A 57,671-nucleotide genomic window follows, 5' to 3' on the forward strand; every position below is an offset into this window, starting at 1 on the left:
GCCCGGACCGGCTGGTGCCCCTCCCAGCCGCCGCGTACCACCAGTGCTCTGCGCTGCGTCACGCTCGCTCCCTCCACGGTCGACCGCCGGTCGGCCGGCGACGTGCCGCCGGCGGGCGTGCCGGCCGGGCACCGGAAACCGTACCCGGATCCGCCGACACGGTCGGCCCCGCGCGGATCACGGCACCGCCGACGGACCGGCCCCGGTGGGTGGGGCGCGGCTCAGGGCCGGGGCGTCCACGGGCGCAGGGCGACCTCGGTGGCCTGCTGGAGGGACGCGCGGATCGCGGCCGGGTCGGCGCGGCGGCGCGGGTCCTCCAGGAGCGTGGTCAGGGCGGCGGTGGCCGCGCCGACGAACGCGCCGACCAGGGCGGCGGCGCTGACCTCGTCGAGGCGGTCGGGATAGGCGGCGGCGAGGTGCCGGGCGATCTCGCGTTGACTCTCCCACTGCAGTTGCAGGGACCGACCCCGGACGGCGGGCACCTCCATGGTCAGCCGGATCCGCAGCGCGGCGAGGGGACCGGTCATGTCCCCGCTCTCGTCGTTCGCCTGCCGCAGCGCGCGCAACAGCACCTCGGCCGGTTCCTCGCCCGGCGACCGGCCGGCGATGGCGTCGACCGCGACGCGCACCCGACGGTCGGCCTCCGGGAAGAGCAGATCCTCCTTGCTCGGGAAGTAACTGAAGAAGGTGCGGGTGCCGATGTCGGCGGCGGCGGCGATCTCGGCGATGGTGGTCGCCTCGTAGCCCTGGCGTCCGAACAGGTCGACGGCGGCGTCGACAAGCGCCTGCCGGGTGCGGGCCCGCTTGCGGTCGCGGAGGGACATCGGCACACCTTAGCGCACCGAACGCAAATCCGCACTCATTGCATTTCTGCACTGAGTGCGGAAAAGTTCGGGTCATGCGTACCGTACTCATCTCCGGGGCCGGCGTGGCCGGCCCGACCCTCGCCTACTGGCTGGCCCGCGCGGGGTGGCGGCCCACGGTGGTCGAGCGCGCCGCCGGGCAGCGCTCCAGCGGCAACCCGGTCGACGTCCGCGGACCGGCCCTGCCGGTGGTCGAACAGATGGGCGTGGTGGATGCCCTGCGGGCGGCGGCCACGCACGCCACCGGGCTGCGGATCGTCGACCCGGCGGGCCGGCCCGGTCGCCGCATCGCGATGCCCGCCACCCGCAGCCCGGCCGGCACGGCGGAGATCGAGGTGCCCCGCGCCGACCTCGCCCGCATCCTGCACGACGCGGCCCGCGACGACGCCGAGTTCCGGTACGACGACACGGTCACCCGACTCGACCAGGACCCCGACGGGGTGGACGTCACCTTCGCCACCGGCCCGCCCCGCCGGTTCGACCTGGTCGTCGGCGCGGACGGACTGCACTCGACGGTCCGCCGGCTCGCCTTCGGGCCGGAGCGCGACGTCGTCCGCCACCTCGGCCTCTACGTGGCCACCACACTGCTCGGCGAGGCACCGCAGCACCCCCACGACGTCCTGCTGCACAACACACCGGGCCGGCTCGTCGCGATCCACCCGGTCCGGGGCGAGGCGGGGGTCGCCTTCATCTTCCGGCACCCCGCCGTCGTCGACTTCGACCACACCGACGCGGCCCGGCACCGGCAGATCCTCACCGACGCGTACGCCCGGGAAGGTGGCTGGCGGATCCCCGAGTTGCTGGCCCGGGCCCGACAGGCAGACGACCTCTACTTCGACGCGGTCACCCGGGTGGTGCTGCCGTGCTGGTCCAGCGGGCGGGTGACGCTGCTCGGCGACGCGGCGGCCTCGGTGTCGTTGTTCGGCGACGGGTCGAGCCTGGCCATCGCCGGGGCCCGTACCCTGGCCGCCGCCCTCGCCGGGAACGAACCCGCCGCCGCCCTGCGCCGCTACGAGGCCGAGCACCGACGCCGCACCGACCGTCGCGGGCGGACCACCGGCCTCGTGGCGTCGGTGCTGGTCCCGAGGAGTCGCCCGGGTGTCGCCGTCCGCAACGCGCTCGCCCGGTTGCTGCCGGCCGGCTGACCCCGGGAGGGCACCCCGACGACGCTGCCCACCCGCGCCGCCGGGGCACCGGACAGATGCCCGCCGCCCGTACGATTTCCCCGTGCGCGAGCTGCTGCGATCCTGGTGGCGTGAGCCCCGCCCGGCACGCCCTGCGCCGCACGGGTGGCGCGACGGGGCGCTGGTCGCCCTGCTCGCGGCGGCGGCGCTGGTGGAGGGGCTCGCCCGGTGGGGCACCCTGCCGCAGCCGGCGGCCGTGCCGGTCCTGATCGGTGTCGGTCTCGCCCCGGTCCTGCTGTGGCGGCGGAGCCGGCCGCTGCTCGTGACGCTCGTCGCCTTCCCGGTCTGCGCCGTGGGCGAGGTCGTCGTCGGTGGCGACCTCGGCCTGCACACGCTTGCCTACCTGCTGCTGGCGGTGTTCGCGCTGACCCGCTGGGGGTCGGGGCGGGAGGCGGGGTTCGGCGCGACCCTCGTCGCCGCGAAGCTCACCTGGTCGACTGTGGTCGGCCACCTCGGCCCGGACGACGCCCTGGGCGGGGCCGGGGTGGTCGCGGCGGCGCTCGCGGTCGGGGCCGCGCTGCGCTGGCGGGACCGGGCCCGACGGCGGGAGGTCGAGCAGGTGACGCTGCGCGAGCGGGAACGGCTGGCCCGCGACCTGCACGACACCGTCGCCCACCACGTGTCCGCGATAGCCGTCCGGGCCCAGGCCGGACTCGCCCTGCTGGAGACCCGACCCTCGGCCGCCGCCGACGCGCTACGGCTGATCGAGACGGAGGCGAGCCAGGCCCTGACCGAGATGCGCACCCTGGTCCGGGCCCTGCGCCGCGACGAGCCGGCCGACCGGGAGCCGAGCCTCCGCATCGCCGACCTGCGGCAGCTGGCGGACCGGACCGGGGACGGTCCGGCCGTCGAGGTGGACCTGGTCGGCGACCTGGACGGACTGCCGGCCCCGGTGGCGGCCACGATCTGCCGGCTGGCCCGGGAGTCGGTCACCAACGCCCGCCGGCACGCCCGGGACGCGACCCGGATCACCGTCCAGGTGGTGGCCGACGAGGACACGGTGCGGCTGCGGGTCTACGACGACGGTGTCGGCCCGCCGGCACCCGGACGCGACGGCTACGGGCTGGTCGGGATGCGGGAACGGGCCCACCTGCTCGGCGGCTCCCTCGACGCCGGCCCCGACCGGGACCACGGGTGGACGGTCACCGCCGCGCTGCCCCGGGCCGTGGCATGAGCGGCAGGACCCGGGTACGGGTGCTCGTGGCCGACGACCAGGAGATCGTGCGGACCGGCCTGGCGATGATCCTCGCCGCGCAGCCCGACGTCGAGGTCGTCGGCGAGGCGGCCACCGGGCAGCGGGCGGTCGAGCTGGCCCGGCGGCTGCGCCCCGACGTGTGCCTGTTCGACATCCGGATGCCCGGCGTGGACGGGATCGAGGCGACCCGGCTGCTGGCCGGTCCGGGGGTCGCGGACCCGATGGCGGTGGTGGTCATCACGACGTTCGACCTCGACGAGTACGTCTACGCCGCGCTGCGCGCCGGGGCCCGGGGCTTCCTGCTCAAGGACTGCGGCCCGGCCCTGCTCACCCAGGCCGTCCACGCGGCGGCCGCCGGGGACGCGCTGATCGCGCCGCAGGTCACCACCCGGCTGCTGCGGGCGTTCGCCGACGCCGGCCCGGCCACCCCGCCCCGCCAGCCGGTCGACCGGCTCACCGACCGGGAGGAGCAGGTGCTGGGCGCGGTGGCCCGGGGACGCACCAACACCGAGATCTCCGCCGAGCTGCACATCACGCTGAGCACGGTCAAGACGCACGTCGCCAGCCTGATGGCGAAGCTGGGGGCCCGTAACCGGGTCGAGGTCGCGATGTGGGCGTACGAGACCGACCGGCTGCGCGGCGGCTGAGCCGATCTCCAACGGCGGCGTGGCCCCGGCGGGACGGTCGAGGGTGGACGCCGCCGAAAGTACGGCCGACGACCCCGACCATCGGCCGGTCCGACGGCGGCCCGTGGACCGATGAGCCGGCCGGCCCCGGTCGCCATGCTCGGGTCATGACGACGCGACGACGGGACTGGCCCCTCCTCACCGGGCTCATCGTGCTCAGCGCGGCCCCCACCTTCGGCAGCGCGCTGCGGGTGGCATCCCTGTCCGGTGGGGCCGAGGTGACCCCCGCCAACGAACGCTTCTTCGCCGCGCCGGTCCCGGTGCTGCTGCACATCGTCGCCGCCGTCACGTTCAGCCTGCTGGGGGCGTTCCAGTTCGCACCGGGGTTCCGGGACCGCCACCGGGCGTGGCACCGCCGGGCGGGCCGGGCGCTGGTCGGCTGTGGACTGGTGGTGGCCGCGTCCGGATGGTGGATGAACGCCACCTATCCGCTGCCGCCGGGCGACGGCCCGCTGCTCATGGTGCTGCGGTACCTGTTCGCCGCCGGCATGTTCGTCGCCGTCGCCGCCGGTTTCGTGGCCGTCCGACGGCGACGGCTGTCCCAGCACCGGGCCTGGATGATGCGGGGTTACGCGATCGCGCAGGGCGCGGGGACCCAGGCGGTGCTGCTGTCAACCTGGGCGCTGGCGGTGGGGCCGACCACCGAGCTGTCCCGGGCGCTGCTCATGGGGGCGGCCTGGACGCTCAACCTGCTCGTCGCCGAGTGGCTGATCCGGCGGCGGCGGCCCGGTCCGGTCGCGGCGGCCCGCCCGGCGACGCTCGCCGCCACCGGTTGAGCGCAGGCGGGACGGACCGTCCCCCTCCCCCCGGGGGGTGGACCGGTCGGCGTCAGGCGAACCGGTCGGCGAGCGCGGTCAGCTTGGCGACGTACGCCGGCCACTCCTGGTCGTCGATGACCTGCGGGTTCTCCCGTCGCCAGCCGACCGTCGCGTCGTGCTGCTCGCGCAGGATGTCGGCGTGGCCGGCGTGCCGGGCGAGATCGCAGGTCACGTGGATGATGATCTGGTGCAGGGTCACCTCCTGGTGCCCCGGCCGCCACCACGGCACCCGCCCCGGCGCGTCGAGCGGCAACTCGGCGATCGTCAGGTCGGCGAACTCGGCCACCCGGCGGTACAGGTCGAGCAGTCCGTCCTTCGTCTCGTCCGCCCGCGCGTACCAGTCCGCCTGCGGGTCCTCGTCGTACGCCGCCATGGGGACCAGTTCGCCGGGCGACGGAAACTCCCGGCCGAAGGTGGGGCCGAAGTAGCCGGCCTCCACGTTCAGGCAGTGCTTGAGCAGGCCCAGCAGGTTGTTGCCGGTGGAGGTGCGGGGCAGCCGGGCCTCGCGTTCGTCGAGCCCTTCCAGCTTCCACACCAGGTCGTCGCGGGTGGTCTGGAGGTAGTGCCGCAGTGCCGCCTTCGGATCGTCCCGTTCAGCCATGCCCGGCAGTCTCCCCCACCGGTACGACACCCGTGGGGCAGGCCCGTCGCGGCAAACAGCTTCCTGACAGTCGACGGTGATGCTGGGCCCCGGCGAGATCGCCGCAGAGCTGACCGGAGGCGTGACGATGAGGAAGCAACTGATGGCTGCGTTGTGCGGCGCCGTACTGCTGGCCGGCGGGTGCTCGACCGCCGACGAGGACCCGCCCGCCGCCAGCAGCACCGGCGGGGCGGAGGTGGCCACCCTCCAGACCGGCACGCCCACCCCCGCCGCGTCGGCGACGACGCCGCAGGACGAGCGGCCACGGGAACGCCTCGACGACACCCCGGAAGACCAGAAGGAACGCCTCAAACCGTATACGAAGTGCCTGACCGAGCACGGCGTCGACATCACCAAGCGGCGCAGCGACGGCACCGGCGCGGACGGGATCAGCGAGGCGGGAAAGGCGTGTGAGCACCTGATGCCGCTGCCGCCGTGGGAGTTCGACCCGGCCAACCCGGAGGCGAAGGACTTCGCCCGGGACGTGGTGAAGTGCCTCAAGGGCAAGGGCGTCCGGTATGTCGAGGTGGGTGCCGACGGCACGGGCTGGGCCTTCGGCGGCAAGAACAACGACTCCGAGTCGATCTCCAAGGGGTTGAAGTACTCCCCGGCGTGTGAGCGTGAGGTCGCCGCGAAGCGGAAGTAGCCGCCCCGGCCGGCGGTGTCGCCCACCCCCGGGCGACGCCGCCGACGGTCGTCCGCCGGCGATGGTGCCACCGGTTTGTCAGGAACCGGTCAAGGCCGGGCATGACCTTTTTCTCACGAACGTCGGATCTCCCCGTCACCCGCCCGACGAACTGCGCACGGACCGAGAGGTGCCCGGTGTCACCGCCTTCCGCTGGATCCGCGTCGCCCCTGACCTGCTCTATATTCCCCAGCATGTGCGCACACGTGATGCTCGCGGAGGACGATCCGCGGCAGGCCGAGGCGTTGCGCCGCTACCTCACCGCGGCGGGTCACCGGGCGACGGTGGTGGCCGACGGTGAGACGGCGCTGCGTCAGGCCCGGGAGCAGGTGTTCGACCTTCTCCTGCTCGACGTGATGCTGCCGAAACTGGACGGCATGCAGGTCTGCCGGATCCTGCGGCAGGAGTCGGACGTGCCGGTGCTGATGCTGACCGCGCGGTCCGCCGAGGACGACCTGCTGCGCGGGCTGGACCTGGGCGCCGACGACTACATGACCAAGCCGTACAGCCCGCGTGAGCTGGTGGCCCGGGTGCGTACCCTGCTGCGGCGGGTGCGCACGACGCCCCAGGAGTCACCGGTGCACCGGCTCGGGCGGCTCACCGTCGACGAGTCCCGACGCCTGGTCACCGCCGGGGACACCACCGTCGACTGCACCGCCGGTGAGTTCGCCATCCTCGCCGCGATGATCCGGCAGCCCGGCCGGGTGTTCAGCCGGGTGCAACTGCTCGAACACACCCGGGGCGTCGACCGGGAGTCGACCGGACGCACCATCGACGTCCACGTGATGAACCTGCGCCGCAAGATCGAGTCGAATCCGCGCCGGCCGCAGCAGCTGCTGACCGTCTACGGCGTCGGCTACAAGCTCAGCGCCGGCACGTCGTGACCAGGCAGCAGCGGGTCCCCCTGCACCGCAGCCTGGTGGTGCGGCTGCTGGCCACCTCGCTGCTGGTCGCGATCTGCGCGATCCTGGCGACGACCTGGCTGGCCGTGCAGTCGACCACGCGGGCGATCCAACAGGAGCAGGGGCGTTCGCTCGCCGACGACAAGAGCATCTACGACACGCTGCTGGACCACGCGGCGACCCACCGGGACTGGACCGGGGTCGACGCGGTCCTCGCCGAGCGGGCCGACCGGCTCGAACGGCGGATCACCCTGATGACCCCGGACCGGCAGGTGATCGCCGACTCCGCCCCGGACGGCCCGTCGTTGCAGACCGCCCGGCCGTCGGCGACCGTCGACCCGCTGCAGGTCGACCTGGGGCTGACCGGCGGGACCGAACGGGTCGATCCGCGCGCGGTCGGGCCGTACCGGCTGACCAAGCGGGAGAGCAACAACATCCGGGAGCTGGCCGAGCGGCAACTGGGCTGCGTGCGCGCCGAGTCCAGGGCCGACGCGCGGGTCGTGGTGGATCCGGCCGGCCGCGCCTCGGTGCAGGTGAGCGACCCGAAGGACCGGGGCATCGTCGGGTTCTGCCTGCCCGACGAGCTGACCCGCCCGATGCCGAGCGAGGCCGCCGGGATCGCCCAGTTGGAGACCCTGACCAAGACCTGCCTCAGGGAGCTGGGGGCACCGACCCGGGTCGACATCCGCGCCGACCGGACCGCGGCACCGAGCCGCGACACCCGCTTCGACCAGCAGGTCGCCGGCTGCCTGCAGCAGGCCCGGACGGCCCAGCTCCGGGCGTACGTGGCGCCACCGGCGTTGCTGTTCGTCACCGACGAGGCGCAGGGTGGCTCCGAGCCGGTGTTCAACCTGTCCCGGGCCAACGTGGTCCGCATCGCCCAGGTGACCGGGGCGGTGCTGGTGGCCACCGTGCTGATCACCGTGCTGGTCGGGCGGCGACTGGTCCGGCCGTTGCGGGCGCTCACCGACGCGACCCGGCAGCCGATGGACGAACCGGCCCGGGTGCCGGTGACCACCCGCGACGAGATCGGCATGCTGGCCACCGCGCTCAACGATCTCGCCGCCCGGCGCGAGCAGACCGAGGCGTTGCGCCGGAGCATGGTCAGCGACGTGGCGCACGAGTTACGGACGCCGTTGACCAACATGCGCAGCTGGTTGGAGGCCGCGCAGGACGGTCTGGCGCAGCTCGACACCCAGCTGCTCACCCTGCTGCTCGACGAGGCGCTGCTGCTGCAGCACATCATCGACGACCTGCGTGACCTGGCTGCCGCCGACGCCGGTGACCTGCGTATCCACCGCGAGCCGTACTTCGTGGCCGACCTGCTGGAGCAGGTCGTCGAGGCGCACCGGGGCGCGGCCGAGGCGGCCGGGGTCCGGCTGGGCACCTCGGTGGGCGCGGACCTGGAGATGGCCGTCGACGGGGCCCGGCTGCGCCAGATCGTCGGCAACATCGTCGCCAACGCGGTACGGCACACCCCGGCGGGCGGGTCGGTCGTCGTGCGCCTGGAGGTACGCGACGACCAGCTCGCCATCGCCGTGTCCGACACCGGCACCGGCATCGCCCCCGCCGACCAGGCGAAGATCTTCGACCGGTTCTGGCGGGCCGACGACTCCCGCACCCGCAGCACCGGTGGCAGCGGGCTCGGGCTGTCGATCGCCCGCAAGCTCGCCGAGGCGCACGGCGGCACGATCGGCGTCGAGAGCGTCCCGGGTCAGGGCAGCACCTTCACCGTCCGGCTGCCGATCGTCGTTCCGGCGCTGGGCTGAACCCGCCGCCGGTCCGCCCCTTCCGGGTGCTGCCGACTTTTTACATTGCAGTTGCACTGTAACCCGCGTACCTTCTTTGCAATGCAGTCGTATTGCAAACGGGAGGCGCAGGTGTCGGTGATCCCCCTGTCGGAGGCACACGCCGACCTGGTCCCGCTGGTCGGCGGCAAGGCGGCCGGTCTCGGCGAGCTGATCCGCGCTGGCGAGCGGGTACCCGAGGGTTTCTGCGTGACCACCGAGGCGTACCGCGCCGGGGTGGTGCCGCGGGACGAGGTCCGGGCGGCGTACGCGCGGCTGGGCGGCGGGCCGGTGGCGGTGCGGTCGAGCGCGACCGACGAGGACCTGCCGGACGCCAGCTTCGCGGGCCAGCACGACACGGTGCTGGACGTCGAGGGCGAGGCGGACCTGCTGGCGGCGATCGGCACCTGCTGGGAGTCGCTGCACGGCAGCCGGGCGGCGGCCTACCGCCAGGCGCGCGGGACCGACCCCGCCGACGTGCGCATGGCGGTGGTGGTGCAGCGGATGGTCGCCCCGGTCCGGGCCGGCGTGCTCTACACGGCCAACCCGGTCACCGGCAACCGCACCGAGATGCTCGTCGAGGTCGGGCCGGGCACGACGGTCGTCGACGGCCGCACCGACGTGACGCGCGTCGTGCTCGCCGATCCGGCCGGTAGCGACGGGGGACGGCCGGAGCCCGGGTGGCAGGGCGAGCTGTGGGCCGTCGGCCGGCGGGTACAGGCGCACTTCGGCGGGCCACAGGACGTCGAGTGGGCCATCGACCCCGACGGGACCCTGTGGTTGCTCCAGTCGCGGCCGGTCAGCACGCTGTTCCCGGCGCCGCCGCAGACCGACGACCTGCGGGTGTACGTCGAGTTCGGCAACGTGCAGGGGATGCTGCGACCGGTCACCCCGATGGGCATGGCCACGCTCCGCGCGATGATCGCCGCCATGGTCGCCTCCCTCGGGATGCGGGTGGAGATCGTCGACATCGGCGGACGGCTCTACGGCGACCTGACCGACCTGGTCCGCCGGCCGGCCAGCCGCCGACGGCTCGTCCGGCTGATGGCCGTCGACTTCGGGCCGCGCGCCCAGGCGGTGATGGAGCACGTCCTGCGGGACCCCCGGTTCGCGCCGTCCGGTGACGGCTCCCGCCGCCGCCCGGCGGACGCCTCGTTGGGCACGGCGCTGCGGGCCCTGCGGGGCATCCTGCGGGCGCTGACGCGACCGGACGCGGCACGGCGTCGGCTGGTCGCCGCGGTCGACCGGCTGCGGGCCGAGTCGGTGGCACCGGCACACCTGCGGACGGCCCACGAGCGGCTGCGGTTCGTCCGCGACCACGGCGACGGCGACGGCGGTGCCGCCGACGACATCACCTGGCCGATCGTGGCCGGGATGCTCGCCTCGGCCCTGCCCGGCCACCTGCTCAAGGGGGTCGCCACCGAGGACGACGTCCACGCGGTGCTGCGTGGCGTCCCGCACAACGTGACGATCGAGATGGACCTCGCGCTGTGGGCGCTGGCCAGCGCCGCCCGCGAGCACCGCGACCTGCTCCTCGACACGCCACCGGCCGAACTGGCGGCCCGGTACCTGCGGGGCGCGCTCCCCGAGATCGGCCTGTCCGGGTTCCTGTCCCGCTACGGCCACCGGGCGGCGGCCGAAGCCGACGTCGGGGTGCCGCGTTGGGCCGAGGACCCCACCCCGGTCCTTGCGGCCGTCGCCAACTACCTGCGGCTGACCGACCCCGCGCAGGCACCCGACCGCCGGTTCGCCGAGGCCGCCGCAGCAGCCGGGGCCGCGCTCGACGAGTTGGCCGCCCGGGTCCGCCGACGTCGCCCGGTCCGGGGCCGGATCGCGATCTTCCTGCTGCGGCGGGCACGACGGCTGGCGGGACTGCGGGAGGCCGGCAAGTTCGCCGGGCTGTACCGGCTCCGGACCGTACGCGAGCAGTTGCTGCTCATCGGGGCGACGCTGTTCCCGACGGCGGACGACGTCATGTTCCTCACCCTCGACGAGGTCGAGGCGGCCCTGGCCGGTGCCGACCTGACCGGGCTGGTCGCCCGACGCCGGGCGACCCACCGGCGTGAGCTGCGCCGCCGGGTCGTGCCGGTGGCGCTCCTGTCCGACGGGACCGACGTGGAGAGCACCCTGCCGGCCCCCACCGACGGGGCGGGACTGCTGCGGGGCGTGGGGGCGGCGACGGGTAGGGTGACCGGCCCGGCCCGGGTGGTCACCGACCCGGCCACCGCGTACCTCGAACCCGGGGAGATCCTCGTGACCGCCACCACCGACCCGGGCTGGACGCCGCTGTTCCTGACCGCCGGGGCGCTGGTCACCGAGACCGGCGCGATCATGGCGCACGGCCCGACGGTGGCCCGCGAGTACGGCATCCCGGCCGTGATCAGCGTGCCGGGCGCCACCTCGCGGATCGTCACCGGTCAGATGATCACCGTGGACGGCGCGGCCGGCACCGTGACGACGGCGCGGTAGGCCCCGATGCCCAGGAAGGTCGACCCCCGTCAGCGCCGCACGCTGATCGCGGACGCGCTCATGCGGGTCGCCGCCGACCGGGGTCTGGAGGCGGTGAGCCTGCGGCACGTGGCCGCCGAGGCGGGGGTGTCCGCCGGCATGGTGCAGCACTACTTCACCACCAAGGACGAGATGATGGCCTTCGCGCTGTCCGTCGTCCGGGACCGGGGTCGGGCCCGGGTCGAGGCGGCGGTCGCGGCGCTCGGGTCGGACCCGCGGCCCCGGCTGCTGCTGCGCACCCTGCTTGCGGCGCTGCTGCCGTTGGACGAGGCGGCGCGCGAGGACGGACGGGTGGCGTTGGCGTTCCTGTCCTGGACCGCCCTGCACCCGGCGGCGGCCCCCGGTCTGCGGCCGGACACCGCGCAACTGGTGGAGTTCATCGCCGGGCTGCTGCCGCGGTCACCGGCGTCGGACGCCGCGGCGGGGCTGCTGGCGCTGGTGGAGGGGCTGGGGGTGTACCTGCTCGGCGGGCAGTACACCCCGGCGCAGGCGACCGCGGTCCTCGACCACCAGTTGGACCTGCTCTTCGCCTGACCGCAGGCGGCGTCCCACGGGTCGGCGGGACCCCGGCGCGGACCGCTCGCCGTGCGGGCGCGGCCGACCCGTGCAATCCTCTGTGGACAGTGATCGTCACCTATCGACAGGAGACTTCCATGCGATCTCGGCTCCTCTCCATCGCCTCCGCGCTGACCCTCGCCGCGAGCGGCTCGGTGCTGGCCCTGATACCCGCCAGCCCGGCCAGCGCCCACTGCGACGGCCACGGGCAGCACCCGGACCTGTACAGCGGCGGCGGGATCTCCTGGGGCGACGGGACCTTCATCCGCGCCTACCCCCACCAGGACTGCCAGCCCAAGGGCCAGGGGTACCCGAGTCAGAACATCGACGTCCACTGCGCCACGCTGACCGGTGACCTGTGGTTCTTCGTCCGCAACACCTCCACCGGGATCAACGGGTGGGCCCGCCGGGACGCGCTGCGCTTCTCGCAGACCGTCACCATCGACGACTGCGCCAACGGGCTCGCCCCGCACCGCGTGGCCTGACCGGGGCCGCCGGCCCGGCCCGGCACGGCGTACCCCCTCGACATTTCGAGCGGTGTGCAGGTGTGACGGGACCCGGCAGCCCGGGGTGGACGGCAACCGCGTCCACCCCGGGCAGGCCGGCCCCGCAGGTCGACCCGACGGCGTCAGGTCAACAGCGCCGGGCGCAGCTCACCACCCACGTTGATCGTGCCGACGACCCGGTCGCCGGTGAGGTCGAAGACGTCGACCGCCCGGTTGGTGCGCATGAGTTCCCGCACCGACGGCGGCAGCGGCGGGGGTTCCTTCATCGCCGCCCGGACGTCCCGGGTGGTGGAGATCAGCCGGCCGACCAGCGACGCCCCGTCGTGGTCCACCCGGACCCGGCCGTACTCCCAGCCGCAGGTGGTGAGGTCGAGCACCTCGAACAGGCGGGCGAGCAGCGGATGCGGGTCGGTCGCCCGGACGAACTGCGTCGCCCTCGTCCCGACGACCGTGGCGGCGGCGACGACGTGCACGTACGGGTGCAGGCCGCCCGGCAGCGCGAACAGCGGCCAGTGCAGCCGGCCACCGGCCGCCCGCCACAGTGGCCGGTAGTTGCGCCGGTCCACCGGGAACCGGTGACCGGTGCGCCGGTACAGCTCCGCCGTCTGGGCCGACAGGTCCGCGTGGGCCGCGTCGGCGAACTCGCCGACGATCCTGGCCGCCACCGCCAGGCCGTCACCGTCGTCGAGCAGGCCGACGATCCCCGCCACCTGGTCGGCCGGCGCGACGGCCACGTGGGTGCCGTACCGCTGCCGCACCTCGGCCGACAGCGCCGCCTGCCGGACCGGATCCTCCTGGACCTGCCGGCCCCCGCCGCCCAGCACCCGCCCGAGCCATCCCATGTCGCCTCGTCTCCGCCACCGTCACCGACCGCAGCCATGCTAGTGCGACCCTGCGTCAGAGATAGCTCACGCCGGTCAGTTCCTCGGCCGCCGTCCACAGCCGCCGGCCGACAGCGGGATCGGTGGCCTCCGGGCTGGCCCGCACCTCGGTGACCGGACCCCAGGTCTGGAAGAGCCGGGCCGGGCCGAAGAACTGGCCGCCACGGACCGCCGGGTCGGTGGCGGCGCGCAGCTGGGGCAGCGCACCCCGCTCCACCGGCTGGGTGGCCAGCAGGCCCAGCCAGGCGACCACCCGGCCACGCCGGCCACGGTGGGCCATGGCCCGGGGGGTCAGGTTGGTGCGGGTGACACCGGGATGGGCCAGCACGCTGAGCACCGGTGCTCCGGCGGCGCGCAGCCGCCGGTCCAGCTCCACGCCGAAGACGGTGGTGGCGAGCTTGGACCGGCCGTACGCGGCGGCGCCCCGGTAGCCGCGCTCGCCCATCAGGTCGGCGAAGTCCAGGTGTGCGTTGCGGTGGGTGATCGAGCTGAGGTGGACCACCCGGGCCGCCCGCGCGGCGGCCAGGTTGTCCAGCAGCAGACCGGTCAGCGCGAAGTGACCCAGCAGGTTGGTGGCGAGGTGCAGCTCGTGGCCGTCGACACTGGTGCGGCGCGGGCCGAGCAGCACCGCACCGGCGTTGTTGACCAGCAGGTCGAGCCTCGGATGGGCGGCGGCCAGTCCCGCCGCGAACGCCCGGACCGAGGCGAGGGAGGCGAGGTCCAGCTCACGTACCTCGACGTTCCCGCCGATGCGCCGGCCGGCCTGCCGGCCGGCGGCGGTGTCGCGGACGGCGAGCACGACGTGCGCACCACGGTGGGCCAGCGCGGTGGCGGTGACCAGGCCGAGGCCCGAGTTCGCGCCGGTCACCACGGCGGTACGGCCGTGCTGGTCGGGGATGTGGTCGGCGGTCCAGGTCATCTGCTGCTCCTGAGCGGTCGGGGTGGGACGCCGACGTTAGGGGCCGCCCGGCCGGGCTCGGTCGTCCCCGGTCGCCTAGGTCCCGCAGTCCTACCCACCCCGGTCCGGGCCGCGTCACACTGGCCCCATGACCCATCCGTACGCCCGCGAACTCGGTGACTTCCTGCGCGCCCGACGCGGCCGGCTGCACCCCCGCGACGTCGGCCTGGAGCCGGGCGGGCGACGGCGGGTCACCGGGCTGCGCCGCGAGGAGCTGGCGCTGCTGGCCGGGTTGAGCACCGACTACTACCAGCGGATGGAGCAGGGCCGGGAGGTCCGCCCGTCCGACCACGTGCTGGACGCGCTCGCCGCCGCGCTCGCCCTCGACGACGAGGAACGCCGGCACCTGTTCACCCTGGCCCGCGCCGCCCGCCGGCCGGTACCGGCCCGGGTGGACCACGGCCCGGAGCGGGTGCCGGAGAGCACCCGACGGCTGCTGCGGGTGCTGGACACCCCGGCGGTGGTGCTCGGCCGCCACCTGGACCTGCTCGCCTGGAACGCGTGGGCGGTGGCGCTGCTCGGCGATCCGACGGATCTCCCGCCGGGCCGGCTCAACATGCTGCTGCTGATGTTCGACGAGGCGGCGTCCCCGGTGCGGCGCTGCGCGTCCTGGGAGCAGCAGGCGCTGGACTACATCGGCATGATGCGTGCCGCCGTCGCCACCGACCCCACCCATCCCCGGGCCACCGCGATCGTCGGTGAGCTGAGCATCCGCAGCGCCGAGTTCCGGCGGCTGTGGTCGCGGCACGACGTGCGCGGGTCGGTCACCGGAACCAAGACCTTCCAGGTCCCCGGGGTCGGTGACATCGTCCTGGACTGGGACACCTACCCGCTGCCCGGCAACCCCGGCCCGGTCCTGCTGGTCTTCACCGCCGAGCCCGGCAGTGCCGACGCGGACGCCCTGCGGCTGCTGGCGTCACTGCGGGCCACCGACCGGTCGGAGGAGAGTTATCTGACACGCCGACGCGACATCTAGTGTTGCCTCTCCCCCATCCACGCCATATATGGTGTGCCACGCAGCTGGTTCGACCGGGCCCGGTGGTCCGGTCGAGGCAACAGGGAACCCGGTGGAAATCCGGGACTGCCCCGCAGCGGTAAGTGGGAACGACCGCCGTCATCGAGCACTGGACCGCCAGGTCTGGGAAGCGACGGCCAGTAGGCGACCGGCGACCCCGGTCACGCCCGCGAGTCCGAAGACCTGCCAGTGCGCCGTGCGCTGCTGCGCGCGGCGGTCGGAGGTCGCGCGGGACGACCGACGCCAGCACCCGGGCCGGCCGTCGTGCCGTGCCCGTTGGCGTTCTCCCGCGTCCGATGGCCATCGGTGACAGCGAGGAGAGGTCATGACGAACGTAGCGGAACGCCCACCGTCCGAGGTCGACGGCGCGGAGTCACGCCGGCCGGCGATGCGGGTACGCAAGCGCGACGGCGACACCGAGCCGGTCGACGTCAACCGGATCGTCACGGCGGTCGCGCGGTGGGCCACCGACCTGGACGAGGTCGATCCGCTGCGGGTGGCCACCAGGACGATCAGCGGCCTCTACGACGGGGCGACCACCGCCGAGCTGGACAAGCTGTCGATCCAGACGGCGGCGGAGCTGATCGGCACGGAACCGCAGTACTCCCGGCTGGCGGCCCGGCTGCTGGCCGCGTACGTGGACGAGGAGGTCCGCGGGCAGGCGGTGGAGAGCTTCAGCCAGTCCATCCGGTACGCCCACGGCCTCGGCCTGATCGCCGACGACACCGCCGCGTTCGTGGCCCGGCACGCCCGGCAGCTCGACGACGCCGTCGACCCGGCCGGTGACCTGCGGTTCGAGTATTTCGGGCTGCGGACGGTGGCCGACCGCTACCTGCTGCGGCACCCGCAGTCGCGGCTGGTGGTGGAGACCCCGCAGTTCTGGCTGCTGCGGGTGGCCTGCGGGCTGTCCACCACGCCCGACGAGGCGGTCGGGTTCTACCGGCTGATGTCGTCGCTTGCCTACCTGCCGAGTTCCCCGACGTTGTTCAACTCGGGCACCCGGCACACCCAGATGTCGTCGTGTTTCCTGGTCGACTCGCCGCGCGACGAGCTGGACTCGATCTACGAGCGCTACCACCAGGTGGCGAAGCTGTCGAAGTTCTCCGGCGGCATCGGCATCTCCTGGTCGCGGGTGCGGGGCCGGGGCGCGCTGATCCGGGGCACCAACGGCCGGTCCAACGGGATCGTGCCGTTCCTCAAGACCCTCGACGCCGGGGTGGCGGCGGTCAACCAGGGCGGCCGGCGCAAGGGCGCCGCCTGCGTCTACCTGGAACCCTGGCACCCGGACGTCGAGGAGTTCCTGGAGTTGCGGGACAACACCGGTGAGGAGGCCCGGCGTACCCACAACCTCAACCTGGCCAACTGGATCCCCGACGAGTTCATGCGCCGGGTCGAGGCCGACGGCGACTGGTCGCTGATCGACCCGTCGGACGCCCCGGAGCTGCCCGACCTGTACGGCGAGGAGTTCGACGCCGCGTACCGGGTCGCCGAGAAGAAGGCGGTCCGGACGGTGAAGGCCCGGGACCTGTACGGGCGGATGATGCGCACCCTGGCACAGACCGGCAACGGGTGGATGACGTTCAAGGACCCGTCGAACCGGCTGTCCAACCAGACCGGCGTGCCGGGCAACACGATCCACCTGTCCAACCTGTGCACCGAGATCCTGGAGGTCAACAGCGACACCGAGACGGCGGTGTGCAACCTCGGCTCGGTCAACCTCGGCGCGCACCTCACCGGCGACGGCGTCGACTGGGACAAGCTGCGCGCAACGGTCCGGACGGCGGTGGTGTTCCTGGACCGGGTGATCGACATCAACTACTACCCGGCCGAGCAGGCGGCGGCGTCGAACCCGCGCTGGCGGCCCGTCGGGCTGGGGCTGATGGGTTTGCAGGACGCGTTGTTCGCGCTGCGGCTGCCGTTCGACTCGGCCGGGGCCCGGGAGTTGTCCACCCGGGTCCAGGAGGAGATCTTCCTGACCGCCCTGGAGACCTCGGCCGGCCTGGCCGAACGGTTCGGCGCGCACCCGGCGTACCCGCAGACCAGGGCGGCCCGGGGTGACCTGCACCCGGACCTGTGGGGGGTCGAGCCCACCCAGGCCGCGCGGTGGGCGGCGCTGCGCACCCGGATCGCGGCGCACGGCCTGCGCAACTCGCTGCTCGTGGCGATCGCCCCGACCGCCACGATCGCGTCGATCGCCGGCTGTTACGAGTGCATCGAGCCGCAGGTGTCCAACCTGTTCAAGCGGGAGACCATGTCCGGGGAGTTCCTCCAGATCAACACCTATCTGGTACGCGAGCTGAAGGCGCGCGGCCTGTGGACGTCGGAGATCCGCGACCAGATCAAGCGGGCCGAGGGTTCGGTGCAGGGCATCGTCGACCTGCCCGTCGAGGTGCGGGAGTTGTTCCGGACCGCGTGGGAGCTGCCGCAGCGGGCGCTGATCGACCTGGCCGCCGCGCGGGCGCCGTACATCGACCAGTCGCAGTCGCTGAACCTGTTCCTCAGCGCGCCGACCATCGGCAAGTTGTCCTCGATGTACCTGTACGCCTGGAAGTCCGGGCTGAAGACCACCTACTACCTGCGGTCGCGTCCGGCGACCCGGATCCAGCAGGCCACCGTCACCGTCGCCCCGGTCGTGGCGGCCGACGCCGAGGCGCTGGCCTGTTCCCTGGAGAACCCCGAGAGCTGCGAGGCGTGCCAGTGACCACCGTCGACGAACCCCGCACCGCCGGGCGGCAGCTGCTGCTCGACCCCGGCATGGACCTCACCCTGCGGCCGATGCGCTACCCGCACTTCTTCGACCGGTTCAAAGACGCCATCCGTAACACCTGGACGGTGGAGGAGGTCGACCTGCACTCCGACCTGGCCGACCTGGAGCGGCTGTCCCCGGCCGAGCGGCACCTGGTGTCCCGGTTGGTGGCGTTCTTCGCCACCGGTGACACGATCGTCGCCAACAACCTGGTGCTCAACCTCTACCAGCACGTCAACTCTCCCGAAGGCCGGCTCTACCTGTCCCGGCAGCTGTTCGAGGAAGCCGTGCACGTGCAGTTCTACCTGAACCTGCTCGACACATACGTCCCCGACGAGCAGGAGCGGTTCGCCGCGTTCGCCGCGATCGAGAACATCCCGTCGATCCGGCGCAAGGCCGAGTTCTGCTTCCGCTGGATCGACTCGGTCTTCGAGCTGCGGGAGCTGCGTACCCGGGCGGACCGGCGGGCGTTCCTGCTCAACCTGATCTGCTTCGCCGCCTGCATCGAGGGGCTGTTCTTCTACGGCGCGTTCGCCTACGTCTACTTCCTGCGGTCCCGGGGTCTGCTCAACGGGTTGGCGTCGGGCACCAACTGGGTGTTCCGCGACGAGTCGATGCACATGGCGTTCGCCTTCGACGTGGTGGAGACCGCCCGGCGGGAGGAGCCGGACCTGTTCGACGCCGACCTGGAACGGCAGGTCACCGAGATGCTCGCCGAGGCCGTCGAGTGTGAGGTGCAGTTCGCCGAGGACCTGCTCGACCAGGGCGTGTCGGGGCTGTCGCTCGCGGACATGCGGGCCTATCTGGAGCATGTCGCCGACCGGCGGCTCACCCAGCTCGGCATCGCGCCGCGCTACGGCGCGCAGAACCCGTTCGCGTTCATGGACCTGCAGGACGTGCAGGAGCTGTCGAACTTCTTCGAGCGACGGGTGTCGGCGTACCAGGTGGGGGTCAGCGGCAGCGTCACCTTCGACGACGACTTCTGACGCGCCGTACGGTGGCCCGGTCCGGTGGGGTGTCCGACCCCACCGGACCGGGTCGCCGTTCACGGGCCGGCGTTGCCGAACACCTCGATCTCGGCGAGGCCGACGTTGACGGTGCCGCCGCCGACCCCGGTGACGGTGAGCTTGACGCTGGTCACCGTCTTCGCCGCCGGGAGGATGACCTCCGTCGGGCCGCCGCCGTTGTCCAGGGCGCCGACGGCCGTGGAGGTGCCGTCGCTGAACAGCAGGGTGCCGCCGGTGATCTGGTCGTTGGGGTTGGGTCGGTCGTAGAGGACGACCCGGCGGACGGTGCGCGGGCCCGGCCAGCTCAGGGTGAGCTGGGTGCCGACCCCGCCGTAGACGGTCGCCCACTCCCGGGTCTGGTCGTCGGGCCAGCCGGCGATCACCCCGTCGACGGCCTTGGCCGCCGTCTGCCCGCTGCTGGTGTCCTGGCTGGTCGCGGTGACGGTGGCCGTCCGGGCCAGGTTGGGGCCGAGGACCTTGTACTGCCGCTGGAGGAAGGCCGGGTAGTCGTAGCCGGCGCAGGTGGGCAGGCTGGTGCAGGCCCCGTCGTCGTACTGGCCGTAGGCGAAGAAGGCGGCGGACTTGCCGGCGACGTCGGTCGACCCCAGGTTCGCCGGATAGTTCTTGATCTTGTAGTCGTGGTAGCCGGTGAACGTGGGCGAACCGACGTACGCCTGCTCGGCGGCCTGGGCGAAGTAGGCCGCGCCGTGGTGGTCGCTGTGGTCACCGTCGCCGAACCCGCCCGCGTGGTCCTGGGTGTTGACGGCGGTCGGCTGGTAGGCGGTCATCAGCCCGGCCAGGGCGCTGATCAGGCCGGAGCGGGTGTAGCTGGACGCGCCGGCACCCAGCGACGTGATCGTGGAGATGTCGTTGAGCCAGAGCTTCTGCAGGCTCTGCGAGCCGGTGTTCGGATGCCCCGTGCCGCCGGGGTAGCCGTCCGGCAGCCGCAGGAAGGCCAGCGACACGGTGGGCTTGCCGGTGAGCGTGAAGACCGGGATCGGATGCCCGCTGATGCCGGCGTCCGCCTGGGTCCAGGTGTTGGCGACCCCGGTCATCTGGGCGTAGGCCGTCTTGGCCCCGGTCTCCCGGCCGCCCCAGTAGGTGCTGTCCCGGCCGGCGTCGCCCGCCGTGACGAAGACCGTCCGGACACAGCGGTTGGCCTGCACGTCGTGCAGCAGGTCCGGGCTGAGGAAGAGCAGGTCGTCGTCCTGGTGGGCGACCACGTTCATGATCGCTCCCGCCGGACAGCCCGGCCCGGCCTGGGCCGCCGGCGGGCCGGCCAGGGTCGCCGCCACGCAGGCGGCCACCACCGGAACGGCCAACGACCACCGGGCCGGACGACGGCGAACTGTTCGCATGACAAGGTGACGCACGGTTACCTCCCCGTAGCAGTAGCAGTGCGCCCTCTTTTTACCATGGACGAACGTCTATTTTTGCCCTGTCGCGACGGCCCCCCTGCCTCGGGCCTCCGGGCCGGGTCAGCGCGGCGGCCCGGTCTCGGTGAGCCGGCCGTCGGCCAGCCGGAGCCACCGGTCCACGGCGATCCCGGCCAGGAACCGGTCGTCGTGACTGACCACCACGAACGCCCCCCGGTACGCCAGCAGCGCGCTCTCCAACTGCGCCACGCTGACCAGGTCCAGGTTGTTGGTGGGCTCGTCGAGCAGCAGCAGGTGCGGTGCCGGCTCGGCGGACAGCAGGCAGGCCAGGGTGGCGCGGAGCAGCTCACCGCCGGAGAGCACGCCGGCCGGCAGGTGGACACGGGCACCCCGGAACAGGAACCGGGCCAGCAGGTTCATCCGCTCCGCCTCGGTCCTCGACGGCGCGAACCCGGCGAGGTTCTCCGCGACCGTACGGGCCGGGTCGAGCAGGTCGAGGCGCTGCGACAGGTACGCCACCCGCCCCGACGCCCGCGCGACGGTGCCCGCGTCCGGCTCCTGCCGACCACCGACCAGCCGCAGCAGCGTCGACTTGCCCGCACCGTTGGGCCCGGTCAGGGCGATCCGTTCGGGCCCCCGGACAGTCAGGTCGACCCCGTCACCGGCGAAGACCGGCCGACCCGCGTAGCCGACCCGCATCGCGTGGCCGGCGAAGACCGTGCGCCCGGCGGGCACCGTGGTGTCGGGCAGGTCCAGGACGAGCTGGTCGTCGCGGCGGGCCGCCCCGCCCGCCTGGTCCAGCCGGTTCTGGGCGTCGGCGACCCGGGCGGTGTGCACGTCGTCGGCCCGGCCCGCCGACACCTGGGCGTCGCGCTTGAGGTTGCCGGCGACGATCCGGGGCAGCCCCGCGTCGGACAGGTTCCGGGCGGCGGTCGACGCCCGGCGGGCCGCCCGCTCCCGGGCCTGCTGGAGTTCCCGTTTCTGCCGCTTCACGTCCTGCTCGGCCTGGCGCACCTGCCGCTCGGCGACCTCCCGCTCGGCCCGTACCGTCTGCTCGTAGGCGGTGAAACTGCCGCCGTACCAGCGGATGTCGCCGTGGTCGAGGGCGGCGATGCGGTCCATCTCGTCCAGCAGCGCCCGATCGTGGCTGACCACGAGCAGCGCGCCCGGCCAGGACCGCAGCACGGCGAGCAACCGGGCCCGCGCCGGCCGGTCGAGGTTGTTGGTGGGCTCGTCGAGCAGCAGCACGTCGGGGCGTCTGAGCAGCTCGGCGGCGAGGCCGAGGGAGACCACCTGGCCACCGCTGAGGGTGCCGAGCCGGCGGTCCAGCGTCACCCCGGTCAGGCCGAGCCGGTCGAGGGCCACGCGGGTGCGGTCCTCGACGTCCCAGTCGTCGCCGACGGTGGCGAAGTGCTCCTCGGTGGCGTCACCGGCCTCGATGGCGTGCAGCGCGGCGACGACGCGGTCGACCCCGAGCACCTCGGCGACGGTCTGTCGCGTCGCGAAGGGCAGGTGCTGCGGCAGGTGGCCCAGCACCCCCTCGACGGTGACGCTACCCGCGGTGGGACGCAGTTCGCCGGCGATGAGCCGCAGCAGGGTGGACTTGCCTGCGCCGTTCGCCGCGACCAGGCCGGTACGGCCGCCGGGCAGGGAGAACGACAGGTCCTCGACGACCGGGGTGTCGTCCGGCCAGGAGAAGGACAGGTGGGAGCAGACGACGAAACTGTCGGACATGGTGAACCTCGGAGGCAGGTGGTCCGGGCGCGCGGGCGCTGCCCGGGGTGAACAGGGCAGGACGACAGGGGCGACGCGACGGGGCGGTCATCCGCCGTCGGTCACCGCGACCGGGTGTTCACCCGGAGATGTCGTCGTCACCTGCCACGATCTGCTCCCTGTCCTGGTCGACGGGACCAGGATAACCCGGTCGGCCCGGCACCGGTGCACGCCGGACGTGGGTGGCTAGCGCGGCTCGTAGTCGAACCAGTCGAAGGCGACGGTGCCCCGGGCGGCGTACATGCCGATCACCCGCCCGGTGAAGCCGCCGGCGACCTCGGTGGACAGGTACCGGCCGTCGAGTTCGGCCAGCACCTCGAAGGCCCCGTTTGGCTGCTCGACGCCGAGCCGGAGCAGGTCGGGTTCCTTGGCGGGGTGCCAGTCGCCGGGCGACGGGGCGAGCACCTCGATCCGCAGCCGGACCGGGCCGGCCCCGACCGGGCGGGTGGCGAGCGTCGACCGCACCGACCCGATCCGCGCCACGACCCGTACCTCACCGCCGCCCGCCTCGATGTCGTAGTGGTGCCGCTCGTCGAGGCGTACCACCAGACCGCCGTGCCCGTCGGCCGGGTCGAGCAGGGTGCGGACCTGGCACGACGGGTGCTGCTGGCGGCGGCCGACGAACGTGACGTCCGGTGCGTCCGGCGACGCGCCCCGGGCCCGCAGCGTGAGCCAGCCGGGGCGTTCGGTCAACGACCACACGTCGGCCGGCCGGGACCGCACCGAGACCCACCGGGGATGCAGCCGGTCGGCGTCGAAGTCGTCGCGCACCGGTGGCGGCGCGACGGGGTACGCGGCCCACGGCGGCGCGGCCATCTCCGGCGTGACCGCACCGACCACAGGCCAGCCGTCCACCCAGGTCACCGGGGCCAGGAACGTCTCCCGCCCGAGCACGTGCCAGCCGGGGGTGCCGCCGCCGGGGCGGACGCCGAGCAGCACCAGCCACCACGACCCGTCGGGCCCCTCGACCAGGTCGGCGTGGCCGGTGTTCTGGATCGGCCGGTGGGTGCCCCGGTGGGTGAGGATCGGGTTGGCCGGGCCCGGCTCGAACGGGCCGTCGGGCGTGCCCGCGCGGGCGATCGAGACGGCGTGCCCGCGCTCGGTGCCGCCCTCGGCGATCAGCAGGTACCAGTGGTCACCGATCCGGTAGAGATGCGGCGCCTCCGGGGCCTGCGCGCCCGGCGCACCGGACCACAGCCGCCGGGGCGGGCCGACGGTGTGGCCCGTCTCCGGGTCGAGACGCACCTGCGCGATCCCGGCGTAGGTGCACCAGCAGGTGCCGTCGTCGTCCCAGGCCAGGTCGGGGTCGATGCCGTCCACTCCGAGGGCGCGGACCGGGTCCGACCACGGACCGGCCGGGTCGGTGGCGGTGCAGATCAGCGTGCCGCCACCGTCGGCGCAGTTCGTGACGATCAGCCAGAACCGGCCGTCGTGGTGGCGCAGGGTCGGCGCGTACACCCCGGCCGACGACGGCATCGTCACCGGCAGGGTGAGCTGGCCCGGCCGGTCCAGCACGTTGCCGATCTGCTCCCAGTGCACCAGGTCCCGGCTGTGGAACAGCGGCACCCCGGGGAAGTACTCGAAGCTCGAACACGCCAGGTAGTAGTCGTCGCCGACCCGGCAGACGCTCGGATCGGGGTGGAACCCGGCCAGCACCGGATTGGCGAAGGTGCCGCCGGCCCAGCCCACCGTCCCCTCGGGCACCGCGTCGGCCCCGACCGGATTCATCCGCCAACCTCCTGGGATCGTGACCGGGATGGATACCCGGCCCACGATCCCATGTGGGCGGCACCGCCTGCTGCCCCACCGGATTCCGCCCGCCGGGCCGGGCCCCGACACTCCGGCCGCCGCCCCACCGGGCCCCGACGTTCCGGCCCCCGCCCCACCGGGCGGCGGGTCAGCGCCGCCGGGCCGGCACCGGCCGGGAGGGGCCAGGCCCCTCCCGGCCGCGCGGTGGCGGGTCAGCCCACCGGCACGGGCCGCCGGGTCGGACCGAAGTGCCGGGCGTACGCGCCGGTGGTGAAGAACGCCGGCAGGTCCTCGCCGAGAGCGGTGTCCTCGACGATCCGGGCGGCCCGTTCGGCGCGGTCCCGGTTGGCGCCCACCCGCCCGTCGACCAGGGCGGCCAGCTCCGCCGCGAGGATCGACCGGACCAGCTCCTCGGTCACGCAGCCGCCGTCGGCCAGCGGGGTGCCGTGGTGCAGCCACTGCCAGACCTGGCAGCGGGCGATCTCGGCGGTGGCCGCGTCCTCCATCAGGTTGCCCAGTGCCACCGCGCCGGTGCCGCCGAGCCACGCGTCGACGTAACGCACGGCGACGGCGATGTTGGCCCGCACCCCGGCGGTGGTGACCTGGCCCGGGGTCTTGTCGACGGCGAGCAGGTCGGCGGGGGTCACGGCCACGTCGTCGCGCAGCCGGTCGAGCTGGTGCGGGCGGTCACCCAGCACCGCGTCGAACTCCCGACGGCAGGTCTCGACCAGGCCCGGGTGGGCCACCCAGGAGCCGTCGAACCCGTCGCCGGCCTCCCGCCGTTTGTCCGCCCGGACCCGGTCGAGGGCCACCTCGTTGACCTGCGGGTCCCGACTCGGAATGAACGCGGCCATCCCGCCGATCGCGTGCGCCCCGCGCCGGTGGCAGGTCGCCACCAGCAGCTCGGTGTACGCGCGCATGAACGGCACCGTCATGGTGACCTCGGACCGGTCCGGCAGGACGAAGTCCGGCCACTGCCCGAAGTTCTTGATCACGCTGAAGATGTAGTCCCACCGGCCGGCGTTCAACCCCGCCGAGTGTTCCCGCAGCTCGTAGAGGATCTCCTCCATCTCGAAGGCGGCCGTGATCGTCTCGATCAGCGTGGTGGCCCGGATGGTGCCCCGGGGCAGGCCGAGGCGCTGCTGGGCGAAGACGAAGACGTCGTTCCACAGCCGCGCCTCCCGGTGACCCTCCAGCTTCGGCAGGTAGAAGTACGGTCCGGCGCCCGCGTCGAGCTGCCGCTGCGCACAGTGGAACAGGTAGAGCCCGAAGTCGACCAGGCTGGCCGAGATGGGCCGGCCGTCCACCACGATGCCCTTCTCCACCAGGTGCCAGCCGCGCGGCCGCACGACGATGGTGGCCAGGTCAGCGCCGAGGGCGTACCGCTTGCCGCGCGGGTCGGTGAAGTCGATGCGCCGGTCCAGGGCGTCGATCAGGTTGAGCTGGCCGGAGATGACGTTGTGCCAGGTCGGGGCGGTGGCGTCCTCGAAGTCGGCGAGCCACACCCGGGCCCCGGAGTTGAGCGCGTTGACTGTCATCTTGCGGTCGGTCGGTCCGGTGATCTCGACCCGCCGGTCGAGCAGGCCGGGTGCGGGCGGGGCCACCCGCCAGTCGGGGTCGGCCCGGATCGCGGCGGTCTCCGGCAGGAAGTCGGGGAACTGGCCGGTGGCGTAGCGGTCGCGGCGGGCCCGGCGGGTGTCCAGCAGGGCCACCCGGCGGGCGGCGAACTCACTGTCCAGCGCCACCAGGAACTCCAGCGCCCCGGGGGTGAGGACCTCGTCGAACCGGTCGGCCAGCCCTCCGATGATCTCGTACCTCATGCGAACTGCTCCTCTTCGGTGGAGCCGCGCAGGGCGGTGGTCTCGGCGGCCGGGTTGAGCACGGTGCTGATCAGGTCGAAGTAGCCGGTGCCGACCTCACGCTGGTGCTTGACGGCGGTGTAGCCGGATGCCTCGGCGGCGAACTCGCGTTCCTGCAACGCCACGTAGGCGGACATGCCGTCGGCGGCGTAGCCCCGGGCCAGGTCGAACATCGAGTAGTTGAGGGCGTGGAAGCCGGCCAGGGTGATGAACTGGAACCGGTAGCCCAGGTGCCCGAGTTCGCGCTGGAACTTCGCGATGGTCGAGTCGTCGAGGTGCTTGCGCCAGTTGAACGACGGCGAGCAGTTGTAGGCGAGGAGCTGGTCCGGGTACTCGGCCTTGACCGCCTCGGCGAAGCGGCGGGCCACCTCCAGGTCGGGGGTGGAGGTCTCCATCCACAACAGGTCGGCGTGCGGGGCGTAGGCCAGCCCCCGGGCGATGCACGGCTCGATGCCGTTGCGCACCCGGTAGAACCCCTCGGCGGTGCGCTCGCCGGTGACGAAGGGCCGGTCCCGCTCGTCGACGTCGGTGGTGAGCAGGGTGGCGGCCTGCGCGTCGGTGCGGGCGATCACCACCGACGGCACCCCGGCCACGTCGGCCGCGAGCCGCGCCGCCTCCAGGGTACGGACGTGCTGGCCGGTCGGGACGAGCACCTTGCCGCCCAGGTGGCCGCACTTCTTCTCGGCGGCGAGCTGGTCCTCCCAGTGCACGCCCGCCGCGCCGGCCCCGATCATGGCGGTCATCAGCTCGTAGGCGTTGAGCGGGCCACCGAAGCCGGCCTCGGCGTCGGCGACGATCGGCGCGAGCCAGTCGACGCCGCCGTCGTCGCCCTCGGCGGTGGTGATCTGGCCGGCGCGCAGCAGCGCGTTGTTGATCCGGCGCACCACGGCGGGCACCGAGTTGGCGGGGTAGAGGCTCTGGTCGGGGTAGGTGTGCCCGGCGAGGTTGGCATCGGCGGCCACCTGCCAGCCGGAGAGGTAGATGGCCTTGAGCCCGGCCCGGACCATCTGCACGGCCTGGTTGCCGGTGAGCGCGCCCAGGGCGTGGATGTAGTCCTCGGTGTGCAGCAGCTCCCACAGCCGCTCCGCCCCGCGTCGGGCCAGGGTGTGCTCCTCCTGGACGGCCCCCCGCAGGCGGACCACGTCCTCGGCGCGGTAGCTGCGGCGCACCCCCTGCCAGCGGGGGTCGGTCTCCCACTCGGTACGCAACCGCTCCACGTCGTTCTGCATGATCTCGTCTCCTCGGATGTCGTGACGCCGGCACCGGCCGTCGTGCCGTCCGGCGGTGCGAACGCGTCGCCCGGCCGGCGTGTCACCCACGGTCACACGGTGTCCGGGACGTGGTCGAGGGACGGAAGAAGCCAAGTTCTGAGAAGTTCACCCCCGGTTCTGCGAAGTTGCGAACAGGTATATTCGCACTCTGCCAAGGGGTGCTGGGCTGCTGAAAGAGCAGCAGGGAGGTGAGCGTGGTGAGCAAGACCTTCGCGGGTGCCCGACTGCGCCGGATGCGCGAGGACCGGGCGTTGAGCCAGTCCCGGCTGGCCCGGCTGCTCAACATCTCCCCCAGTTACCTCAACCAGATCGAGCACGACACCCGGCCGCTGACCGTGCCGGTGCTGATGCGCATCACCGAGGTGTTCGGCGTCGACCCGACCGTGTTCGCGCCCCGGGACACCCCCCGGCTGGTCGCCGGGCTGCGCGAGGCGCTGCCCGGCCGGCCGGGCGTCGCCGACCTCACCGAACTCGCCACCCGGCTGCCCGAGGTCGCCGAGGCCGTCCTCGACCTGCACCGCCGCTACCGGCAGGCCGACGAGCAGCTCGCCGAGCTGCTGGGCGACCGGGAGACGGTCGGGCGCAGCCCGCACGACCGGGTGACCGAGTTCTTCTACCGGCGGCAGAACTACGTGCCGGATCTGGACGAGGCGGCGGAGCGGCTGGCCGCCACCATCGACCTGCGTCGTGGCGAGGTCCGGGCCGGGTTGCAGGACCGGCTCGCCCAACGGCACGGCGTGCAGGTCCGCCACGACGACGCCAGCCTGCTCGGCGACGAGCTGCACCGCTACCGGCCGCAGACCCGCACCCTGCACCTGTCGACGTCGCTGCGCGCCGGGCAGGAGGCGATGCGGATGGCCGCGCAGATCGCCCTGCTGGAGTACGCCGACGTGATCGACGAGATCGTGGAGGAGGAACGGTTCGACGACCCGCAGACCCAGATCCTCACCCGGGTCGGCCTGGCCAACTACTTCGCCGCCGCGCTGATCCTGCCGTACGGGCCGTTCCTGGCGGCGGCCGAACAGCACCGCTACGACATCGAGCTGCTCGCCCAGCACTTCACCATGGGCTGGGAGACCATCTGCCACCGGCTCAGCACCCTGCAACGGCCCCGGGCGCGCGGGGTGCCGTTCTCGTTCGTCCGGGTCGACCGGGCCGGCAACCTGTCCAAACGCCAGTCCGCCACCGGCTTCCCGTTCTCGCTCACCGGCGGCACCTGCCCACTGTGGAACGTCTACGAGGCGTTCGGTGCGCCCGGCCGGGTGGTGGTGCAGGTGGCGGCGATGCCCGACGGGCAGCGCTACCTGTGGATCGCCCGCACCATCACCCGGCACCACGGCGGTTACAACCAGCCCGGCAAGGTCTACGCGATCGGGCTCGGCTGCGAGATCCGGCACGCCGACCGGCTGGTCTACTCCCGGGGCATCGACCTGTACGCGGCCGACGCCGTCACGTCGATCGGCCCGGGGTGCAAGACCTGCGAGCGGATGACCTGCCCGCAGCGGGCCGCCGCGCCGATCAGCGGCCGGCTCGATCTCGACGAGAACCGCAGCACCTTCATCCCGTACCCGTTGAAGGGCTGACGGCGGCGGGCGGGCGTCACTGGGTCGGGCTGGGATAGAAGATCACCTTGGCTTCGGCGAGCTTGCCCAGCTCCAACGGACGCCACTGGCGGAACCCCTGCCGGCCGGTCAGCTCCCCGCTGATCCCCACCGCCGGGCAGTACAACCAGTTGCCGTTGCTCAGGTTGGGGAACTCCGCCCACGCCTGCACGTGCACGTCCCCCTGCGGGAACGACAGCGTCTCCGCCAGGTGCACCATCGGCATCCCGTCGGACCCACGGTGCATGACCAGCCGGTACCCGCCGTCGACGGTGCCCACCCGACCCTCGTCCGGGACCACCAGGTCCGCCTTGTACCACCCGCTCTGTCCGAGCTTCGGGTCCTCGAAGTCGATGTCCGCGCCGAACGAGGTGAGGATCTCGTGGAGGTTGTCGTACATGGTCGCCTCTTTCCGTGGTGGGGGGTCAGGCCTTGCGGAAGACGTCCTTGACCAGGATCTTGCCGTCGCGCAGCGTGAACACGTCCACGCCTCGTTCGAGCACCTCGCCGGTCGCGGACTCGCAGCGGAACTCCAGGAACTCCCGGTCCGCCACGACGACGCGCTCGCCGTACACCATCCGGGCGCCGGCGGCGTCGAGTTCGTCGCGCTTACCGATGATCTCGGCCAGGAACCCGGGTATCTCCTTGCGGTGGTAGGTATGGCCCGGTTCGGGGCCGGCGGCGACGATCCACACCCCGTCGGGGGCGAAGCAGTCGGCGGCGGCGTCCAGGTCGTCGGCGTCACAGGCGGCGAAGAACGCCGCCACCGGGCTGGTGTCGGTCATGGGGTCCCCTCTGCTCGGATGGATGGTGGGGTTCAGTCGAAGCGCACCGGCAGCGACTCGATGGCGCGGAACTGGAGGCTGTGCCGCCAGGCGACCTCGTCGTCGGCGACGGCCAGCCGCCAGTGCGGGTGGCGGGCCAGCAGCCGCTGCAACACCACCCGGCCCTCCAGCCGGGCCAGCGGTGCGCCCAGGCAGTGGTGGATGCCGTGCCCGAACGCCAGATGGCCGTCGCGGTCGAGGCGGACCGCGTCGGGATCGGGGAACCGGTCGGCGTCGCGGTTGGCCGCGCACAGCGAGATGAACACGATCTCCCCGGCCGGGATGACCGTGTCGCCGACGGTCACCTCCTGCTCGGTGAACCGGATCGTGCTCAGGTTCAACGGGCTCTCGTAGCGCAGCACCTCCTCCACGAACGCGGGCACCCGCCCCGGGTCGGCGGCCAGCTCCGCACGCAGCTCCGGCCGCCGGTGCAGCAGCAGCACAGCGCTGCTGAGCATCGCCGCGGTCGTCTCGTAGCCGGCGTTCATCATCAGGAACACGGTGGACAGCAACTCGTCGGTGGCCAGCCGGCCGCCCTCGTCGTCGGCGGCGATGAGCGCGCTGATCAGGTCGTCGGCCGGCGCGGTGCGCTTGACCGCGATCAGGTCCCGCACGTAGCCGTAGGCGTCGGCGATCACCTGCTGCTTGTCGGAAAGCGAGGTGCCGACGCTGCCGAGTTCCGCGCTCCACCGGCGGAAGTCGTCGAACGCCTCCTCGGGGATGCCTAGCAGCGAGCCGATCACCGCCATCGGCACGGGCAGCGCGACGTCGGTCACGAAGTCGACCGTCTCCCCCGCGACGATCCGGTCCAACGCGGCGTCGGTGAACCGTTCGATCACCGGGGTCAGGCTCTGCACCCGCCGGGTGGTGAACGCGCCGCCGACGATCCGGCGCAGCCGGGTGTGGTCGGGCGGATCACTGAACAGCATGCTCGGCGGGTTGTCGGTGACGTGCTCGTCCGGGTCGACGGCCTGGGCGCGGATCACCGAGGCGATACGCCCGGCGTCCTTGGACAGCCTCGGGTCGGCCAGCAGCCGGCGCGCGTCGGCGTGCCGGGTGACCAGCCAGGCGTACACGGCGGTGGAGAACGTCTTGAGCCGGAACCGGTCCACCGTGCCGCCGTCACGCAGCCGGGCGAACCCCGGGTACGGGTCCTGCGCGAACTCCTCGGTGAGCATGTCCGCCGGGTGGGGGGTCGAGGTTTCCTGCTGTCCGATGGTCATCGGCTCCGCCCTGTCGGTGAGGGGATCAGTGGGGTGTTCGTCGGTGCCGGCCGCAGGCAGTCGGCCAGCGCGGCGGCCGTGGTCGGGGCGTCGCCGGTGAGGACGCCCAGGTGGTCGCCCGGCACGGTGTGCCACCCGGTGTCGGCCGCCCAGCCCGGTTCCCGCCCGCCGGGCGCCGCCGCGGCCCGCAGGTGGGTGACGGGGACCGCCAGCGGCTGCGGTCGCCAGTCAACGAACAGCGCCAGGTGCCGTCCCATGGCCAGCAGCTGCCGGTCGGTGACCAGTTCGGTGACGCTCCGGTCGGCGGCCAGCCGGGTGAACAGGGTCGGCATCGTCGCGGCATACCAGGACCCGCCCGGGACGTGCACGTCGACCAGCACCACCCGCTCGGGCGGTGTGCCGAGGTCGTACAGGGCCGCCGCCACGGCGTGCGCCAGCCAGCCGCCCGAGGAGTAGCCGACCAGCACGTACGGCCGGTCGCCGAGGTGCGCCCGCAGCGCCGCGACCTGGGCGTCGACGACCTCGGCGCGGGTGGTCGGCAGCGCCTCCCCCGGCCGGTAGCCGGGCAGCGGCAGCACCACGGCGGGCCGGTCCAGGCAGGCCAGCAGCCGGGCGTACTGGTAGGGGCTGGCCGGGGCGACCATGCTGGGCAGGCAGACCAGCAGCGGGCCGTCGCCCTCGGCGAACACCAGCGGCGGCGCGGGGGCGGCGGCGCCGCCGGCCGACGCCCGGTCCGCGGCGGCGGCGAGCAGGTCCAACCCGGCGGGTACGTCACCACTGGCGCACGCCGCCGCGAACGCCGCCCGCACCGCGCCGTCGCCGGGGTCTTCGTCGGCCCGCCCGGCGAGGGTGCCGGCGAGCTCGTCGGCGGTGACGGCGGTGAGCAGGTCGGCGGTGCCGACGGGCAGCCCGGTGGCCTGGGTCAGCCGGTCGCGCAGTTCCACCGCGCTGAGCGAGGTCAGGCCCAGCTCGGCCAGCGACCGGTGCGGGTCGACGGGGGCCGCGCCGTGGCCGAGCACCACCGCCACGTGCCGCAGCACCACGTCACGCAGCGCCCCCGGGCCGACTGCCGCAGCCGTCTGCCGGGGTGCCGACGGCACCGCCGGTGTGCGCCCGGTGGCGGACCCGAAACGGGCGTCGGGCCAGAACCGGGTCCGCTGGAACGGGTAACCGGGCAGCGCCACCGGTGCGGCACGGGTGCCGGCGAACACCGCCGCCCGGTCCAGATGCCCCCGGACCAGCAACGCGCCCATCGCCACCGGCACCGACACCGGATCGGGCACGTCGGGACGCAACGTCGGGACCGCCACCGCGTCGGTGGGCGTACGCAGGCAGTCCACCACCGTGCCGGTCAGCGCCGGGGCCGGCCCCACCTCCAGGAAGGTGCGTACCCCGCGCCGCTCCAGCACGCGTACGGCGTCGGCGAACCGCACCGGCCGGCGGGCGTGCGCCAGCCAGTGCCCCGGCCCGGCCAGGTCCTCGACGGTCAGCACCGCCCCGGTCAGGGTGGACACCACCGGCAGCCGGGGCGCGGTGAACCGTACCCCCGCCAGTACCTCGGCGAACCCGGCCAGGGCCGGCTCCATCAGCCGGGAGTGGAAGGCGTGGCTGACGTCGAGCCGCCGGCACCGGTGACCACCGGCCCGCAGCAGCCGGGCCGCCCGCTCCACCCCGTCGACCGTGCCGGAGAGCACCACCGCCCGGGGACCGTTGACGGCGGCCAACTCGACGTCGTCGCCGAGCAGCGGGGTCACCTCCGCCTCGTCGGCCCGTACGGCGAGCATCGCCCCGCCCGCCGGCAGCGCGGCCATCAGCCGGCCCCGGGCCGCGACCACGGTGGCCGCGTCGTCCAGCGACAACGCGCCCGCCACGTGCACGGCGGTCAACTCACCGACGGAGTGCCCGGCGACGGCGGCCGGGGCGAGGCCGTACGCGCCCAGCAGCCGGTACAGGGCGACCTCCACCGCGAAGATCGCCGGCTGCGCGGTGCCCGTGTCGTCGAGTCCGCCGCCGTCGGCGACGGCGTCGGCCAGCGGCCGGCCCAGCAGCGGATCGAGGTGCCCGCAGACCTCGGCGAACGCCTCCGCGTAGGCGGGGAACCGCTCGGCCAGCGCCAGGCCCATCCCGACCCGCTGCGCGCCCTGCCCGGTGAACAGGACCGCGAGGTCACCACCGCAGGTCGTGCCCGCGCCGACCCCGGCATCGGCCAGCTCGGCGAGACCGGCGAGCAGCCCGGCGCGGTCGGTCGCGGTGACGCACGCCCGGTGTCGCAGGGCCGCCCGCCCGGTGGCCAACGCCAGGCCGAGCCCCGCCGGGGTGAGCGTCGGGTCGGCCCGCACCAGCGTCGCCAACCGGCCGGCCTGCTCCCGCAGGGCCTGCGGGTCGGCGGCGGAGAGCAGGCAGGGCACCGCGGGCAGCGGGGTGACGGCCGGCCCGTCGGCGGCCGGTGCGGGTGGTTCCTCGACGACGACGTGGGCGTTGGTGCCGCTGATCCCGAACGCCGACACCGCCGCCCGGCGCGGGCGCGGCCCACGCGGCCACGGCTGGGCGGCGGTCAGCAGCCGCACCGGGGAGTCGTCCCAGCGCACCGCCGTGGTCGGGGTCGCGGCGTGCAGCGTACGCGGCAACCGCCCGTGCCGCAGCGCCAGCACCAGCTTGACCAGCCCGGCCAGGCCGGCGGCGGCCTGGGTGTGGCCCAGGTTGGACTTCACCGAGCCCAGCCACAGTGGCCGGTCCCGACCCCGGCCGTAGCTGGCCAGCAGCGCCTCGGCCTCGATCGGGTCGCCGAGCCGGGTGCCGGTGCCGTGCGCCTCCACGACGTCGACGTCACCGGGGGTGAGCCCGGCGTCGGCGAGCGCCCGTTCGATCACCCGCCGCTGGGCGGGGCCGTTCGGCGCGGTCAACCCGTTGGACGCCCCGTCGGAGTTGACCGCGCTGCCGAGCAGCACCGCGTGCACGGTACGCCCGTGGGCGAGCGCGTCACCGAGCCGTTCCAGCAGCAGCACCGCCCCACCCTCCCCCCAGCCGACCCCGTCGGCGGCGGCGGAGAACGCCTTGCACCGGCCGTCGGCGGCCAATCCCCGCTGGCGGCTGAACTCGGTGAACCCGACCGGTGTCGACATCACCGTCGCCGCCCCGACCAGGGCCAGGGGCACCTCGCCGCAGCGCAGCGCGCGGACGGCCTGGTGCACGGCCACCAGCGCCGACGAGCAGGCGGTGTCCACGGTCAGCGACGGCCCGGTCAGCCCCAGCACGTACGAGATCCGGCCGGAGGCGACGCTCGCCGCGTTGCCGGTGAGCAGGAAACCCTCGGTGTCACCGGCGGCGTGGGCGAGCAGCAGCGGGTAGTCCTGGCCGTTCGTGCCCACGTACACCCCGGTCTCGGTGGCGCGCAGCCGTTCCGGGTCGATGCGGGCGTCTTCGACCGCCGTCCACGCCAACTCCAGCAGCATCCGCTGCTGCGGGTCCATCGCCGAGGCCTCCCGGGGTGACACCCCGAAGAAGCCGGCGTCGAACCCGGCGACGTCGGGCAGGAACCCGCCGGAGTCGACGTAGCTGCGCCCGGGAGCGGTCGGGTCCGGATCGTGCAGGTCCGACGGCCAGCCCCGGTCGGTGGGGAACGGGACGACCGCGTCGCGGCCCTCGTCGAGCAGTTCCCAGAACCGGTCCGGGGTGTCCGCGCCGCCGGGGAACCGGCAGGACATCCCGACCACGGCGATCGGTTCGGCGGCCGGGGCGGTGGCCCGGTCGAGTTCCCCGCGCAGCCGGTCTACCTCGCGCAGCGCGTTACGCAGGGCCGCCACGTACTGTTCGGTGCCGGCGCTCACTGCTGCCCCACTGTCTGCGCGGCCAGCGCGAGCAGTTCCTCGCCGGAGAGCGCGTCGAGGTCGTCCGGGCTGTCGGTCCGCCCCGCCGGTTCGTCCGGTCGCGGCGGCTCGTCCGGTCGCGGCGGCTCGTCGGCCAGGGCCAACAGCCGGTCCAGCAGGCCGGCGCGGCGCAGCCGGTCCACGGGGAGGGCGCGTAGTGTCGCGCGGATCCGCTCGTCCTCCGGGTCCGTGTCGGTGGCGGCGTCGAGCTGGGTGAGCAGGTACGCGGCGAGTGCCGCCGGGGTGGGATGGTCGAACACCGCACCCACACCGAGCGGCACCCCGGTCGCCGCGCTCAGCCGGTTGCGCAGGTCCACCGACGTCAGCGAGTCGAAGCCGAGGTCGTGGAAGGCGCCCGTCACCGGCAGCAGCGTGCCCGGCTGGTGGCCCAGCACGGTGGCGGCGGTGGCCCGGACCAGGTCGGTGACCGCCTGCCGACGGCCCGACGCGTCCAGGCCGGTCAGGTCCAGCACGGGCGGGGAGGTGGGTTCCCCCGCCGGCAGCAGGGTCCGCAGCAGGGCCGGGGCGGTGGTCGGGTCGAGGGTCGCGGTGCGCAGGGCCGCCGCGACGACCACCGGTTCGGTGCTGGTCAGCGCCGCGTCGAAGAGGGCCAGCCCGGTGGCCACCGGCAGCGGGTCGAGGCCGGCGGCGGCGAGCCGGGCCCGGTCGGCGACGCCCAGGTCCCCGGTCATGCCCGCACCGGACCACGGCCCCCAGGCGATCGAGGTGGCCGGCAGCCCGGCCGCCCGGCGACGCTCGGCGAGGGCGTCCAGCGCGCTGTTCGCGGCGGCGTACGCGGCCTGACCGGCCGCCCCGAACAGGCCGGCGACCGACGAGAACAGCACGAAGAAGGCCAGGTCGGTGTCGCGGGTGAGCCGGTCGACGACCCGCGCGCCGGTCACCTTGGCCCGCCAGGCCAGCCCGAGCTGGTCGGGGGTGAGCCCGGACAGGACCCCGTCGGCGAGCGCGCCCGCCGCGTGCACCACCCCGCGCAGGGTGCGCCCGTGCAGCGCGGCAGCCACCGCGTCCGGGTCGGTGACGTCGCCGCTGACCGAAGTGGCGGTGACGCCGAGCGCGGCCAGTTCGGCGGCCAGGTCCGGTGCCCCACGGCGGCCGAGCAACACCAGGTCGCGGACGCCGTACGCGGTGACCATGTGGCGGGCGACGGCGCTGCCGAGGGCACCCGCCGCCCCGGTCACCAGGACCGTGCCGTCGACCGGCGGGCGGGGTCCGGTGGCGGCGGCGGTCAACTCCGGGACGCTGGCGACGCCGGCACGCAGCCGGACCTCGTCGTGGCCGGCGGCGGCTGCGGCCGGCAGTGCCGCCAGCGACGCCGGGCTGCCGTCGTGGTCGACGAGGGCCACTCGGCCCGGATGCTCGGTCCGGGCGGCACGCAGCAGACCGGCCACCCCGTCGGCCGCCGGCAGGGTGCCGTCGAAACCGACGACGAGCCGACCACCGGTGGGCTCGGCGAGCCGCCGTTGGAGGACCGCGAGCACCTCGGCGGTGCCGCTGCCGGCGCAGTCGAGCACCGGCGCCTCCCCGGCGGGCAGGTCCGTCGGCGTCCACCGCACCGCGTACAGCGGCGGCGTCGCCGGACCGGCGGCCAGCCAGTACCGCTGGTGTTGGAACGGGTACGTGGGCAGGTCGACGACCTGCCCGCCACCGTAGTACGCCCGCCAGTCCACCTCATGACCCCGCACCCACACCTGCGCCAACCCCGTCACCGCGCTGACCGCCTCGTCCACGCCCGGCCGCAGCATCGGGACACCGTCGGCCAGCAGCGACGACAGACCACCATCCGGGCTCAACTCCCACCACGACCGGGGACCCGCTGCCTGAACCGCATCGTGGAACCGCACCGGCTCACGCACCTGCCGCACCCAGTAATCCGGCTCCCCCAGACCACCGACCTGACCCGTCACCGTCGACACCACCGGGATCTGTGCAGGGTGGAACGACAGACCCTCGACCACCGTGCGGAACTCATCCAACATCGGCTCCATCAACGGCGAGTGAAACGCATGACTCACCGACAACCGCCGCTGCCGCACACCCAACGCGGTCACCACCGCCTCCGCTGCTTCCAAGGTCTGCTGCTCCGGGCCGGCGATCACCACCGCCGACGGACCATTCACCGCCGCCACCACCACACCACCCGACAGGAACGGCTCCACCGCCTCCACCGAAGCACGCAGCGACACCATCGCCCCACCCGCCGGCAGCCCCGCCATCAAACGGGCCCGCGCCGACACCAACGTTGCGGCATCCGCAAGGGACAACACCCCCGACACCTGCGCCGCCGCGATCTCCCCAATCGAATGACCCACCAAAACCGCAGGCCGCACACCCCACGACTCCACCAGCCGGAACAGCGCCACCTCCACCGCGAACAACGCCCGCTGCGCCACACCCGTGTCGTCCAAACCCACCCCGGAGGTCACCGCCTCCCGCACCTCCCCACCCAACAGGTCGCACACCTCGTCGAAAACCGACGCGAACACCGGAAACACCCGGTACAGACCCGCACCCATCCCCACCCGCTGACCACCCTGACCCCCGAACACCAGACCCAACCCGACAGGAACACCACCGGACGACACCGCGACTGAAGACGCGGCACCACCTGACGACGCCGCAACCGGGTCCACTGTGGAAGCGGCAACCGCACCGGACACCGACACCCGGAACTCCGGGGTCAGCGACGCCGAATCCGCGACCACCACACCGTCGAGCAGCACCGCACGCTCCGCGAACACCGACCGCGTCGACACCAACGACCACCCCACATCCGCAGCAGACGGCCCCTCCGACCCCGCCGCCAACGACCGCAACCGCCCCACCAACTCCCCCACCCCCGCAACCGACCGCGCCGACACCGGCCACGGCGTCACCACCACCCGCGACCCCACCACCGACACATCCGACCCCGCCGGACCGCCCACCTCCACCGGCGGTGCTTCCTCCACGATCACGTGCGCGTTCGTGCCACTGATCCCGAACGACGACACCCCCGCCCGCCGACGACCCCCCTCAGCCACCGTCCACTCCCGGGGCTCCCGCACCACCTCCACCGAGCCTGACGACCAGTTCACGAACCCCGACGGCTCGGCCACGTGCAACGACCCCGGCACCACCCCCGCCCGCATCGCCGACACCATCTTGATCACCCCGGCGACACCCGCCGCCGCCTGCGCATGACCGATGTTCGACTTCACCGACCCCAACCACAACGGCACCGACCGACCCCGCCCGTACGTCGCCAACAGGGCTTCCGCCTCGATCGGATCACCCAACCGGGTACCCGTCCCGTGACCCTCCACCACCTGCACGTCGTTGACCGACAGGCCCGCCACCGCCAACGCCCGACGGATCACCCGCTCCTGCGACGGACCACTCGGCGCCGTCAAACCATTCGACGCACCATCCGAATTCACCGCACTGCCCCGCACCACCGCCAACACCCGGTGACCGTGGCGGCGGGCGTCGGAGAGGCGTTCCAGCAGCAGCAGGCCCACGCCCTCACCCCAGCCGACGCCGTCGGCAGTGTCGGCGAACGCCTTGCACCGGCCGTCCGGTGCCAGGCCACGCTGCCGGGCGAACTCCACCAGCAGGTCGGCGGTGGGCATCACCGTCACGCCCCCGGCGAGCGCCAGCGAGCACTCCCCGGCACGCAGCGCCGACGCCGCCAGGTGCAGGGCGACAAGCGACGACGAGCAGGCGGTGTCGAGGGTGACCGCGGGCCCGGTGAAGCCGAACTGGTAGGCGATCCGGCCGGAGACGATACTGCCGGCGCTGCCGCTGATCAGGAGCCCTTCGAGTTCGTCGGGCACGTCCTGACCGCCGAAGGCGTAGTTCTGGTACATGGTGCCGACGAACACGCCGGTGGGGCTGCCGGCGAGCGAACCCGGGTCGATGCGGGCGTGTTCGATCGCCTCCCACGAGGTTTCCAGCAGCAGCCGCTGCTGCGGGTCCATCGCCAACGCCTCCCGGGGGGAGATGCCGAAGAAGTCGGCGTCGAAGTCGGCGACGTCCGCGAGGAAGGCACCACCGGTGGCGTACGTGGTGCCGGGGTGGTCCGGGTCGGGGTGGTAAAGCCCGGCGAGATCCCAGCCCCGGTCGGTCGGGAACCCACCGACCGCGTCGACCCCCTCGGCGACCACCCGCCACAGGTCGTCCGGGCCGCGTACCCCGCCGGGCAGCCGGCAGGCCATTCCGACGATCGCCACCGGCTCGCTGATCCGGCTCTCCAACTGGGCGACGCGGGCCCGTGACCGGCGCAGGTCGGTGGTGGCCTTGCGCAGGTACTCCACGAGCTTGGCGCTGTCCTCGGCCATCACAGCTCCGTTCCCTGGTCGATGATGTCGTAGAGGCGGTCCACCGGGATCGTGTCCAGGTCGTCGGTGTCCGGGTCGCCGTAGTCGGCGGGTGGACGCAGTTCGATCAGGAGGCGTTCCAGCCGGTCGACCACCTCGTCGCCGCCCGCGTCCCCGGTGCGCAGCGCGGCCTCCAGCCGGTCGAGGGCGGCCATCGCCGAACCGTCCTCCCGCTCCTGGTCCGGCCAGCGCAGCCCGCAGACGAAGTCGGTGAGCGCGGCGGGGGTGGGATGGTCGAACACCACCCCGGCCGGCAGCGGCACACCGGCGGCGGTGCTGACCGCGTTGCGGAGCTGGGTGGCGGCCAGCGAGTCCACCCCCAGGTCGGCGAAGCGGCGGCCCGGGTCGACCTCGGTCGGGTCGGCGTGGCCGAGCACCTTCGCCGCCTGGGCGGTGACGAGGTCCAGCACCGCCTCGCGGCGGTCGGCCGGAGCGAGCGCGGCGAGCCGGTCGGCGGCCGGTCGCTGCTCCCCCGGCGTACGACGGGGGGTGCGGACCAGGGCGCGCAGCACGGGCGGCGGCATGTCGATCGCCCGCAGCGCGGCCGGGTCGAGCCGGACCGGCGCCTGCACGGCCCGGTCGTGGGCCAGCGCCAGGTCGAACAGCGCCCTGCCCTCGGCCTCGGTCATCGGCACCACACCGGTCCGGGCGACGCGTTCCCGGTCGTGCGCGTCCAGAGTGCCGATCATGCCGCTGTCCTGCGCCCACAGTCCCCAGGCCAGCGACACGGCGGGCAGGCCGAGGTGGCGGCGCAGCCGGGCCAGCGCGTCCAGCCCGGAGTTGCCCGCCGCGTAGTTGGCCTGGGCGGGCGGGCCGAGCAGCCCGGAGATCGACGAATACAGCACGAACGCGTCGAGGTCGAGATCCCGGGTCAGCTCGTGCAGGTGCCAAGCGGCGTCGACCTTCGGGGCCAGCACCCCGTCCAGCCGTTCCGGGGTCAGCGCGGGCAGCACACCGTCGTCGAGCACCCCGGCGGTGTGGATCACGGCGCGTAGCGGGTGGGCCGGGTCGGTCCCGGCGAGGAGTTCCGCGAGGGCGTCCCGGTCCGTCACGTCGCAGGCGGCCACGGTGACGTCCTGTGCGCCCAGGTCGAGCAGTTCCGCGCGGAGTTCCGCCGCGCCCGGGGCCGCCGGCCCGCGCCGACTGACCAGCAGCAGGCGGCGTACGCCATGGGTGGTGACCAGGTGCCGGGCGGCGAGCGCCCCCAGCCCACCGGTGCCGCCGGTGACGAGCACCGGTCCGGCCCACCGGCGGGACGTCGGGGCGGCACCCCGGCTGCGGACGAGCGTCGGGGTGGTCACCACACCGCCGGTCGCGGTGAGTTCGGTGGTGCCGGCTAGCAGGGCGTCCGGGAACGCCCGCGCCGAGCGGCGGTCCCCGTCGAGGGTGACCAGGCCGAACCGGTCCGGGTACTCGCTGATCGCCGAGCGGACCAGCCCCCAGGCGGTGGCCAGCACGACGTCCCGGTCCACCCCGGAGGCGACGAACACCAGGCGGCACGGGGCGAGTGCCCCGTCGCGGAGCCAGTGCTGGGACAGCTTCAGCACCCGTTGCGCCACCGTGTGCGCGTCCGCCGCCGGGTCCCCGGTGTCCGGGTAGGTCAGCGGGTGGAGCAGCACGTCCGGCCGGCCGGCCGCCGAGTCGAGCAGTTCGGCGAGGGTACGGTGCCGGCGCAGGCCGTCCAGCCCGTCGAGCAGCCCGAGTTCGTCGTCACCGAGCACCGCCCAGTCACCCGGCACACCGCCCGTCTCCCGCGTCGGGACGCGCCGGTCCTCCAGGTGGAACAGGGCGTCGCCGACGGACGGGCCGGCGTCGCCGCCGAGTTCGAGTTCGGCTTCCGTGGTGACGGTGCCGTCGTGGTCGACCAGGGCGATCCGGACGTGCCCGGTGTCGTGGTGCGCGATCTCGACGTCCACGGCAGGGTCGGCCCGGTGCACGGTCAGGTTCGTCCAGCGGACGGGCCGGGCGGGGGCGAGGTCGTCGAGTGCGGAGCGGAGCACGGCGGTGGGCAGTGCGCCGCCGTCGCCGGGTTCGGCGGAGAGCTGCCCGGTCGCGTGTTCGACCCAGGTGCCGTTGGGGCGGGAGGCGATGGTGAAGCCGACGCCGTCCACGGTGACCCGCAGTGGGCCGGGGTGCTCGGGCGGCACCTCGGGGACGAGTTCGGCGACGCCGGTGACGCCCGCGTGACGGGCCGCCGCCAGCGCCGCCTCCGCCAGGACGACGTGCGGCCCGGCCTCGGCCAGCGCCGACGCGGTCAGTACGCCGGCGAGGACGAACGAGTCGTCGGACAGCTCCACGGCCGCGCCCAGCAGCGGGTGTTCCACCGGGTCGAGGCCGACGCCCGCCACGTCCGTACGGGATGCCGGCGTCAGCCAGTACCGCTGCCGTTGGAACGGGTACGTCGGCAGGTCGACGACCTTCCCCCCGCCGTAGTACGCCCGCCAGTCCACGTCGTGGCCGCGTACCCACACCTGCGCCAACCCCGTCACCGCGCTGACCGCCTCGTCGGCTCCCGGCCGGAGCATCGGGATACCGTCGGCCAGCAGGGACGACAGACCACCATCCGGGCTGAGTTCCCACCAAGAGCGGGGACCAGCCGCCTCGATCGCCTCGTGGAACCGCACCGGCTCACGCACCTGCCGCACCCAATACCCCGGATCCGCAAGATCCTCGACCGTTCCGGTGACGGTCGACACCACCGGAATCCGCGCCGGCCGGAAGGACAGGCCCTCCACCACCGTGCGGAACTCGTCGAGCATCGGCTCCATCAACGGCGAATGGAACGCGTGACTCACCGACAACCGCCGCTGCCGCACCCCCAACGCGGTCGCTACCGTCTCCGCCACGTGCAGGGTCTCCCGCTCCGGACCGGCGATCACCACCGCCGACGGACCATTCACCGCCGCAACAACCACGCCACCAGACAGATACGGCTCCACCGCCCCCACCGAGGCCCGCAACGACACCATCGCTCCCCCGGCGGGTAGCGCCGCCATCAGACGAGCCCGCGCCGACACCAACACCACCGCGTCCGACAGGGACAACACCCCCGACACATGCGCGGCGGCGATCTCCCCGATCGAATGACCCACCAGAACCGCAGGGCGTACACCCCACGACTCGACCAGCCGGAACAGCGCCACCTCCACCGCGAACAACGCCCGCTGCGCAACCCCCGTCCCATCCAGACCCACACCAGAGCCGATCGCCTCATGGACATCCGGCCCCAACAGGCCACACACCTCGTCGAACACCGACGCGAACACCGGAAACGCCCGATACAGACCCGAGCCCATCCCCACCCGCTGACCACCCTGACCCCCGAACACCAGACCCAACCCACCCGACGCCAACGCCCGCACCCCAGATGCAAGCGACGCCCCATCCGCGACCACCACACCGTCGAGCAGCACCGCCCGCTCGTCGAACACCGACCGCGTCGACGCCAACGACCACCCCACATCCACCCCCGACACCCCGCCAACGACTGTCGACTCCGGCGGATCACCGCCGACCCCGTCAACGGCGGTCGGCATCGACGGACCGCCGTCCGCCCCCGTCCCGGGTCCCGAACCGACCGTCAACGCGCCGAGCTGCCCGACCAACTCCCGCACCCCGGCGGCGGTCCGCGCCGACACCGGCCACGGCGTCACCCCCACCGGGATCGGTGACCCCGTCACCACCGCGTCCGCCTCCACCGGCGGTGGCTCCTCCACGATCACGTGCGCGTTCGTCCCACTGATTCCGAACGACGACACCCCCGCCCGCCGACGACCACCGTCAGCCACCGTCCACTGCCGGGACTCCCGCAGCACCTCCACCGCACCCGACGACCAGTCCACGAACCCCGACGGCTCGGCCACGTGCAGCGACCCCGGCACCGTCGCGTGCCGCATCGCCAGCACCATCTTGATCACCCCGGCGGCACCCGCCGCGTGCTGCGTGTGGCCGAGGTTCGACTTCACCGACCCCAACCACAACGGCTCCGACCGACCCTGCCCGTACGTCGCCAACAGCGCCTCCGCCTCGATCGGGTCACCCAACCGGGTGCCGGTGCCGTGGCCCTCCACCACCTGCACGTCGGACACCGACAGGCCCGCCACCGCCAGCGCCTGGCGGATCACCCGTTCCTGGGACGGGCCACTCGGCGCGGTCAGGCCGTTCGACGCGCCGTCGGAGTTCACCGCGCTGCCACGCACCACCGCGAGCACCGGGTGGCCGTGGCGGCGGGCGTCGGAGAGGCGTTCCACCAGCAGCATCCCGGCGCCCTCGGCCCATCCCGTGCCGTCCGCGTCGGCCGAGAACGCCTTGCACCGGCCGTCCGGCGACAGCCCGCCCTGCCGGCTGAACTCGACGAACAGGGTCGGGGTGGACATCAGCAGCGCACCACCGGCGAGGGCGAGATCGCACTCCCCGGCGCGCAGGGCGTTCGCCGCCAGGTGCAGGGCCACCAGCGACGACGAGCACGCCGTGTCCAGGGTGAGGACCGGGCCGACCAGGCCGAGGTGGTACGCGAGCCGGCCGGACGCGACGCTGTTGGCGCTGCCGGTGAGCAGTTGCCCCTCGAACTCGGGCACGGTGGCGAGCAGCGAGCCGTGGTCCTGGCTGCTGACCCCGACGAAGACACCGGTCCGCGAGCCCCGGGCGGCGAGCGGGGGGATCCCGGCCCGCTCGAACGCCTCCCACGAGGTTTCCAGCAGCAGCCGCTGCTGCGGGTCCATCGCCAACGCCTCCCGGGGTGAGATGCCGAACAGGGCCGGGTCGAAGTCGGCGATCCCGTCGACGAAGCCACCCTGGGTGGCGTACGTGGTGCCGGGGTGGTCCGGGTCGGGGTGGTAGAGGTGGTCCAGGTCCCAGCCCCGGTCGGTCGGGAAGTCACCGATCGCGTCGGTGCCCTCGGCGACCACCCGCCACAGGTCCTCGGGGCTGCGTACCCCGCCGGGCAGCCGGCAGGCCATCCCGACGATGACGACGGGGTCGTCGTGGGTACGGATCGGGGTGGCGACCGGGGCGGGAGCGGGGGCACCGGCGATCTTCGTGGTCAGCCAGGTGGCGACCGCCGACGGGGTGGGATGGTCGAACACCAACCCGGCGGGCAGGCGCAGCCCGGTCGCCGTCGCCAGCGCGTTGCGCAGTTCCACGGCGGTCAACGAGTCGAAGCCCAGCTCGGTGAAGGGCCGGTCGGCGGGGACCGCGTCGACGCCGGAGTGACCGAGGACGCCCGCGACGCGTTCCCGTACCACCTGGAGCAGGGTGGCGGTGAGTTCCGCGCCGTGCTGCCCGGCGAAGACCGCGGTGGGGTCGGCCGCCGCCACGGCCCGCCGGGCCGGGCGACGGACCAGCCCCCGCAGCACCGCCGGCGGCTCACCGGTGATCCTCGGCAGGTCCATCCGCATCGGTACGAGGTGCGGGTGGCCGGTCGCGGCGGCCAGGTTGACCGCCGTGTCGAACAGGGCCATCCCCTCCGCCCGGTCCAGCGGGGTCATGCCGGCCCGGGTGATCCGGTCCCGGTCGGCGGTGGTGAGGGCGGCGGTGATGCCGCCGTCCTGTTGCCACAGTCCCCAGCCGAGCGACAGCGCGGGCAGCCCCCGGGCCCGGCGGTGGGCGGCGAGCGCGTCGAGGAACGCGTTGGCGGCGGCGTAGTTGGCCTGCCCGGGGCCGCCGAACACGGCGGCCGACGAGGAGTAGAGGACGAACGCGTCCAGGTTCCGGTCCGCGGTCAGCTCGTGCAGGTGGGAGGCGGCGTCCACCTTGGGGCGGAGCACCCGGGCGAGCTGCTCGTCGGTGAGTGCGCCGACGACCGCGTCGTCGAGCACCCCGGCGGTGTGCACCACCGAACGGACGGGATGGCTGTCGAGCAGCCGGGCCAGGTCGTCCCGGTCGGCCACGTCGATGGCGGCGACGCTGACGGTGACACCGAGGCCGGTCAGCTCGGCCACCAGTTCGCCCGTGCCCGGTGCTCCGACGCCCCGGCGGCTGGCCAGCACGAGTTCGCGTACGCCATGGGTGGTCACCAGGTGGCGGGCGACCAGCGCGCCCAGCCCGCCGGTGCCGCCGGTGACCAGCACCGGGCCGGGGAGGCGCACGGGTCGGGCCGTCGGGGTGGCGACCCGGGCCAGCCGGGCGGCGGTCCAGGTGCCGGCCCGGACGCTCACCTCCGGTTCGTCACCGGCGGCGAGCCCGGCCGCGACGGTGGGGACGGTGGCCGGGTCGTCGGTGTCGACCAGGACGAGCCGTCCGGGGTTCTCGGTCTGGGTGCTGCGCAGCAGCCCCCAGGCGGCGGCCAGGGCGGGATCGTCGGCGACGCGTTCACCGGCCACGACCACCCGGGTGTCGGCGTACGCGTCGGTCAGCAGGGTACGGACCAGGGCGAGGGCGGCGGCGACGGCGGCGTGGGTACGGCCGGCGAGGTCGGGGTGGCCGGGGTCGACGGTCAGGTGGTGGCAGGCCACCGGGGCGGGGCCCGCGTCGAAGGCCGGAGCGGGGGCGGCGACGGGCGGGGCCGCCACCGGCACGGCCACCCGCTCGTAGAGGTGTTCCTGGTGGGGCCGCCCGGCGGACCGCAGCGCCTCGGCGGAGACGGGGCGGGACAGCAGCCCTCCGACGGTGACCACCGGCGCACCGGACTCGTCGTAGCCGGTCAGGGTGAGGCTGCCGGTCGACTGTTCCCGCAGCCGTACCCGCAGGGTGGTCGCGCCGCCACGGTGCACCTGCACGTCACTCCAGGAGAACGGCAGGCCACCGGGGCGGGTGTCGTCGAGTACGCCACGCAGCAGCGGGTGCAGGCAGGCGTCGAGCAGGGCGGGGTGCAGCACGAACGCGTCGGCGTCGGCGTGCCGGTCGGCGGGCAGGCCCACCTCGGCGAGGATCTCGTCGCCGAGGTGCCACAGCCGGCGCAGGCCACGGAACGCCGGGCCGTACCGGTGGCCGTCCTCGGCCAGGCGGGGGTAGGCGTGTGTGACGTCGACCTCGCGGCTGCCGGGTGGCGGCCAGGTCTCCTGCCCGGTGGGGGTGGTGGGGGGCGCGGCGGTCAACAGCCCCTCCGCGTGGGTGGTCCAGGCGGGGTCCTCGCCGCCGGTGGTGTGCGGGCGTGAGTGGACGGTCACCGGTCGTCTGCCGTCGGGGTCGGGCGCGCTGACGGCCACCTGGATCTCCACCGGTTCATCGGTGAGCACCAGCGGCTCGGCGATGGTCAGCTCGTCGACGACGCTGACGCCGAGGTGGTCGCCCGCGCGCAGGACGAGGTCCACGAAGGCCGTCCCGGGCAGGAGCACGGTGTCGAGCAGCGCATGGTCGGCCAACCACGGATGGGTACGCAGGGACACCCGTCCGGTGAGCAGCACGCCGTCACCGGCGGCCAGTTCGACAGTCGCGCCGAGCAGCGGGTGCCCGGCGGAGCGTAGGCCGGCGCTGGTCACGTCGCCCCGCCCGGCCCCGGCGTCGAGCCAGTACCGCTGGTGTTGGAACGGGTACGTCGGCAGGTCGACGACCTTCCCCCCGCCGTAGTACGCCCGCCAGTCCACGTCGTGGCCGCGTACCCACACCTGCGCCAACCCCGTCACCGCGCTGACCGCCTCGTCGGCTCCCGGCCGGAGCATCGGGATACCGTCGGCCAGCAGGGACGACAGACCACCATCCGGGCTGAGTTCCCACCAAGAGCGGGGACCAGCCGCCTCGATCGCCTCGTGGAACCGCACCGGCTCACGCACCTGCCGCACCCAATACCCCGGATCCGCAAGATCCTCGACCGTTCCGGTGACGGTCGACACCACCGGAATCCGCGCCGGCCGGAAGGACAGGCCCTCCACCACCGTGCGGAACTCGTCGAGCATCGGCTCCATCAACGGCGAATGGAACGCATGACTCACCGACAACCGCCGCTGCCGCACACCCAACGCGGTCGCCACCGCATCTGCCGCTCGCAAGGTCTGCTGTTCCGGGCCGGCGATCACCACCGCCGACGGACCATTCACCGCCGCAACAACCACGTCGTCGGACAGAAACGGTTGCACCGCATCAGCGGAGGCCCGCAGCGACACCATCGCCCCACCCACCGGCAGCCCCGCCATCAAACGGGCCCGCGCCGACACCAACGTTGCGGCATCCGCAAGGGACAACACCCCCGACACCTGCGCCGCCGCGATCTCCCCAATCGAATGACCCACCAAAACCGCAGGCCGCACACCCCACGACTCCACCAGCCGGAACAGCGCCACCTCCACCGCGAACAACGCCCGCTGCGCCACACCCGTGTCGTCCAAACCCACCCCGGAGGTCACCGCCTCCCGCACCTCCCCACCCAACAGCGCGCACACCTCGTCGAACACCGACGCGAACACCGGAAACGCCCCACACAACCCCACACCCATCCCCACCCGCTGACCACCCTGACCCCCGAACACCAGACCCAGGCCGGAGGCCACCACCCGGGAGTCGACGTCCGTCCCGGCCGGGGACGACGGTTCGGCGTCGCCTGCCGGTGGGACCGCCGCCGACCAGCGGAGTTCCGGGGGCACCGAGGCCGAGTCCGCGACGACGTCGCCGTCGAGCAGCACGGCGCGGTCGTCGAACACCGTCCGGGTCGACGCCAGGGACCAACCCACGTCGGCCGCCGGCACCGTCGGGTCGGCGGCGGCGCTCCACGGGCGGAGCCGCTCGACCAGGTCCCGTACCCCGGCGGTCGTCCGCGCCGACACCGGCCACGGCGTCACCGGTACGGCGTCGGACTCGCCTGTGGCCCCGGCCGACGGGCCCGCTTCGGCGGGTGACCCGTCGGGCGACGGGTCCGTCACGGCGGGCGGTTCCTCCAGGATGACGTGCGCGTTGGTGCCACTGATCCCGAACGACGACACCCCCGCCCGCCGCCGGCCCTCCGCCGTCCACGGCCTCGACCCGGTCACCACCTGCACCGCACCCGACGACCAGTCCACGAACCCCGACGGCTCGGCCACGTGCAGCGACCCCGGCACCACCCCCGCCCGCATCGCCGACACCATCTTGATCACCCCGGCGACACCCGCCGCCGCCTGCGCATGACCGATGTTCGACTTCACCGACCCCAACCACAACGGCACCGACCGACCCTGCCCGTACGTCGCCAACAACGCCTGCGCCTCGATCGGGTCACCCAACCGGGTGCCGGTGCCGTGACCCTCCACCACCTGCACGTCCGTCGGGGTCAGGCCGGCGGATTCGAGGGCCTGCCGGATGACGGCGCGTTGGGCGGGGCCGTTGGGTGCGGTGAGCCCGTTCGACGGACCGTCCTGGTTGATCGCGGAACCCCGGACGACGGCGAGCACCGGGTGGCCGTGACGGCGGGCGTCGGAGAGCTTCTCCAACAGCAGCATGCCGGCGCCCTCGGCCCAGCCGACCCCGTCGGCGGCGGCCGAGTACGACTTGGCCCGGCCGTCCGGGGCCAGCCCCCGCTGCCGGCTGAACTCGACGAACGTGCCGGGGCTCGCCATCACGGTGACGCCACCGGCGAGGGCCAGCGTGCACTCCCCGGCGCGCAGCGACCGGGCGGCGAGGTGCAGGGCGACCAGGGACGACGAGCAGGCGGTGTCGACGGTGACGGCGGGACCGGTCAGGCCGAAGGTGTAGGCGATCCGGCCGGAGGCGACACTGCCGGCGCTGCCGGTCAGCAGGTAGCCCTCGAACTCCTCGGGGACGTCGCGGACCCGCAGGCCGTAGTCGCCGTACATGATGCCGGTGAACACCCCGACCGGGGTACGCCGCACCGAGGCGGGGAGGATGCCGGCCCGTTCGAACGCCTCCCAGGTGATCTCCAGCAGGAGCCGCTGCTGCGGGTCGACGCCGAGCGCCTCCCGGGGGCTCATCCCGAAGAAGGCGGGGTCGAAGTCGGCGGCGTCGTGCAGGAAGCCACCCTCGTGGGCGTAGCTGTGGCCGGCCCGTTCCGGGTCGGGATCGTAGAGGTCCGCCGGCCAGCCCCGGTCGGTGGGGAAGTCGGAGATGGCGTCCCGGCCCTCGGCGACCAGGTCCCACAGGTCCTCCGGGGAGCCGACCCCACCCGGGTAGCGGCAGGCCATCCCGACGATGGCGATGGGTTCCCGGTCCCGTTCGGTCAGCTCGGTCAGCCGCTGCCGGGCCTTGTACAGGTCGGCGCTGACCTTCTTGAAGTATCCGAGCAGCTTCTCGTCGGCCATGTCGGTCTCTTCCGCCCTTGGTCGTCAGATGGGGTCGGTCGGTGTGCCCGTCGGGTCATTCCAGGGAGATGCCGAGTTCGCGGTCGACGAAGGCGTAGACCTCCTCCGCCGAGGCGTCGGCGAGTTCCGCGTCGACGTTCTCCCCCGCTGCGGCGGGCTCGTCGAGCAGGGCGAGGATGTCCTTGAGCCGGGCCCGCGCCGCCGCCCGTGCCGTCGCGGCGAGATCCGCGGCGAGCACCTCGGCGTGCAACCGGTCCAGCCCGCCGAGCACCGCCGGGCCGGTGTCCCCGGCCCCGTCGGCGAACCGTTCCGCCAGGTAGGCGGCCAGTTCGGCCGGGGTGGGGTGGTCGAAGACGAGGGTGGCGGGCAGCCGCAGCCCGGTCGCCGTGCCGAGCCGGTTGCGCAGGTCCACGGCGGTCAGCGAGTCGTAGCCGAGGTCCCGGAACTGCCGGCCCGGGTCGACGTCACCGGCGGTGAGCCCGACGACGGCCGCCACCTGGCCGCGTACCAGGTCCAGCAGGACGGGGTCCCGGTCCTGCGGCGGGAGGGCGGCGAGGTCGACGGTCGGGGTGACGGGCACGCCGGTGGACCGGGCGGCGGGGACGAGGCCGCGCAGCACGGCGGGCAGCGCGTCGCCCTGCCCCCGCAACGCCGCCGGGTCGAGGCGCAGCGGAAACACCCAGGCCCGGGGCTGGGCCAAGGCGACGTCCAGCAGGTCGAGGCCGTCGGTGACGGGGATGGCGGCCACACCGGAGCGGGCCATCCGGCGGAAGTCGGCCTCGGTGAGGTGCCCGGTGATGCCGCCGACGCCCTCCCACAGCCCCCAGGACAGGGTGGTCGCGGTCAGCCCCCGGGCGCGACGGTGGTGGACCATCGCGTCGAGGAACGCGTTCGCGGCGGCGTAGTTGCCCTGCCCGGGCGCGCCGAAGACCGACGCGGCGGAGGAGAACAGCACGAACGCCGACAGGTTCCGCCCGGCGGTCAGCTCGTGCAGGTGCCACGCCGCGTCGACCTTGGGCCGTAGCACGGCGTCGACCCGGTCCGGGGTGAGCGAGCCGAGCACGCCGTCGTCGGAGACTCCGGCCAGGTGCACCACGGCGGTCAGCGGGTGCTCGTCGGGGATGCCGGCGAGCAGCGCGGCGACGGCGTCCCGGTCGGCGGTGTCGCAGCCGACGACGGTGGCCTCCGCGCCGAGTTCGGCCAGTTCGGCGACGAGTTTCCCGACGCCGTCGGTGTCGGGTCCCCGGCGGCTGGTCAGCAGCAGCCGGGTCACGCCGTACCGGCGGACCAGGTGCCGGGCCAGGGCCGCGCCGATGCCGCCGGTACCGCCGGTGAGCAGCACGGTGCCGGACGGGTCGAGTGTGGTGCCCGGCCCGTCGACGGTCTCCAACCGGACCAGGCGGGGCACCAGCACCCGCTCGCCGCGTACCACGGCCTGGGGTTCGGCGGCGGCGACCACGGCGGGCAGCAACCGGCGGGCGGCGGCGGACCCGTCGAGGTCGACCAGCACGACCCGGCCCGGGTTCTCGGTGGCGGCGGTACGCAGCAGGCCGAGCGCCGCGGCCAGCGGCAGGTCGTGGGGTTCACCGCCGGCGGTCGGCACGGCGTTCGTGGTCAGCACGACGAGGGTACGGTCGTCGTCGGCGGCCAGCCATTCCTGGACCAGACGCAGTGCCCCGGTGGTGGCCGCGTGCGTGCGGGCGACGGTGTCGGTGCCGTCCGGGCCGGTCAGGGTCACCAGCCGGACCGGGCCGTCGGGGCGCTGCCAGGACGGCGGGTCGTCCCCGGCCACGCCGACGGCGACCTCGGTCCAGTCGAGCCGGTACAGCGACTCGTGGTGGGTGGGACGCAGCGCTCCGGCGGACACCGGCCGCCAGTCCAACCGTTCGGCGACGGCCACCGGTTCGCCCGTACCGTCGGCGAGGGTCACCGCCACCGCGGACTCGCCGACCGGGACGAACCGGGCGCGCAGCGCGGTGCCGCCGGGACGGACCACCCGCACCCCGCTCCACGCGAACGGCAGGCTCGGTTCGGCGGCGGTGAGGGAGTCGAGCATGACCGCGTGCAGGGTCGCGTCCAGCAGGGCGGGGTGCAGGGCGTACCCGGCGGCGTCGGGGCGGGCCGGTTCGGGGAGGGCGATCTCGGCGTACACCTCGGTGCCCCGTCGCCAGGCCCGGCGCAGCCCTTGGAAGGTGGGGCCGTACCGGTAGCCGGCGGCGGCGAGCGCCGGGTACGCGGCCGACACGTCGATCTCGGTGGCGTCGCGCGGCGGCCACTGGCGCAGCGCCTCCACCGGGCCGCCGTCGGGGGTGAGCGTGCCGGTGGCGTGGGTGGTCCACCCGGTGCCGCCGGCCGGCCGGGACCGGACGGTGACCGCCCGGCGGCCGTCGTCGGTGGGTGGGGCGACGGTGACCCGCAGGTCGACGGCCCTGCCCGCCGGCAGCACCAGCGGCGCGGCCAGGGTGACGTCGTCGACGCCGGCGCAGTCGACGCGACGGGCGGCGGTGACCGCCAGATCGACGAACGCCGTGCCGGGCAGCAGCACCGTGTCGAGCACGGCGTGGTCGGCGAGCCACGGGTGGGTGGTGGTGGAGATCCGGCCGGCGAGGGTCAGCCCGTCGTCGTCGACGTGTTCGACGAGCGCGCCGACCAGGCCGTGGTCGGTGCCGGTGAGGCCGACGGCGTCGACGCCGCCGGTGGGGCGGGCGGTGAGCCAGTACCGTTCCCGGGCGAACGGGTAGGTGGGCAGGTCGACCACGCGGGCGCCGCTGCCCCGGTAGCAGGCCGCCCAGTCCACCCGGTGCCCCCGGGCGAACACCTCGCCGACGGCGGCGACCAGGGTGGCCGCCTCGTCCCGGTCCCGGCGCATCGTCGCGGTGACCGTGGCGTCCCCGGTCAGCAGGTCGACGGTCAGCGGGGTGAGGGCGGCGTCCGGGCCGACCTCCAGCAGGGTGTCGACGCCGGTGTCGCGCAGCGCGGCGAGCGCGTCGGCGAACCGCACCGGTCGGGACACGTGGGCCACCCAGTGGTCGGGGTCGGTCAGGTCGGCGGGTCGCCCGGTCACCGTGGACACCACCGGAATCCGGGGCGGGTGGAAGGCGAGCCCGCCCACCACGGCGCGGAAGTCGTCGAGCATCGGCGCCATCAGCGGCGAGTGGAACGCGTGGCTGACCGTCAGCCGCCGGCCCGGCACACCGAGGGCGTCGGTCACCGCGGCCACGGCGGACGCGGTGCCGGAGAGCACCAGGGAACGGGGGCCGTTGACGGCGGCGATGCCCACCTCGGTGGTGAGCAGCGGCACCACGTCGGCCTCGGCGGCCCGGACGGCGGCCATCACACCGCCGGACGGCAGCGCGCCCATCAGCCGGCCCCGCGCGGTGACCAGGGTGGCCGCGTCGGCCAGCGACAGCACGCCCGCGACGTGCGCGGCGGCGATCTCCCCGATGGAGTGCCCGGCCAGCACGTCCGGTCGCAGCGACCAGGATTCCAGCAGCCGGAACAGGGCGACCTCGACGGCGAAGATCGCGGGTTGGGTGACGGTGGTGTCGTCGAGGCCGTCGCCGGTGTCGACGAGGTCGACCAACGAGCGGTCCAGGTGCCTGTCGCAGGCGGCGCAGACCTCGGCGAACGCGGCGGCGAAGACGGGGAAGGCGGCCCGTAGTCCCCGGCCCATGCCGACCCGCTGCGCGCCCTGCCCGGTGAACAGGAACCCCAGGTCGCCGGGGCCGGGCGTGACCAGCGGAAGGTCCCCGTCGGCCAGCGCCCGCAGGCCGACGGTGTCGGTGACCACCGCCCGCCGGTGCAGCGGCTGGCGGGTGGCTGCCAGGGAGAACCCGAGGTCGGCCGGGTCGACCCGGTCGGCGACGGTGAGCAGGTCGGCGGCGACGGCGCGCAGGCCGCGTTCGTCCCGCCCGGTCACCACCCACGGGGTGACCGGCGGCGGGGTCGGGGGTGCCGGGTCGGCGGTCGGCGGGGCGGCCTCGACGATCACGTGGGCGTTGGTGCCGCTGGCCCCGAAGGAGGAGATCGCCGCCCGGCGCGGCTCCGGACCGGCCGGCCAGGGGCGCTGCTCGCGGAGCAGCTCCACCGCGCCGCGCCGCCAGTCGACGAACGGGGTGGGTTCGTCGGCGTGCAGCGTGCGGGGCAGTACGCCGTCACGCAGGGCGTGGACGAGTTTGATGATCCCGGCCACCCCGGCGGCGGCCTGGGTGTGGCCGATGTTCGACTTCAGCGAACCCAGCCACAGGGGCCGGTCGGCCGGTCGCCCCTGACCGTAGGTGGCCAGCAGCGCTTCGGCCTCGATCGGGTCGCCGAGCCGGGTGCCGGTGCCGTGCGCCTCCACCAGGTCGACGTCGGTGGCGGCGACACCGGCCGTCCGCAGCGCCTCGGAGATCACGGCCTGCTGGGAGCGGCCGTTCGGCGCGGTGAGGCCGTTCGACGCCCCGTCCTGGTTGACCGCGGACCCCCGGACCACGGCGAGGATCCGGTGGCCGTGGCGGTGCGCGTCGGAGAGTCGCTCGACGAGCAGCATGCCCGCGCCCTCCGCCCAGCCGGTGCCGTCGGCGTCCGCGCCGAACGCCTTGCACCGCCCGTCCGGGGCCAGGCCCCGCTGCCTGCTGAACTCGACGAACGTGCCCGGGGTCGACATCACGGTGACCCCGCCGACCAGCGCCATCGTGCACTCCCCGGCGCGCAGCGCGTGCCCGGCCAGGTGCAGCGCCACCAGCGACGACGAGCAGGCGGTGTCGACGGTCAGCGCCGGGCCGACCAGCCCGAACAGGTAGGCGATCCGGCCGGCGACGACACTCGCCGCGTTGCCTGTCATCAGGTAGCCGTCGACGCCCTCCGGGACGCGGGTCATCGTGGTGGCGTAGTCGTTGCCGTTGCCCCCGGCGAACACCCCGACCCTGGTCCCGCGCAGCGACTCCGGGGTGATCCGGGCGTGTTCGACGGCCTCCCACGCCGTCTCCAGCAGCAGCCGCTGCTGCGGGTCCATGCCCAGCGCCTCCCGGCGGGAGATGCCGAAGAACCCCGGGTCGAACTCGGCCACCCCGGTCAGGAACCCGCCCTGGTCGGTGTAGCTGGTGCCGGGATGGTCAGGGTCCGGGTGGACCAGGTTGGCGAGGTCCCAGCCCCGGTCGGTGGGGAACGACGAGATGGCGTCGACACCGTCGAGCACGAGCCGCCAGAGCTGTTCGGGGGTGCGCACCCCGCCGGGCATCCGGCAGGCCATCCCGATGATCGCCAACGGCTCGTCGGGGGCTGCGACGGTGGTGGGGGCGTCGGCGGGGCGGGTTCCGGCGGCGGCGAGGTGCCCGGCCAGGGAACGGGCGGTGGGGTGGTCGAACACGACGGTGGTGTGCAGGTCCGTCCCGGTGACGGCGGCGAGGCGGTTGCGGATGGTGACCGCCGTCATCGAGTCGATGCCCAGCTCCCCCAGCGGCCGGTCGGCGGTGACCCGGTCGGTGTCCGGGTGCCCCAGGGCGACGGCGATCTCCCGGCGTACCAGGGGCAGCAGGTCGGCCGGGTCGACCTGCCCGGCGGTGGGCTCGGGCGGCGGGCCGACGTACCCGCCGAGCACGCCGCGTACGCCCGGGGGGAGGTCGGCGACGGCGAGGGTGGCCGGGGTGAGGGCGGCGACCACCACGGCGGGTAGCCGACCGCCGACCGCGCGCCGCAGCGCGGCGACGGCGGCGTCGGCCGGTGCGGCGTCCACCCCCGCCACCGGACGGTCGGCCGGGTCGGCCCAGGCCACGACGCTCGCGGTACGGCCCTGCGCGGCCAGCTTACGGGCGGTGTGGACGGCGACCGCGTGCCGCTGTCCCGCCGCCGGCAGGTCGGGCGCGCCGAGGACGCCCGCGAGCGGGGTGAGCAGCACGACGGTGTCCGGCCCGCCGGTGAGGTCGAGGGCGTCGGCGTCGATGCCCGGGTCGGCGTGCACCAGGGCGGTCACCTCCGGTCCGGCCAGTGCGGCGGGCAGGTCGTCCGGGTGCACCCGGCGGACCGTCGCCCGCTCGGCGGTGAGCAGGTCGGTGAGCAGGTCGACACCGGGGCCGTCGCCGGTGACCAGCACCGTGCCGTGTGGCGTCCACTCGGGCCCGCTGACGGGCACCGGGGTGAGTCGACGGGCGCGGGCCCCGCCGGGACGCAGTTCGAGGTGTTCGGTGACCGGGCCGGTGGCGGCGAGGGCGGCCACCAGCAGGGCACCGGTGCGCGGGTCCGGGTCGGCGGGCAGGTCGAGGGTGCCCCGCCAGGTGTCCGGCCACGCCCAGCCCAGGGCCCGGCCCCGGCCGATGGTCGCGGCGTCCCCGGTGATCTGCCACACCGGGCCGGTGCCGGCGGCGAGCACCGGGACCGGGTCGGCGGTGAGGGCGAGGATGCCGGTGACCGGGGTGCTGCCAGGGCCGTCGGCGACCTCGACCCGGGCACCGTGCCCGGTGAGCAGCTCGGCGAACGGACGCGCGTCGATAGTGCCGTCGGTGACGATGCGCCAGTCGCCGTCGAGGGTCGGGGCCGCCGGCAGGTCGATGCTGTGCCAGGTTTCCTGGATCAGGTACGGCTCGTCGCCGCGGCGTACGGCGTCGAGCCAGTACCGCTGGCGTTGGAACGGGTACGTCGGCAGGTCGACGACCCTCCCGCCGCCGTAGTACGCCCGCCAGTCGACCTCGTGCCCCCGCACCCACACCTGCGCCAACCCGGTCACCGCCGACGTCGCCTCGTCGAGGGTCGGGCGGAGCATCGGGATGCCGTCGGCCAGCAGGGACGACAAACCACCGTCCGCGCTCAACTCCCACCACGACCGGGGACCGGCAGCCTCGATCGCGTCGTGGAACCGCACCGGCTCACGCACCTGCCGCACCCAGTAATCCGGGTCCGCCAGATCCCCGACCTGCCCGGTCACCGTAGACACCACCGGAATCTGTGCCGGATGGAACGACAACCCCTCCACCACCGTGCGGAACTCGTCGAGCATCGGCTCCATCAACGGCGAATGAAACGCATGACTCACCGACAACCGCCGCTGTCGCACCCCCAACGCGGTCGCCACCGCCTCCGCCGCTCGCAGCGTCTCCCGCTCCGGACCGGCGATCACCACCGCCGACCGCCCATTCACCGCCGCGATGACCACATCACCCGACAGGAACGGCTCCACCGCCTCCACCGAAGCCCGCAGCGACACCATCGCTCCCCCGGCGGGTAGCGCGGCCATCAGACGGGCCCGCGCCGACACCAACGTCACCGCATCCTCAAGGGACAGCACCCCCGAGACGTGTGCGGCGGCGATCTCCCCGATCGAGTGGCCGACCAGGACCGCCGGGCGGACACCCCACGACTCGACCAGCCGGAACAACGCCACCTCCACCGCAAACAGCGCCCGCTGCGCAACACCCGTCCCCTCCAGACCAACCCCGGACGAGATCGCCTCCCGCACATCCGCACCCAACAGGTCACACACCTCGTCGAACACCGACGCGAACACCGGGAACGCCCGGTACAGACCCGAACCCATCCCCACCCGCTGACCACCCTGCCCCCCGAACACCAGGCCCAGACCGGCGGCTGGGACCGTCACCGGACCATCGCCTGCGGCCAGTTCCCGGATCTCCGGGATCAGCGACGCCGAATCCGCGACAGTCTCACCGTCGAGCAGCACCGCCCGCTCGGCGAACACCGACCGCGTCGACGCCAACGACCACCCCACATCCACCCCCGACACCCCAGCCACCGCCGACGGCAACCGCTCGACCAACTCCCGCACTCCGGCAACCGACCGCGCCGACACCGGCCACGGCGTCACCCCCACCGGCACCGACGAACCCGGCACCACCGCGTCCGGCTCCGGATCGTCCGGCTCCACCGGCGGCGGCTCCTCCACGATCACGTGCGCGTTGGTCCCACTGATCCCGAACGACGACACCCCCGCCCGCCGACGACCCCCCTCAGCCACCACCCACTCCCGCGACCCCCGCAGCACCTCCACCGCACCCGACGACCAGTCCACCAACCCCGACGGCTCACCCACGTGCAACGACCCCGGCATCACCCCGTGCCGCATCGCCAACACCATCTTGATCACCCCGGCGACACCCGCCGCGTGCTGCGTGTGGCCGATGTTCGACTTCACCGACCCCAACCACAACGGCTCCGACCGACCCTGCCCGTACGTCGCCAACAGGGCTTCCGCCTCGATCGGATCACCCAACCGGGTACCGGTGCCGTGACCCTCCACCACCTGCACGTCGGACACCGACACACCCGCCACCGCCAACGCCCGACGAATCACCCGCTCCTGCGACGGACCACTCGGCGCCGTCAAACCATTCGACGCACCATCCGAATTCACCGCACTACCCCGCACCACCGCCAACACCCGGTGACCCTGCCGACGCGCATCCGACAGGCGCTCGACCAGGAGCATGCCGGCGCCCTCGCCCCAGCCGACACCGTCGGCGTCGGCCGAGAACGCCTTGCACCGGCCGTCCGGGGCGATCCCCCGCTGCCGGCTGAACTCGACGAACGTGCCCGGGGTGGACATGACCATCACCCCACCGGCGAGGGCGAGGTCGCTCTCCCCGGTGAGCAGCGAGCGGACCGCCAGATGCAGGGCGACCAGCGACGACGAGCAGGCGGTGTCGATGGTGACCGCCGGGCCG

General features: G+C 74.0%; 30 protein-coding genes, 1 pseudogene and 1 riboswitch (2 of these 32 running past the window's edge). Of the genes and pseudogenes, 14 read left to right on the plus strand and 17 right to left on the minus strand.

The features are described from left to right. Both ACQP2H_RS19345 and ACQP2H_RS19350 read right to left on the minus strand, forming a co-directional pair. A protein-coding gene (locus tag ACQP2H_RS19345) for a ThuA domain-containing protein (RefSeq protein WP_219463212.1) crosses the window boundary here: on the minus strand, positions 1-62 show its 5' portion. It extends 649 nt beyond the left edge of the window; only the first 62 of its 711 coding nucleotides appear in the window; it begins with the start codon at positions 60-62; the stop codon falls past the left edge of the window. 159 nt (positions 63-221) lie between these two features. Then, positions 222-824 (minus strand): TetR/AcrR family transcriptional regulator, encoded by a 603-nt coding sequence (locus ACQP2H_RS19350; protein ID WP_208567502.1) that lies wholly within the window; start codon positions 822-824, stop codon positions 222-224. Between the two features lie 74 nt (positions 825-898). Between ACQP2H_RS19350 and ACQP2H_RS19355 the strand changes: the two genes are divergently transcribed. The 4 genes from ACQP2H_RS19355 (at position 899) to ACQP2H_RS19370 (ending at position 4,704) form a co-directional block, all read left to right on the plus strand. Next, positions 899-2,008 carry an FAD-dependent monooxygenase gene (locus ACQP2H_RS19355; protein ID WP_433228359.1) on the plus strand — a complete coding sequence of 370 codons (1,110 nt, stop codon included), beginning with the start codon at positions 899-901 and terminating at the stop codon, positions 2,006-2,008. 82 nt (positions 2,009-2,090) lie between these two features. Next, positions 2,091-3,221 (plus strand): sensor histidine kinase, encoded by a 1,131-nt coding sequence (locus tag ACQP2H_RS19360; protein WP_433228361.1) that lies wholly within the window; start codon positions 2,091-2,093, stop codon positions 3,219-3,221. Beyond that, the gene (locus ACQP2H_RS19365) at positions 3,218-3,889 is read left to right on the plus strand and encodes a response regulator (protein WP_208567505.1); all 672 of its coding nucleotides are present in this window, start codon (positions 3,218-3,220) and stop codon (positions 3,887-3,889) included. Before ACQP2H_RS19360 ends, ACQP2H_RS19365 begins: the two co-directional genes overlap by 4 nt. A gap of 146 nt (positions 3,890-4,035) precedes the next feature. Further along, complete coding sequence (locus ACQP2H_RS19370; protein ID WP_357534087.1) at positions 4,036-4,704, plus strand: DUF2306 domain-containing protein; 669 nt, start codon at positions 4,036-4,038, stop codon at positions 4,702-4,704. 52 nt (positions 4,705-4,756) lie between these two features. On the opposite strand, the gene ACQP2H_RS19375 is transcribed toward ACQP2H_RS19370, so the two are convergent. After that, complete coding sequence (locus tag ACQP2H_RS19375) at positions 4,757-5,347, minus strand: DinB family protein (RefSeq protein ID WP_433228364.1); 591 nt, start codon at positions 5,345-5,347, stop codon at positions 4,757-4,759. A 127-nt stretch (positions 5,348-5,474) separates the two neighbouring features. On the opposite strand from ACQP2H_RS19375, the gene ACQP2H_RS19380 reads away from it, so the two are divergent. The 6 genes from ACQP2H_RS19380 to ACQP2H_RS19405 all read left to right on the plus strand — a co-directional run bounded on the left by ACQP2H_RS19380 (position 5,475) and on the right by ACQP2H_RS19405 (position 12,308). Further along, positions 5,475-6,032: a hypothetical protein gene (locus ACQP2H_RS19380; protein WP_433228365.1), complete on the plus strand. Its 558-nt coding sequence runs from the start codon at positions 5,475-5,477 to the stop codon at positions 6,030-6,032. 233 nt (positions 6,033-6,265) lie between these two features. Then, positions 6,266-6,955, plus strand: coding sequence for a response regulator transcription factor (locus ACQP2H_RS19385; protein ID WP_357534083.1), 690 nt, complete (start codon positions 6,266-6,268; stop codon positions 6,953-6,955). Continuing rightward, positions 6,952-8,742: a sensor histidine kinase gene (locus ACQP2H_RS19390; protein WP_433228367.1), complete on the plus strand. Its 1,791-nt coding sequence runs from the start codon at positions 6,952-6,954 to the stop codon at positions 8,740-8,742. Before ACQP2H_RS19385 ends, ACQP2H_RS19390 begins: the two co-directional genes overlap by 4 nt. Positions 8,743-8,823: 81 nt before the next feature. Further along, positions 8,824-11,229, plus strand: a complete 2,406-nt coding sequence (locus tag ACQP2H_RS19395; RefSeq protein WP_433228369.1) for a PEP/pyruvate-binding domain-containing protein — start codon at positions 8,824-8,826, stop codon at positions 11,227-11,229. Positions 11,230-11,235: 6 nt separating this feature from the next. Further along, a complete protein-coding gene (locus tag ACQP2H_RS19400; RefSeq protein WP_433228370.1) occupies positions 11,236-11,802 on the plus strand; it encodes a TetR/AcrR family transcriptional regulator in 567 nt (188 codons plus the stop codon). Positions 11,803-11,921: 119 nt separating this feature from the next. Continuing rightward, positions 11,922-12,308: a hypothetical protein gene (locus ACQP2H_RS19405; protein WP_208567516.1), complete on the plus strand. Its 387-nt coding sequence runs from the start codon at positions 11,922-11,924 to the stop codon at positions 12,306-12,308. A 143-nt stretch (positions 12,309-12,451) separates the two neighbouring features. On the opposite strand, the gene ACQP2H_RS19410 is transcribed toward ACQP2H_RS19405, so the two are convergent. Both ACQP2H_RS19410 and ACQP2H_RS19415 read right to left on the minus strand, forming a co-directional pair. After that, entirely contained in the window at positions 12,452-13,171 is a 720-nt protein-coding gene (locus ACQP2H_RS19410; protein ID WP_433228371.1) for a hypothetical protein, read from the minus strand. A 55-nt stretch (positions 13,172-13,226) separates the two neighbouring features. Further along, positions 13,227-14,129, minus strand: a complete 903-nt coding sequence (locus ACQP2H_RS19415) for an oxidoreductase (RefSeq protein ID WP_433228373.1) — start codon at positions 14,127-14,129, stop codon at positions 13,227-13,229. Positions 14,130-14,256: 127 nt separating this feature from the next. On the opposite strand from ACQP2H_RS19415, the gene ACQP2H_RS19420 reads away from it, so the two are divergent. The 3 genes from ACQP2H_RS19420 (at position 14,257) to ACQP2H_RS19430 (ending at position 18,915) form a co-directional block, all read left to right on the plus strand. Then, positions 14,257-15,144, plus strand: coding sequence for a helix-turn-helix transcriptional regulator (locus ACQP2H_RS19420; RefSeq protein WP_433228375.1), 888 nt, complete (start codon positions 14,257-14,259; stop codon positions 15,142-15,144). Between the two features lie 27 nt (positions 15,145-15,171). Next, a riboswitch (cobalamin riboswitch) is annotated at positions 15,172-15,388 on the plus strand. 120 nt (positions 15,389-15,508) lie between these two features. Further along, positions 15,509-17,884: a ribonucleoside-diphosphate reductase subunit alpha gene (locus tag ACQP2H_RS19425; RefSeq protein ID WP_433228377.1), complete on the plus strand. Its 2,376-nt coding sequence runs from the start codon at positions 15,509-15,511 to the stop codon at positions 17,882-17,884. A 53-nt stretch (positions 17,885-17,937) separates the two neighbouring features. Next, a complete protein-coding gene (locus ACQP2H_RS19430) occupies positions 17,938-18,915 on the plus strand; it encodes a ribonucleotide-diphosphate reductase subunit beta (RefSeq protein WP_357534462.1) in 978 nt (325 codons plus the stop codon). 59 nt (positions 18,916-18,974) lie between these two features. Here ACQP2H_RS19430 and ACQP2H_RS19435 read toward each other — a convergent pair whose 3' ends face one another. The 5 genes from ACQP2H_RS19435 to aceA all read right to left on the minus strand — a co-directional run bounded on the left by ACQP2H_RS19435 (position 18,975) and on the right by aceA (position 26,922). Continuing rightward, positions 18,975-20,309, minus strand: coding sequence for a PIG-L family deacetylase (locus tag ACQP2H_RS19435; protein ID WP_433228379.1), 1,335 nt, complete (start codon positions 20,307-20,309; stop codon positions 18,975-18,977). Between the two features lie 105 nt (positions 20,310-20,414). Further along, complete coding sequence (locus ACQP2H_RS19440) at positions 20,415-22,046, minus strand: ABC-F family ATP-binding cassette domain-containing protein (protein WP_433228381.1); 1,632 nt, start codon at positions 22,044-22,046, stop codon at positions 20,415-20,417. A gap of 225 nt (positions 22,047-22,271) precedes the next feature. After that, positions 22,272-23,813 carry a glycoside hydrolase family 43 protein gene (locus ACQP2H_RS19445; protein WP_357534066.1) on the minus strand — a complete coding sequence of 514 codons (1,542 nt, stop codon included), beginning with the start codon at positions 23,811-23,813 and terminating at the stop codon, positions 22,272-22,274. Positions 23,814-24,046: 233 nt separating this feature from the next. After that, positions 24,047-25,654 carry a malate synthase A gene (aceB, locus tag ACQP2H_RS19450; protein ID WP_357534064.1) on the minus strand — a complete coding sequence of 536 codons (1,608 nt, stop codon included), beginning with the start codon at positions 25,652-25,654 and terminating at the stop codon, positions 24,047-24,049. Next, positions 25,651-26,922, minus strand: coding sequence for an isocitrate lyase (gene aceA / locus ACQP2H_RS19455; protein ID WP_363820828.1), 1,272 nt, complete (start codon positions 26,920-26,922; stop codon positions 25,651-25,653). Before aceA ends, aceB begins: the two co-directional genes overlap by 4 nt. A gap of 239 nt (positions 26,923-27,161) precedes the next feature. Here aceA and ACQP2H_RS19460 point away from each other — a divergent pair, with 239 nt between their 5' ends. Continuing rightward, a complete protein-coding gene (locus ACQP2H_RS19460; protein ID WP_308290816.1) occupies positions 27,162-28,547 on the plus strand; it encodes a short-chain fatty acyl-CoA regulator family protein in 1,386 nt (461 codons plus the stop codon). A 16-nt stretch (positions 28,548-28,563) separates the two neighbouring features. On the opposite strand, the gene ACQP2H_RS19465 is transcribed toward ACQP2H_RS19460, so the two are convergent. From ACQP2H_RS19465 to ACQP2H_RS19495, 7 genes and pseudogenes are all read right to left on the minus strand, one after another. Continuing rightward, positions 28,564-28,965: an allene oxide cyclase barrel-like domain-containing protein gene (locus ACQP2H_RS19465; protein ID WP_357534060.1), complete on the minus strand. Its 402-nt coding sequence runs from the start codon at positions 28,963-28,965 to the stop codon at positions 28,564-28,566. Positions 28,966-28,990: 25 nt separating this feature from the next. Next, positions 28,991-29,350, minus strand: a complete 360-nt coding sequence (locus ACQP2H_RS19470) for a nuclear transport factor 2 family protein (RefSeq protein WP_219463246.1) — start codon at positions 29,348-29,350, stop codon at positions 28,991-28,993. A gap of 32 nt (positions 29,351-29,382) precedes the next feature. Next, complete coding sequence (locus ACQP2H_RS19475; protein ID WP_219463249.1) at positions 29,383-30,612, minus strand: cytochrome P450 family protein; 1,230 nt, start codon at positions 30,610-30,612, stop codon at positions 29,383-29,385. Beyond that, positions 30,609-34,349: pseudogene (locus tag ACQP2H_RS19480) on the minus strand (type I polyketide synthase); the annotation flags it as partial. The pseudogene ACQP2H_RS19480 and the gene ACQP2H_RS19475, both read right to left, overlap by 4 nt. Positions 34,350-34,435: 86 nt before the next feature. After that, positions 34,436-38,818, minus strand: a complete 4,383-nt coding sequence (locus ACQP2H_RS19485) for a type I polyketide synthase (RefSeq protein ID WP_433228385.1) — start codon at positions 38,816-38,818, stop codon at positions 34,436-34,438. Further along, a complete protein-coding gene (locus tag ACQP2H_RS19490; RefSeq protein WP_433228387.1) occupies positions 38,815-49,017 on the minus strand; it encodes an SDR family NAD(P)-dependent oxidoreductase in 10,203 nt (3,400 codons plus the stop codon). The genes ACQP2H_RS19485 and ACQP2H_RS19490 overlap by 4 nt, the downstream gene beginning before the upstream one ends. 55 nt (positions 49,018-49,072) lie before the next feature. Beyond that, positions 49,073-57,671, minus strand: partial view of a type I polyketide synthase gene (locus ACQP2H_RS19495; protein WP_433228388.1) — the 3' portion only. It continues 587 nt past the right edge of the window; only the last 8,599 of its 9,186 coding nucleotides appear in the window; the start codon falls outside the window, past its right edge; the stop codon is at positions 49,073-49,075.

Origin of the sequence: Micromonospora sp. CA-248260, from assembly GCF_050942205.1 — a bacterium.
In the GTDB taxonomy this organism is placed as follows: Bacteria; Actinomycetota; Actinomycetes; order Mycobacteriales; family Micromonosporaceae; genus Micromonospora; species Micromonospora antibiotica.

Excerpts from the sequence above, each read along its gene's own strand:
- ACQP2H_RS19350 (WP_208567502.1), bottom strand. The coding sequence starts at position 824 with ATGTCCCTCCGCGACCGCAAGCGGGCCCGCACCCGGCAGGCGCTTGTC.
- ACQP2H_RS19355 (WP_433228359.1), top strand. The coding sequence starts at position 899 with ATGCGTACCGTACTCATCTCCGGGGCCGGCGTGGCCGGCCCGACCCTC.
- ACQP2H_RS19365 (WP_208567505.1), top strand. The coding sequence starts at position 3,218 with ATGAGCGGCAGGACCCGGGTACGGGTGCTCGTGGCCGACGACCAGGAG.
- ACQP2H_RS19370 (WP_357534087.1), top strand. The coding sequence starts at position 4,036 with ATGACGACGCGACGACGGGACTGGCCCCTCCTCACCGGGCTCATCGTG.
- ACQP2H_RS19375 (WP_433228364.1), bottom strand. The coding sequence starts at position 5,347 with ATGGCTGAACGGGACGATCCGAAGGCGGCACTGCGGCACTACCTCCAG.
- ACQP2H_RS19380 (WP_433228365.1), top strand. The coding sequence starts at position 5,475 with ATGAGGAAGCAACTGATGGCTGCGTTGTGCGGCGCCGTACTGCTGGCC.
- ACQP2H_RS19385 (WP_357534083.1), top strand. The coding sequence starts at position 6,266 with ATGTGCGCACACGTGATGCTCGCGGAGGACGATCCGCGGCAGGCCGAG.
- ACQP2H_RS19395 (WP_433228369.1), top strand. The coding sequence starts at position 8,824 with ATGCAGTCGTATTGCAAACGGGAGGCGCAGGTGTCGGTGATCCCCCTG.
- ACQP2H_RS19400 (WP_433228370.1), top strand. The coding sequence starts at position 11,236 with ATGCCCAGGAAGGTCGACCCCCGTCAGCGCCGCACGCTGATCGCGGAC.
- ACQP2H_RS19405 (WP_208567516.1), top strand. The coding sequence starts at position 11,922 with ATGCGATCTCGGCTCCTCTCCATCGCCTCCGCGCTGACCCTCGCCGCG.
- ACQP2H_RS19410 (WP_433228371.1), bottom strand. The coding sequence starts at position 13,171 with ATGGGATGGCTCGGGCGGGTGCTGGGCGGCGGGGGCCGGCAGGTCCAG.
- ACQP2H_RS19415 (WP_433228373.1), bottom strand. The coding sequence starts at position 14,129 with ATGACCTGGACCGCCGACCACATCCCCGACCAGCACGGCCGTACCGCC.
- ACQP2H_RS19420 (WP_433228375.1), top strand. The coding sequence starts at position 14,257 with ATGACCCATCCGTACGCCCGCGAACTCGGTGACTTCCTGCGCGCCCGA.
- ACQP2H_RS19425 (WP_433228377.1), top strand. The coding sequence starts at position 15,509 with ATGACGAACGTAGCGGAACGCCCACCGTCCGAGGTCGACGGCGCGGAG.
- ACQP2H_RS19430 (WP_357534462.1), top strand. The coding sequence starts at position 17,938 with ATGGACCTCACCCTGCGGCCGATGCGCTACCCGCACTTCTTCGACCGG.
- ACQP2H_RS19440 (WP_433228381.1), bottom strand. The coding sequence starts at position 22,046 with ATGTCCGACAGTTTCGTCGTCTGCTCCCACCTGTCCTTCTCCTGGCCG.
- ACQP2H_RS19445 (WP_357534066.1), bottom strand. The coding sequence starts at position 23,813 with ATGAATCCGGTCGGGGCCGACGCGGTGCCCGAGGGGACGGTGGGCTGG.
- aceB (WP_357534064.1), bottom strand. The coding sequence starts at position 25,654 with ATGAGGTACGAGATCATCGGAGGGCTGGCCGACCGGTTCGACGAGGTC.
- aceA (WP_363820828.1), bottom strand. The coding sequence starts at position 26,922 with ATGCAGAACGACGTGGAGCGGTTGCGTACCGAGTGGGAGACCGACCCC.
- ACQP2H_RS19465 (WP_357534060.1), bottom strand. The coding sequence starts at position 28,965 with ATGTACGACAACCTCCACGAGATCCTCACCTCGTTCGGCGCGGACATC.
- ACQP2H_RS19470 (WP_219463246.1), bottom strand. The coding sequence starts at position 29,350 with ATGACCGACACCAGCCCGGTGGCGGCGTTCTTCGCCGCCTGTGACGCC.
- ACQP2H_RS19475 (WP_219463249.1), bottom strand. The coding sequence starts at position 30,612 with ATGACCATCGGACAGCAGGAAACCTCGACCCCCCACCCGGCGGACATG.
- ACQP2H_RS19490 (WP_433228387.1), bottom strand. The coding sequence starts at position 49,017 with ATGGCCGACGAGAAGCTGCTCGGATACTTCAAGAAGGTCAGCGCCGAC.